The organism is Cetobacterium sp. ZWU0022, from assembly GCF_000800875.1.
Lineage (GTDB): Bacteria > Fusobacteriota > Fusobacteriia > Fusobacteriales > Fusobacteriaceae > Cetobacterium_A.
This window is the reverse complement of the sequence record NZ_JRJZ01000041.1, coordinates 1-57,671: the sequence shown is the minus strand read 5'-3', so window position 1 is coordinate 57,671 and position 57,671 is coordinate 1. Positions and strand designations below refer to the sequence as shown.

The following is a 57,671-nucleotide window of genomic DNA, read 5'->3' as shown; positions in this document are numbered from 1 at the left end:
TTTGTATAGTGGAACTGTTGAGTTTGAGCAAAATGAAGATGGGAAATTTTTTAAAGTAAGGGTGATGAAGTAGTTGAAAAAAGTTTTAGTCGTAGAAGATGATCCAATGGTTGCAATGATAAACATGGAATATATATCTAAAATATCAGATTTAGAGATTGTTGGTTTAGCAATAAATAAGGAAGAAGTCTTTAGATATTTGAAAATAGAAAAGGTTGATTTGATATTGATGGATATTTTTTTAGGCGGAGAAAATGGTTTAGATATTTTAAAAGAGATCAGAGGTGAGGGACATTTAACTGATGTTATTATGATTACGTCAGCTAATGGGAGTGAAGAGATAAAAAAAGCACTCTCTTTTGGGTGTTTAGACTATTTAATAAAACCATTTGATTTTGAAAGATTTAAATGTGCAATCAGAAAGTTTTATGACAGAAATGCTATATTTAACGAAAAAAAGATAGTTCAAGAAGATTTGGATAAACTAAGTTCTGCTTCAGATGAAACAAATATAAATTTACCTAAAGGATTAAATGACAAAACATTGCGGTTAGTTATAGATAAAATTGAAGAGTTAAATGGAAAAGAGTTCAGTATAAAAGAGATTTGTGAACTTGTTGAGATGAGTAACGTATCTACAAAAAAATATCTAGATTATTTGCAAAAAGTAAAACACATTGAAGAGAAAATTATATATGGTAACATAGGTAGGCCACAGTATATTTATAAAAAGAGATAGATTAAAAAAATAGCAGGTTTGTATTAAATTTACAAATACTGCTATTTTTAATATAGGTATTAATTACTATGAATATTAATATACGAAGTACCTTCTGCTACAATATCTACAGGGCCATCTATAAATGTATTACTATTTTCAATAGAAACAATTAAAAAACCACCAGGTTGATTGATTTTTATAGAGTCGATATTTTTATAGGTGTTCAAATAAAATCCAAGAGCAGAGGTTCCAGAAGCACAGCTATTTTCCCAAGTTCCTCCTATACCTTCAATATAAACATATGGAATCATAAATAATTTTTTAGAATCGAAAAACATGACTCCAAAGTTTAAAATTCCATAATTCTTGCAATAATTATGAATTAATTCGAGTAGAAAATTATCAATCTCCTTAGATTCGACGATAAAGTGTGTTATACCTGAGAAATAGAATATATAAATTTGATAGTTATTTAAAACGATAGTTTCGGTAGCGATATAATTAGGCATTTTAATTTTGGCAAAATAGCGATTTTTAAAAGCAGTACCAGTAATTTCTAAATTTAAGGGAGTGGATTCACCAGAACATGTGATAGTGTATATTTTTTTATCTTTAAAGCTATCGTCATTAAATGCAAGAAAAGCACCAAAAGAGCGACAGGCATTTCCGCAGAACTCTCCGCCCATCATTTCCAAGTGAGTTGTATTAATAAAACCTACTTGCTCAGCATCTAAAGAGTTTTTAGTCATTGAAACTTTTGAAATAGCTTTAAATTCATCTTTTATGATATTGTTTTGATGATAAAGTAATGTGATATTTCCAGATGGGTTAATTTTTACGAATTTTAATTCTTTTAAACTCATGTTATCTACCCCCTTAAGTTTTATTTAAGATTTTTATATTGATAATAGTATATACCTCGAAAAGTTTTAATTGTCAAAAAATAAAAAAAACAAAAAATGAAAAAATATTTTCAAAATTTATTGACAAATATCTTGTATATAGAGTAATATTGTTGAAATTACTTACTTGATGAGGTTTTAGAAGTGAAGAATAAAAAATATTTTTTAGGATTACTATTAGCAGGAATTACAGTAACTGGATGCGGATCAAAAGACAGTTCGAGTTCAAAAAACAATGAATCAAAAATTGTAACAGTCTCTTTAGGATCAAAGCCAAAAAGTTTAGATCCAACAATGTACAATGAAATCCCATCTCTATCTATCGTAAAACAAATATATAATACACTTTTTAAAATAGATTTGAATGGAAATATAGTTCCAGAATTAGCGGAATCATTCGAATATGTAACTCCAACTGAGTTGGTAATAAAGTTAAAAAAAGGAGTTAAGTTTCATAATGGAGAGGAATTAAAAGCGAGTGATGTAGTTTTTAGTATAAAGAGAATGACAGAAAAACCAGCTACTAAAGTTATGTTAGATGTGGTTCAATCTGTAGAGGCAGATGGAGAATACGGAGTTATAATAAAATTAAAGGAACCATCAGCACCTTTATTATTTACATTATCTTATCCATTGACTGCTATTTTAAATGAAAAATATATTTTAGAAAAAGGAAATAACATAGGAACAGATGCTATGGGAACAGGAGCATTCAAATATGCCAATTGGGGAGATGGCGAAAAAATTCAATTAGTGGCTAATGAAAACTATTTTGGTGATAAAGCTAAAATAGATGAACTTATATTTAGAGCAATTCCAGAAAATACAAGTAGGTTAGCTGCTCTAGAAACAGGAGAGATAGATATAACAACTGTTGCACCTATAGATGTTCAAACTGTGGAAAGTAATAACGAGCTATATGCAGTTTCATTCCCAACAACATCTACGGAATATTTGACTTTAAATATGAACAGAGAACCATTTAATAATAAAGAATTTAGGAAAGCACTACACCATGCAATAGATAAACAAAGTATTGTAGATGCAGTATATTTAGGTAAAGCTAGCGTGGCAAATACGATTGTAAACCCAACTGTTTTTGGAAGCGATCAAACTATTGGAAAAACAGATTATGATCCAGAAAAAGCCAAGGAATATTTAGAAAAATCAGGAGTAAAAAATAGAACAATAAAAATAATGTCAAATGATAATTTGGTAAGACTTCAAGCAGCTCAGATAGTTCAAGCTAATTTGAAAGAGATTGGAATAAATGCAGAGATAGAAACTGTTGAGTGGGGAACTTATTTACAAATGACGGCTCAAGGAGACTATGACATCTTTATTGGTGGATGGGTTGCAGGAACATCAGATGCAGATATAGTTTTATTCCCACTACTTCATAGTAGCTATAAGGGAGGAGCAGGAAACAGAGCTAATTTTGATAACAAAGATTATGATAAACTGGTAGAGTTAGGAAGAACATCAACTGAACCTTCTGAAAGATTGAAAGCATATTCAGAAGCACAAACAATTTTAGAAGAGGAAAGTCCATTAATTCCTTTATATTATAAGAATGAAAATATGGGATTAAATAAAAGAATTACAAATTTTGAAGCTATGCCAAATCTGATTCATGATTATTCAATAATAGAGATTAAAGATTAGTTTAAAGATTGACAAAACTCTTTCATGAGAGTATGATAATTAACAATTTAGAGAGTGGGAGGAGATTATGAAATTAGATTTGCATTATACACTAGAATTTACAAAAGAGATTTTAAATATTCCGAGTCCAGCTGGGTATACAGAAAAAGCCATGGATAGAATTGCTAAAGAGTTGGATTTTTTAGGTTTTACTTATACTTATAGCAGAAAAGGTTGTTTGATTGTTAAGCTTGAAGGAGAGGATAGTTCATATACAAGATTACTTTCAGCACACGTAGACACTCTTGGAGCAATCGTAAAAAAAGTAAAAAAAAATGGTCGTTTAGAACTGTTAAATATTGGTGGATATGCTTGGGGATCGGTTGAAGGAGAAAATGTAACTATTCATACTTTAGATGGAAGAGAGTATGAGGGAACAGTTCTTCCAGTTAAAGCATCAGTTCATGTTTATGGGGATATTCCAAGAGAGATGCCAAGAACGGCTGAAACCATGGAAGTCAGATTGGACTATGATGTTTTTAGTGAAGTAGATACGAGAGCGTTAGGGATTTGTCAAGGAGATTTTGTAAGCTACGAAACAAATACTAGAGTTACAGAGTCAGGATATATAAAATCAAGATATTTGGATGATAAACTTTGTGTAGCACAAGTTTTAACATACTTGAAATATTTAAAAGATAATAAGAAAAAACCTAAAAATAATCTATATCTTTACTTTTCAAATTTTGAAGAGGTAGGGCATGGAGTTTCAGAGATTCCTAAAGATGTAGATGAGTTTGTAGCTTTAGACATTGGACTTGTAGCGGAAGATGCAGATGGTGATGAGAAAAAAGTAAGTATTGCAGCAAGAGATAATAAAACTGTTTATGATTTTGGAATAAGAAAAAAAATACAAGCAGCAGCAGATAAGCATGGAATAGCCTACACAGTTGGAGTATATAATAGATATGGTTCAGATGCCACAGCTTCAATTCTTCAAGGAGCAGATTTGAGATATGCTTGTATTGGACCAAATGTAGATGCGACACATCACTATGAAAGAACTCATATAGATGGAGTAGTTGAAACAATAAAACTTTTAATAGCATATTTATAGAAAAGTAAAAGGGCTACAAATTATTTTGTAGCCCTTTAAATTTAATATTTTATTTTTTTAAAACTTTATCTTTATCTAGTTCAATTTTTAGAGTTTCAGCAAGTTTTAAGTAGTTATCCCAAGCTGTATTTCTTCTTGTGAAACCGCTAGTTTTATAGTTTCCACTTCTTTCAGTAGCTGGTAAATCTGTTAAATCTAAAAGGTTTTGAGTTTTTATAACTTTATCATTTAAAGCGTCCATTTGAACATTGAATCCAATACGAGAAGGTTCATCATACATGATACTCCAGTATTTAGATTGTCTGTAGAACTCTTTTGAAGTTTTATCCTTTATCTCATCTTTAGAATCAGCAAAAATTTCATCATATCTGCACTCTACAATTTTTCCATTTTCAATAATAACTTTTAAAAATCCAGTTAATCCATTTTCAAATTTTTCAGAAATACTATAGTATTTTGAGTTAGATTTTTTATTCATAGAAATACTCAATTTTTCTGCTAATGGAAGCATAGATTGCTGTATACTATTTGATGCTCCAGCAACGGTATCAAAATCTCCAGTTAGTCTTTGTTCTGTAATCATTTGATTTTCAGCGACTAATACACCCTCTATCCAAGAAACTCCTGCTTTTTCTGCCATTGAGAAGTTATATGGCGATAACCTTTTTGAAACATTTTGATAAAAACGATTGTAGTAATTTGGTCTTGTCAATTCATTAAACTCAACATGAACCAATTTCCCATTGTTTTTTACTACCTCAAGAGTTCCAAGATGACCTTGACGGAATCTTTCTTCAATTCTGTAGTAATCTCCCTTTACGATACCTTGTTTTGGTTGTACTGACCAATTTGGTATTTTACTTTCAGCTACCGATAAAGCTGAAGATAAGATAAATGCACTAATTAAAAAAAATTTTTTCACGTGTTCCCTCCAAAAAATTGTTACTATAGTACAGTATACCTTTATTTTAACTTTTGAGTCAATATTCTAAATGGTGAAAATATGATATAATAATACAGTATTTTGAACAAAATTAGCTTTAAGAGGAGTTATGAAATGGTTTTAGGGGAATTTTTAAAAAGAAAAGATGTTAAGTTATCTGGAAAGAGATATTTTGTAGATGCCTTAGGAGCAATGGCTTTAGGTATGTTTTCAACTTTAATCACAGGATCGATATTAAATATGATAGGAGAGAGATTAGGGATTCTTTTTCTGTCACAGGTTGTATGGCCGACAGCTAGAAATATGGCCGGACCAGCTATTGGAGTAGCAATAGCATATGCTTTAAAAGCACCGCCATTAGTTTTATTTTCATCAACTTTTACAGGAGCAATTGGATATTCTTTAGGAGGGCCAGTCGGTGCTTATGCAGCTGCTTTAATCGGATCTGAATTAGGAAAGATGATATCAAAAGAAACAAAAGTAGATATCATTTTAACACCGGTGGTAACAATGATGGCAGGTAGTATTGTAGGAGTATATTTTGGTCCGATTTTAGATAAGATGATGACAGCTTTAGGATTTATTATAATGCAGACAACAGAATTACAGCCTTTATTTATGGGAGCTTTAATCTCTGTATTTATGGGAATGGCTTTGACGCTTCCAATAAGTAGTGCTGCAATAGCGATGATGTTAAAATTAGAAGGACTAGCCGCAGGAGCTGCAACTTTAGGGTGCTGTACACAGATGGTTGGTTTTGCAGTTATAGGATTTAAAGAGAATGGTTGGGGAGGATTAGTTGCTCAAGGTCTTGGAACTTCTATGCTACAATTTTCAAATATAGTAAAGAATTGGAAAATATGGATACCGTCAATTTTAGGATCTATAATTTTAAGTCCACTAGTAACTATAGTTTTTAAGATGGAAAATACCTTTGCAGGAGCTGGAATGGGAACAAGTGGTTTGGTAGGAATTTTTGAAAGCTATGTAGCGATGTCAAAAATTGGTAGAGGTGGAAGTAAAATGATTTTAATAATAATTGTTTTATATGTTATTCTTCCTGCTATAGTAACATATTTAATCTCAGTTTTTATGAGAAGGAAAAATTATATAAAAGATGGTGATTTAAAAATAGAATCATAAAACTAAAAAACACTTAAAGTATTAATTCATGTGAATTAATATTTTAGGTGTATTTTTTTTATCATAAATCCGCAAAAAATACAAAATAAATTTTAAATAAAATAAAAATAAAAAAATATTTGCAAAAAATACAATAAAGAGTTATAATTTTTAAAAATTTTTACTAGGGGGAAGAGAGATGTTAGTATATTTTTTTAAAAGAATTTTGACAACTATTTGCACACTTTTTTTAGTTATCACATTGACATTTTTTTTAATGAGGTTAATGCCTGGAGGACCTTTCGATGGTGAAAAAAATATCCCACCAAAAATTAAGATAAAATTAGAAGAAAAATTTGGATTGAATAAACCTTTAAGTCAACAGTATATCTCTTATGTAAAGGACCTGACTAAAGGAGATTTAGGACCGAGTATGAAGAGAGAAGGAAGAACAGTAAATTGGATTATTGGGTATTCGTTTCCAACATCTGCAAAATTAGGTTTGGTTGCAGTACTAATATCTTTGACCGTAGGAATATCTTTAGGTATTTTAGCAGCGTTAAATTTTAATAAATGGCCGGATTCTGTTTGTATGGTGCTTTCAACCTTAGGAGTTACTATTCCAAGTTTTGTTGTAGGGGTATTTCTGATGTATATTTTTGGAGTTAAATTAAAAATGGTACCAATTGTAGGATTAAAAACATGGGATTCATATATTCTTCCGAGTATTGCTCTTTCTGGATATTCAATCGCATTTATAGCTAGATTGACACGTTCAAAATTGATTGAGGTAATGAAATCAGATTATATTAGAACAGCTAGAGCAAAAGGTTTAAGTAAAGGAAGAATTATTATAAAGCACGCTCTTAGAAATACATTGATACCAATTGTAACTTATGTAGGACCTTTAGTAGCTGGTATCTTAACTGGAAGTTTTGTTATAGAGAAAATATTTGCAATTCCAGGATTAGGAAGTGAATTTGTAACAACTATAACAAATAGAGATTATACGGTCATTTTAGGTGTAACTATCTTTTATAGTGCATTTTTAATGATTTGTAACTTAATTGTAGATTTACTTTATGTAGTTATAGATCCAAGAATTAAACTTGATAAATAGGGGGCATTTATGAATAACGATTTAGATTTTACCTTTGTTCTAGAAAGTGAAAAGGTAAAAGATGAAATAACTAGGAAAAGTTTTACATTTGCACAGGATGCATGGAGAAAATTAAAAGGAAATAAATTATCTATAGCTGGATTAATTTTTATTATTTTGATAACAGTCTTAGCAGTTGTTGTTCCGATGCTTTCGAGTTATAGTATCTTTGAAACAGATTTAGGAAAAACTAATCAATTTCCAAGTATGACTCATCTCTTTGGAACAGATCAATTGGGAAGAGATATATTTGTAAGAGTTATGTTTGGTGCACGATATTCATTAGCAATTGCGTTTATAGCTTCTTTTTTAAATCTAATCATAGGAATCTTATATGGTGGAATTTCAGGATATTTTGGTGGCCGAATAGATATGATAATGATGAGAATTGTGGATATAATATACTCAATTCCTATGACAATATATGTAATTTTGATTATGGTAACTTTTGAAAAAGGTGGTTTTTTAAATATAGTACTAGCTTTAGCACTTTCATATTGGATTGGAATGGCTAGAATTGTTAGAGGGGAAATTCTACAACTAAAACAACAGGAATACATCTTAGCCGCTAGAACTTTAGGAGCTTCAAATAGAAGAATTTTATTTAAACACCTTTTACCAAACAGTATGAGTTCAATAATAGTGACGTTGACATTACAAATACCATCGGCTATATTCACAGAAGCATTTCTAAGTTTTATTGGACTTGGGATAACTCCACCAGCTGCATCTTGGGGAACTTTGGCAAATGATGCACTAGGAGGATTTAGACTTTATCCATATCAACTTATATTTCCAACTTTGGCGATATGTTTTACGATATTAGCTTTTAATCTTTTAGGTGATGGATTAAGAGATGCATTAGATCCGAAGGTTAGGGGGTAGAATATGAAAAAATTATTGGAAGTTAAAAATTTGAAAACATCATTTACAACGCATCATGGAGAGGTTCAAGCGGTAAGAGGAGTTACTTTTGATTTGTTAAAAGGCGAAGTTTTAGGAGTAGTTGGTGAATCGGGAAGTGGAAAAAGTATAACGATGATGAGTATAATGAAACTTTTAGAGGAGAATGGAGAAATAAAAGAGGGAGAGATTACTTTCAATAATGAAAGAATTGATAGACTCACAGAGAAAGAGATGAACTCAATAAGAGGAGATAAAATTTCGATGATATTTCAAGATCCTATGACATCGTTAAATCTTTTAATTCCTATTGGAAAACAGATAACAGAGACTTTGATTGTACATAAAGGTATGAGTAAAAAAGATGCGTTTGAAAAAGGAGTTCAGTTGTTAGAAGATGTTGGAATACCAATGGGGAAAACTAGAATGAAGCAGTATCCACATGAGTTTTCAGGTGGTATGCGTCAAAGGGTTATGATAGCAATGGCATTAGCAACAAACCCGGAGCTTCTAATAGCAGATGAACCGACAACAGCTTTAGATGTAACTATTCAAGCTCAGATTTTAGATTTAATGAGAAAAATAAAGAAAACTAGTGATACATCAATCATTCTTATTACTCATGACTTAGGAGTGGTTGCAGAGATGTGCGATCGTATCAATGTTATGTATGGTGGAGTTATTGTTGAACAAGGTATGACGAGAGATATATTTTATAATACGAAACATCCTTATACTTTAGGACTTTTAAAAAGTGTACCTAATCCAGAAAGGGTGGGAAAAGAAAAGTTAAAACCTATAATGGGAACACCTCCAGATTTATTAAATCCGCCAAAGGGATGCCCTTTTTATCAAAGATGTGAATATTCTATGAAAGTGTGTAAGGATAATATGCCACCATTTTTTGAGATAGATGAAAATCATAGATCTGCTTGCTGGTTAAATCATAAAGACGCACCTAAAGTTGGAATAAATTAATCGGGAGGAAGTTATGGAGAAGAATTTATTAGAGATAAAAAATCTATGTAAGTATTTTAATATAAAAAATAGTGTTTTTGAAAAAAAGAGAAAGATTTTAAAAGCTGTTGATGGAGTTTCTTTAGAGATTAGAAAGGGGGAAACTTTAGGTTTAGTTGGAGAATCTGGATGTGGAAAAACAAGTTTAGGAAGAACGATTGTTAAATTATATGAACCAACTTCTGGAGATATAATTTATGATGGAGAAAATTTAACGAATTTAAATTTTCAAGAGATGAAGAATTTTAGAAGAAAAATTCAAATGATATTTCAAGATCCATATGCATCTCTTAATCCTAGACAAACTATAGGAGATATAATAAAAGAGCCCATGGAGATTCACAATCTTTATAGTAAAGAGGAAAGAGGAAGAAAAGTTTTAGAAACTTTAGAATTGGTAGGATTAAATGCTACACATATGAGTAGATATCCACATGAGTTTTCAGGAGGTCAAAGACAACGGGTTGGTATAGCTAGAGCATTAGCGTGCAATCCCGAGTTTATTGTTTGTGATGAGCCAATTTCCGCTTTGGATGTATCTATTCAAGCACAGATTATAAATACTTTAGAGGAACTACAAGAAAAATTGGGATTGACTTATTTGTTTATAGCTCATGATTTATCAATGGTAAAACATATTTCGGATAGAGTTGGAATAATGTATTTAGGAAAATTAGTTGAAATATCAGATAGTGATAGGGTATATGATAAACCTATGCATCCATACACTCAAGCATTACTTTCAGCAATTCCAATACCGGATCCAGATATATCGTTAAAAAAAGAGAGAATAATATTAGAGGGGGATATACCGACTCCTATCAATCCAAGTGGAGGATGTAGATTTAAAAGTCGTTGTCCAAAGGCATTTGAAAAGTGTCAAACAATAGAACCTGAATTGAAAGAGGTAGAGAAAAATCATAAAGTTGCATGTCATTTATATAACAAAGTTTAATTTATCATATACTAATTTTAAAAGGAGGAGTTTATGTTAGGGAGATTAAATGGAAAAAATTTAGCATTAGCATCAATGGTTTTATTTTTAGCAGCATGTGGAGGGAAAAGTGAAGAGAAAGTAGCAGAAAATTCTACGACATCTAAAAAAAATGCAATATCATATAATTTAGGAAGTGATCCAAAAACAATAGATCCACAACTGAATACAGCGGTTGATGGATCGATAGTTTCTTCAAATGTGTTTGAAGGATTATTTGCAGAGGGAGAGGATGGGAAATCAGTTCCAGCAGCGGCAGAATCTGTAGATATATCAGCAGACGGATTAGTTTATACATTTAAAATAAGAGAAGGAGCAAAGTGGTCAGATGGAAAATTAGTTACAGCAAATGATTTTGTGTATTCTTGGAAAAGAGGACTGACAGCAGATACAGCTATGGAATATGCATATCAACTATTTTATATAAAAAATGGAGAGAAATTTTACAATGGTGAAGTTGGAGAAGCTGAACTAGGTGTGAAAGCTATAGACGATAGAACATTACAAGTAACTTTAGAAAATGCGACACCATATTTTTTATCTTTAACAGCGTTTCCTGCATATTTCCCTTTGAGAGAGGATATTGTTAAAGATAATTCAAGTTGGGCAATAGATGCTAAAACATATATAGGAAATGGGCCATTTAAGATTAAAACTTGGAATCCTAAAGAGAATATAGTTTTAGTTCCAAATGATAACTATTGGGGTAGATCAGAAGTAAAATTAGACGAGTTAAGATTTGATATGATAGTGGATGATAAAACATATTTAAATGCGTTCAAATCAGGAGAGATTGATATAATAGATTCACCACCAACAAGTGAGATACCATCACTTTTGTCTAGTGGAGAGGGGAAAGTATATCCTTATTTAGGAACATATTTTTATGTAGTGAATGTATCGGGATCAGGAACGTCTCCAGAAGTGACTAAATTCTTAGGAGACTCAAAAGTTAGAAAAGCACTAGCACTTTCGATTAATAAAAAACTTATTGTAGAACAAGTTATGAAAGGTGGACAACTTCCAGCTAGAAGTTTTGTGCCAGAGGGAATTGTAGCTACTGATGGAAAAGACTTTACGGAGAATAGTAAATATTTACCAGCAGAAGGAGATATAGAGTTAGCTCAAAAATTACTAGTTGAAGCGGGATATACATCACCAGAATCGATGCCGAAGATAACATTTACATTTAATACAGGAGATGCTCATGCTATGGTAGCTCAAGCTGTTCAAGATATGTGGAAAAAGAATTTAGGTGTAGAGGTTGAGTTAAAAAATGAGGAGTGGGCAGTGTTCCAAACAACAAGAAGTAATAAAAATTATGATATAGCAAGACATGGGTGGATAGCTGATTATAATGATCCTATGAACTTCTTAGATTTATGGTTAACAGGCGGAGGAAATAACGATGCGGGATATTCTAATCTGGAATATGATAAATATGTAAGAGATGCTCAAAAAGAAAGTGATCCAGATAAAAGAACAGCTTTACTTCATAAAGCAGAAGATATTTTGATGGAAGATATGCCAGTAATACCATTATATTACTATACGAGTGTAGTTGTGGCTAATCCGAAAGCAAAAGGATGGATTAAATCACCATTAGGTGGATATTTCTTTAAAAAAGCATATGTGGAGAATTAAGAGAAATTAGTACAAAAAGAAAAAACTGGTCAAATTTATATTCGACCAGTTTTTTCTTTTTGTTTGTATTTTTTCTTTTAATATTTTAAGTTTTTATGCTTTCAAATAGTTATATTCTTTCATCACTCTTTTTACATAGTTTTGAGTTTCTTTGAACGGAGGAATGCCGTTATATTTCTTAACATTTCCAATACCAGCATTATATGATGCTAAAGCTAAAGTAAGATTATTCTTATTTTGTTCTAGACACCAAGCAATATACTTAGTTCCTCCTTTTATATTTGAATTGATATTATTTGGATTTACCTTCATAAGTTTAGCAGTTTTAGGCATAAGTTGCATAAGTCCAGTTGCACCAACATGTGATACAGTACTTTGCTTAAAATCACTTTCAACTTTTATGATTGCAGCAATCAATTCAGGTTCAACATCATGACTGTTTGAGTGTTCCATAATACTATTATATATATTAGTAGCAGTTGCTTGAGTTTTAGTATGTTTTTCTATGTAAGTTTTTATTTTGCTTGAAGAGTTGTTCTCTTGAGAGAAAACACAAATTGTTAAAAGAAAAAATAATGCGATAAATCTAAACTTCAATAAAAATCACCTCTCGTAAAAAAATCATCTGTGAATATTATAACATAAAAATCACAAAAATGGAAATTTTTGTTCTGTTTAAAAATGTGTATGAGTTTAAAATACTCAAGGCTTCAGCAATCCTATCATTAATTTTTTTAATAACAAAACTGGAAGGGATATATCAAATTAACTCTAAATTTACGAGAAGTTAATTTTATTTTAACATCATTTTGTTACAATAATTTTATGATAACACTAGGAGGAGAAAACATATGATATTTAAGGGGAAATTTGATAATAATAAAAAAGTTGAAAAATTAGAATATAAATTTGAAATTCCAGAGGGAACAAATAGAATATCACTAAATTTGACTAAAGGACCATTTCAACATGTTTTGATATCTTTAGAAGATAGTGAAGGAAGAACAAGAGTTTTGACATCTTTTAAAACTTTTAAAAAGAAATATTATGTGACTACACATTGGGAGAGTACATCAAATTGTTGTATTCCTGGAGATATTCCACCAGGAGAATGGAAGATAAAACTACTAAAACCATATTTGGTTGAGTCTGAGTTTGAACTTGAAGTTGCAGTTGAAAATGGAAATTTAATAAAAAAAGAAAATATGAAAAAGATTAGTTTAAAAGAGCATTATCCAGACATAAAAGAGTGGTATGCAGGAGAGTTACATAATCATACAACAGTTTCTGATGGAAGTATAACATTAAAAGATTTAAAAAAAGAGATTTTAGAAAAGGGCATAGATTTTATATTTCCGACAGAGCATAACAGTATATTGACTAAATATCCTGATTTAGATAAACCAATTATTCCTTCAACAGAATTAACGTTAGATGACTTAGGTCACTTTAATCTTTTTGGATTGAGACAATTTATAGATTATTATGATTTTATAGAGGAGAACGAAAAGAGAGAGGAATCTCTGAAAAAAATATTTGCAGAAGTAAAAAAACAGGGAGGATATGTCTCATTAAATCATCCATTTCATAATAGTTCAAAGATGTGTTTAGGATTATTTTATAATATAGATTTAAAAGATTTAGATTTTATAGAAGTTATAAATTCACCAACGTCACTCGATAGAAATTCATACTACGATAAAAAAGCTTTAGAGGCCTTAGATATGTTGTGGAAAGATGGACATAAAATATTTGCAGTCGCTGGAAGTGATAATCATGGAATAACTTTAGGTGATCCATTAAATTATATTAGATTAGAAAAGTATTCAACTAAAAATATTTTGGAAAATTTAAAAAAGGGAAGAACATACATCTCTAGAGTGGGAGAGATAAAATTGAGGATGGAAAATGATGGAGATGTTATTTATCCAGGAGATGAAGTAGACGGTGAAGTTTTAATTAAAGTATTTTCTTCACAAAGTTTAGTGTGGAAAGTCATAAAAAATGGAAAAGTAATACATACTGGAAAAGGAAAAGAGTTGACTGTGACTCAATATGTATCTAGTGGAGAGTATTTAAGAATAGAAGGAGTTTCAGAAGATCACGAACCAATGGTAATTATAAATCCGATATATAATGCTTTAAAAGTACCTACACTAGAGAAATGGTTTGATGTGAAAGATGTTGTTTGGAGAGATTAGAAAAATCTAAATTGAACAAAAATTCGAAATATTTTGTTCAAAAAAAGGTTGATTTTCAAAATAAAAAAGAGTATTATTTCCTTACAAGGATGTCTACAAATTAAGGAGGAATCAAAAATGTCATACGTATTTTTTATGCCAACAATCTCTTATATGGGAGAAGGATCAGTAAAAGGTTTAGGAAACGAAATTCATTCTAGAGGACTAAAAAAAGCTTTAATCGTAACAGATCATGTTCTAGTTCAAATTGGGTTAGTTAAAAGTTTAACAAATTTATTAGATAAAAATGGAATAGGTTATGTTATCTATGACGAAACAAAACCAAATCCAACTGTAACAAATGTAAATCATGGATTAAAAGCTTTAAAGGATAATCATTGTGACTTTGTAATATCGTTTGGTGGAGGGTCACCTCATGATGCAGCGAAAGGAATAGCTTTAGTAGCTTCAAATGGTGGAGATATTAAAGATTATGAGGGAGTAGATAAATCAAAATATCCTCAACTACCTTTAATCGCTATAAATACAACAGCAGGGACAGCATCAGAAATGACAAGATTTTGTATAATAACAGATGAAGAAAGACATGTGAAAATGGCTATAGTAGATAAGCATGTAACTCCACTTATTGCGGTGAATGATCCAGAATTAATGCTAAATATGCCAAAAAGTTTAACGGCAGCAACAGGAATGGATGCTTTGACTCATGCTATAGAGGCGTATGTTTCTACGATAGCAACTCCAGTAACTGATGCATGTGCAGAAAAAGCGATTGAGTTAATCTCAAAAAATTTAAGAGAAGCAGTTGAGAATGGGCAAGATATAAAAGCTAGAGATAATATGGCTTATGCTGAATATTTGGCAGGAATGGCGTTTAATAGTGCATCTTTAGGATATGTTCATGCCATGGCTCATCAACTTGGTGGATTCTATGATTTACCACACGGTGTTTGTAACGCTATCTTATTACCACATGTTGTTAGATATAACGCTTCTGTATCGGAAGAGAAATTAAGAAAAGTAGCTATCTTGATGGGAGTTAATCCCCATGATATAAAAGATAAAAATCCAGCGGATTTAGCTATTGAATCTATAAAAAAATTGTCTAAAGATATAGGAATTCCAGCGGGAATAAAAGAGCTTGGAGCTAAAGAGGAGGATTTTGTAACTCTAGCGACAAATGCATTAAAAGATGCATGTGGATTAACAAATCCAAAACAAGCAACATTAGATGAAATAATAGAAATTTATAGAAACGCAATGTAATTAAAAAAATATAAAATTATTTGTAAAAGTGTTAGAAAAAAATCTAGCACTTTTTTTATAGAGTTTAGTAGTTTTTATTCTGATGAAGAGGCAATAAATAATATATTAAGAAAAATATAGAATAACTTTTACCTTTATTTTACATAAATTTAATCATGATTTTACAAATATAAGTTAAAATGAGTTAAATTAAAAAAAAGGGGGCAAAAAAAATTGAGTAAAACTAAATTTAAATTAGCAGCACTAACAGCATTTTTAACGATAGCAGGAACAGCACAGGCAGTAGCTTTAAAAGATGTGAAACCAGGATTTGCTAAAAATGTAATTTTCCTTATTCCAGATGGATCGAGTTCAACAGTTTCAACATTGGCAAGAGCGGTATATAATGATGGAGAAAGTTTAAATATAGATGCATTGGCATCTGGTTTAGTAAAAACTTATAACTCTGATACTTTTATAGCTGATTCGGCACCTGCAGGAACAGCACTTGCAACAGGATGGAAAACACAGGATAAGTTAATAGGTGTAAAACCTAAAGCTGCAACTTTAAAAGGAGCTAGAGTTCCAGAAGTAGGAGACGAATTAGCACCAGCAGCATCAGTGTTAGAAGCGGCTAAATTAAATGGTAAAGCAGTAGGGATTGTAGCAACATCAGAAGTATTGCACGCTACACCAGCAGATTTCACTACTCACTCAATTCATAGAAATAATTACTCTGTAATAGGAGAACAACAAGTTCATCAAAACTTAAATGTAGTTTTTGGTGGAGGAAAAAGTTACCTAAAAAAAGATAATGCAACTGAGGCAAATTCAAAGAAACGTACTGATGGGGAGGATATGCTAGAGGCTTTAACAGCTAATGGATATAATATAGTACAAACTTTGGATGAAATGAAAAGCTTAAATAAGGATTTTGTATGGGGATTATTTGCTGAGAAGGATATACCTTATGATTTAGATCGTGATAAGAAAACAGTTCCATCTTTAGCAGAGATGACAGAGAAAGCAATTGAATTACTTTCAAAAGATGAAGATGGATTCTTCTTAATGGTAGAGGGATCAAAAGTTGATTGGGCAGGACATGCAAACAATCCTGTTGCAATAACTTCAGAGTTTATGGCCTTTGACAAAGCTGTAGGAGTTGCTTTAGAGTATGCTAAGAAGAATAGTGATACACTAGTAGTTGCTGTAACAGACCATGGAACAGGTGGAATCTCTATAGGAAATCTAGCTACATCATCAAATTATCCAGAGTTACCAATGGATGTATTTACAAAAGATATGAGAAAAGCTAAGTTTACAGAAGTATTAACAGCAGAGAAGATATTAGCTAATAAATCAGCTGCAAAATCTTTAGCAAAAGATATGTTAGGTTTAGAGCTAACAGATGCAGAGTTAGAAGGAATAAATAAAGCTGATAAAACATCAGGAATTGAAGCGGTTTTAGGAAAAGCTATGAGTGAAAGAGCACATTTAGGATGGACAACAAATGGTCATACAGGAGAGGATGTACCTCTTTATGTGTATACATCTAATTACGCTAATCAATTAACAGGAACAGTAAATAATTCAGATATTGCACTTTATATAGCTAAAGCTATGAATTTAGATTTAGATGCAGCGACAAATGAGCTATTTGTTCCAGGAAAAAGAATAAAAGAGATGGGAATTGATGTAAATATAGACATGACAAATAAATTCCAACCAATATTTACTTTATCTAAGGGTGGAAAGAAGTTTGTGTTCCAAGAGAATAAGAACTACTACGAGTTAGATGGAAAAAAAGTTAAATTTAATGGAATTGTTGTATTTAATGGTAAGGATGTATTTATTCCAAATGCAGCTTTAAAAGATATAATATAATCTTTTTATAGAAAAAAGACGAGAGGTTTTAAAACTTCTCGTCTTTTAAATTTTTTGTTATTTTATACATAGCACATGGTATTCACCATTGATAACGCTAGTTCCTTCTGTTTCGTGTTCGAATCCTGGGAATTGTTTGTCCCAAGTAGAAAGAGCTTTTAAATATGTAATTTGTGGACTATTAGAATCTCCAAAGTTTTCACCAGACATCAGCATAGGAATTCCAGGAGGATAAGGAATAACAGCATTTGCCGCGACTCTATTTTCTAATTGTGTAGCTGGTACTAGTTCAACTTCATTTTTAACAACTTTATTATAAGCTTGTCTAGGAGTAATTACTTGTTCAGGTAGACTAGAATACGCTTCATCTAGATATTTACCCAAATTATGTTCTTTTAAGTAATGGAAAATTTCATCACCTAAGTCTTTCATTCCAAGAGTACCATATCTGTCTTCACGTCCTTTAACTAATTCAGGGAATATCTTACCTAAAGGGGTATTATTATCATAATCTTTTTTGAAAGCTATCAGAAGATCTAAAAGTGTTCCCCACTTTCCCTTAGTTATTCCCATTGAGAATAAAAACATAACTTGGAAATCTGTTGTTCTTGTAGGAACAACACCATATTTAGAAAAATAATATGCTACAAGTTCAGCAGGTACTCCTATGTCTGCAAGATCTCCATTATCACACATACCTGGGGAAAGAATACTAACCTTGATAGGATCTAACATTGCCCAATCTTCAGGAAGGTTATCAAAACCATGCCAAATATCTCCAGGCTTCATTTTCCAACACTCCTGATCTGTCATTAGAAGTTCAGTTGGAGCATCTTCAAAATTATAAACTTTACCAGTTGATTTATCTGTTACAGTTTCAACATTCCATGGTTTGAAGAACCATTCTCCTTTATCCTTATATTCTTTATGATATTTTGCGACCATTTTTCTAAAGTCGATAGCTTCTTTTAAAACTTCATCAGTTAAATATTTACCAGTTTTTCCCTCCATCATAGCAGCACCAATTTCATTTGAAACAGCGATAGCATACAAAGGAGATGTTGTAGAGTGCAGCATATAAGCTTGATTAAATCGCTCCTCACTTATAGGATTACTTCCTTTTCTCATATGAATGTATGAAGCTTGAGATAAAGCGTTTAAAAGTTTATGAGTAGAGTGTGTTGCAAAGATTGTAGCATGACCATTGTAATCCTTTGCATCTCCTCTCATAGCATAATGATTCGTATAAATTTCATTAAATTTAGCATATCCATACCACGCCTCATCGAAATGGATATTTTGTATATATGGTTGGAAAATATCTTCCACTTTTTTAGCATTGTAACAAACACCGTCATATGTACAGTTAGTAACAACTGTGTATAAAGGTTTTTGCTTCTTCATAGAAGCTGGAATTAAACAGCTATTTTCTATTTTGCCAAGAACTTCGTCTTCAGACATTTCGGTTGGTAGAATTGGACCTATTATTCCATATCGATTTCTAGTTGGCTTCATATAAACTGGTTTTGCTCCAGTTAACATTAAACCTTGTTCGATAGATTTATGACAGTTTCTATCAAGTAAGGCAATATCATCTTCAGTTAGTGTTCCTTGCATAATAGTTCTATTAGAACCAGAAGTACCAACTAAAACATTATATGATCTGTCTGAACCAAATATTTTTGCTGCTAATTTCTCCCCCTCTAGGAAAGCACCCGTATGGTCTAATAAAGAGCCGATACAAGTTCTTTCAATACCAGTGTCAGTTCTGAACAGATTTTCATCATAAAAATCGAAGAATCTTTGTCCTAATGCAGTTTTAGTAAAACCAACACCTCCTTGATGACCAGGAGCTGCCCATGAATACTCAGCAACTTTATTGTAGTTGAAAACTGCTTTTGTTAAAGGTGGAAGTAATTCATCATTATATCTTTCAACAGCTCTTTGAATTCTTTCACCTAGAAATGTTATTTCCTCTTGTAATAACCATATAATCTCTTCAACATTTTCATAAATCTCTCTACTTAAAGTTTCTAAAGCATCAGCCTTATGAGTTAAAAGAAAAACAGGAACTCCTTCTTGAGATTCATGGAGCTTTTCAATAATATTTAAAGCTTCTTTTTCCTCTTTATTGCTAGGCCAAGATAAAAGAAGGCAATCAATAGCTTTATCGTAAGAGATAACATCTTCTAAATCTTCATAAGATTGAGATATATATATTCCAAGATTTCTTCTACTTAATTCTTCTAAAAGAAGAGTACTTCTATTAGCAATTTCAGTTCCCTCCTTTATTCCATCATTAAAAAATACAATTTTGTTTTTATTTCCATCTATAATTTTTTTCATAAAAATAACCTCCATTTATCCAAGTAAAACTTTATAGTTTGCAATTGTATAAAATACTCCAATTATTCCACTTGCTATTATTAAACCGGCAAATATTTTTTCACCATGAGTAAAAATTGGTTTTCCATCACTGCTTTCCAATCTAGCTTTTCTAAAAACAGGAATTCCCAAAGCATAAATGATAGCTGCAACCAGAAAATAACTTAAACCAGCAGCATATATTAGCCAAGCTGCATAAATACTACCAAGTACTCCAGTTAAAAGAGCCTTTTCTCTACTTATAGGAGAGGCATTAGGGAAATCACCACCAGCTTTTGAAATTCTCCATAGGTATAGTGTACAAATAAAATAGCAAGGTAGAATCATAACTCCTGTAATACTAAGCATTAGATTCCAAGCATTATTAGAAAAATAAACTACAATCATACATAGTTGCATAAGAATAGATGAAACTAATAAAGAATATGAAGGGGATTCATTTTTATTTTCAGTAGCAAAAACTTTAGGAAATGTCCCATCTTTCGCAGCTTCAAAAGGTAAGGAAGCGAGCATTACTGTCCAAACAAGCCAAGAGCTTAATAGTGCAATAATAACACCCAGGTTCATTATCCAGTTTCCAGAGTTTCCGATAACAGTACTTAGAATAGGCCCTGTTGAAGGAGGTGACATAGTCGAAATTTTACCTTGAGATAAAATTCCTAATGGAAGTAAAGAAAGTAGGGCGTATATAATTAAGCATCCTAAGAATCCGATAACAGTAGCTTTCCCAACATCTTTTTGTGAGTTGGCTCTACTAGAAATAACAACAGCTCCTTCTATACCAATAAATACCCAAAGTGTCACAAGCATAGTACTTTTTACTTGAGGGAATAGTCCGCCTAAGTCTTTATCCATAAGACTTGGAATAACAGCTTTACCCCAAAAATCGGTTGTAAAAACTGAAAAATCGAATTTAAAGATTAAAATTAAAATAAAAAGTATTAATGGAATTAATTTTCCAACTACTCCAATATTATTGATAAATGCAGCTTGCTTTACTCCTGCCAAAACAGCGAAGTACATAATCCAGATTACTAAAGAACCACAGATTACTGAGAGCAAATTATTTCCACCTTTAAAATATGGATTAAAAAAATAATTGAATGAATCCATTAAAAGAATTGCGTATCCGACATTTGCAAAGATATTACATATCCAATATCCCCATGCAACTTGGAATCCCATTAATTTTCCAAATCCTAATTCACCATACCCATAAATTCCAGAGGTAACTTCTGGTTTGACATTTGACAAAATACTGAAAGTATTAGCCAAAAACCACATACCTAAACCTGTGATTACCCAAGCTATTATTATAGCTCCAGCAGAAGCTGATTGTGCCATATTTTGAGGTAGATTATATACACCACCACCAATCATAGCACTGATAACAAGTCCTGCTAAAGTAATAACGCCTAGTTTTTTTTCTGTTGCCATAATTCTTCTCCTCCTTTTAGAGAAATTTATTTTAGTCATATTATTCTACTACCCATATTTTATACTCATATTTTAATAAGAAATAAAATAATATGCCCACTCCCTTATACAATATTTGTGAAAAGTTTCCTACATTTTTTTTAAATAGAAAAATAATGAGAGAGAATAAAGAGTATATAGTTACAAAAAAGTAACTACTTTCTTTAAAAAAAAATCTATGATAGGATAGTGTTTATAAAATTAAAGGAGGTAGTTTAATGTTACTTATCAAAAGAGCAAAAAAAGTAAAATTTTTAATATTTATAATATTTACAGTGGTTTTATTAAGTTGTACAAGAGAAGATAAGAAGGCAGAGGAAAAGTTATTGAAAATAGCTCAAAGTGGAAATCCAAGATCACTTGATGTACATAATGCAAATGATGGATTTTCTTTAAGAATAAATAAACAAATATATTCTAGACTTGTAGAAATTGATGGTGATAGAAATATAATACCAGGATTGGCTGAAAGTTGGATTAGAATAGATGACAAAACTTATGATTTTAAAATAAGAGACAATGTAAAATTCCATAATGGTGATACTCTTCAATTGGAGGATATAAAATTTTCTTTTGAAAGGATGATGAAATCTCCGAGAATAAACTTCATAGTACCGCCTATCGAAAAAATAGAGATTATAAATCCTTCAACAATAAGAATTGTTACAAAGACACCTTTTGCCCCATTGCTATATCACTTATCACATCCAGCTTTAGGGATAGTAAGTAAAAAAGTAATAGAAACTTCAGGTGATAATTCAGCTGTAGTGGGAACAGGACCCTATAAATATGATTCTTGGGTCATCGGAGACCAAGTCGTTTTAAATAAAAATACAGAATATTTTTTGACACCTCCAGCTTTTGATAAGTTGATATTTAAAACAATAACAGAACCAACGAATAGAGAGATTGCCTTAGAAACGAAAGAGATTGATATAGCACTAGACATAAGTACTGTCGATGCACCTAAAATTATAAGTAATAAAGAATTAGTTCTTCATACAAAACCATCATACTCTTATAGATACTTAGGATTTAATAATAGAAAAGTAATTTTTGAGGATAAAAACTTAAGAAAAGCAATCGATTATGCAATCGATAAAGAGTCTATTGTAAAAATAATTTTAAACGGATATGGTGAAGTTGCAAACTCTGTAATAGCACCTAATGTATTTGGATTTACAAATACTACTAAGAATGTGGGATATGATCTAGAAAAAGCAAAAGAATTCTTAGCTAAATCTAACTATAAAAATGAACTTACGTTAGAGCTTTTAACTCAAGGATCGGGTGACACAAATGCTATTGCAGAAGTGATTCAAGCAAACTTGAAAGAGATTGGAATAGAGTTGAGAATAACAATTGTTGAAAGCGGAACATTTTATGATCTGACTGAAAAAGGCAATTTTGATATGTTTTTAGGCTCATGGGGAACAGTAACCGGTGATGCTGATTATGGATTATATCCAATGTTCCACTCTAATTCTATGGGAAGTCCTGGAAATAGATCTTTCTATTCAAATCCAGAAGTAGATAGACTTTTAGATGATGGAAAAACTGTAGCTGATCAAAATGAAAGGTTAAAAATATATGAGGAGATTCAACAAAGAATAGTCGAAGATACACCACATGTAATGTTATATAATAGTGTGATTATTGTAGGTGCTCAAAAAGATATAAAAGGATTGAATATACACCCAGTTACACTTCATGATTTTTATCCAATTTATAGAGAGAAATAGAAAAAAGCTTCCTTACAGAACTAGTGAGGAAGCTTTTTATTTTAAATGATTTTACCATTTCGAAGGTTTAAAGCAAGTCCCTTATTAATAATAACTTCACCATTAATAATAACATATTCAATACCATCAGGTTTTAAATATGGATTTTCAAAAATTGAATTGTCTCTAATCTTATTTAAATTGAAAATTGTAAGATCAGCAAAATATGTCGGACGAATCTCTCCTCTGCTTAAAACTTTAAATATTTTAGCAGGTTTAGCAGTAATACGATTTATAATATCTTCGATAGGTAGTTGATATTTCATAATATTTATATATCTTGGGAAAGTTCCGAAGCTTCTAGGATGTGGAGTTCCAAGATTAAAACAATCATTCATAGGAAAGGAATTTCCATCACTTGCAACAACTCCAAGATTAGACTTAAGGAAAATTTCAACATCTTTCATATTCAAAGAGAAATATATAGCTTGAGCAGCACCACAAGATTTTTCGATAAGATAAAGAACACTTTCTGCTTCACTTAATTGTAAAAAAATAGATATCTGATAAAGAGATTTACCAGAAAAGTTTATTTTATCATAAAAATTATTTGAGATAATGATATTTTTTCCACCGCCACGTTTTTCAATTTTTTTAGCTATTTGTACCAAGATATCTTCTGAAAATCTAGGAATAGAATCTATAAAGAGAGAAATATCACCTGTAAAAATATTTTCGGGAAGCAAAACAAAAAGATTTGTGCAACTAGCATTATATGGATATTGATCAAAAGATATATCTGCTCCATCTTGCTTAGCTTTTTCTAAAAGATTTAAAACTTGGTTGGCTTTTCCCCAGTTGTTTTTATTCATAATTTTTAGATGAGATACATGAACTTTAGCACCACTCATTTTTGAATAGAAAACAACCTCTTCTATAGATTCAATAATTTTATCTCCCTCATCTCTAATATGAAATGAAGCGATTTTGTCATATGCTTTTACAACTTTTAAAAGTTCAATAATCTCCTCTCTACTCATAAAATTTCCTGGTTGATAAAGTAAGCCAAAAGATATTCCTAAAGCACCCTCATCAAATTGTTTTTTAAGTAATTTTTTCATTTGATAAATCTCTTTAGAAGATGCAAAATTAGATTTAAAGCCCATAACAGCAATTCGAATACAACCAGACCCGACAAGAAATCCTTGGTTTGTATCTAGTTGATATTTTTCTAATTCATTTTTTAAACTTGAAAAACTATTAATCCGATTAAGTGGAATAGGATGATAGTTAATATCTGAATGAGTTTGAATATATTTAGCAAGATTATCTTGATTCTCAGAAGTTCCTGGAAAAATTCCGATACCACAATTTCCATTAATCTCTGTTGTCACCCCCTGATAAAGTTTACTTGAGCAAGTTTTATTACTAAAACTAGAGATATCCGAATGGCTATGAACATCTATAAAACCAGGTGATACATATAAATGTTCAGCGCTTATAACTTTTTTTCCTTTTAACTTTTCTTTAGAAATTGTATGGATTCGATCTCTAATTATTCCGATATTTGAAATTTCAGAGGCTTTGTCATAACCAAAAATTACAGTTCCATTTTCTATTACAAGATCAAAAATAATATTTGAATTAATTGTTTGTAAAGTATTCATATCTATTCATCTCCTTAAAAATCAACTGTTTACAAAACTTCTAAATAGAATTGTTTTAAGAAATCTCTCATGAATTTGTCTCTTTTTTCAGCTTCAATACGCCCCTCTTCTGTATTCATTAAATCTTTTAGTTTTAAAAGTTTAGTATAAAAATGAGAGATAGTATCGTTCATTTCTTCGGGGTTATAAATCTCTCGCTGAAAAGCGCCTCCAAAAGTAAAAGTTCGAGCGATACCAATAGCTCCTAAAGCATCTAAACGATCAGCATCTTGAACTATTTTACTTTCTAAAGTTTTTAGAGGTATTCCTTTAGTGAAAGATGTTGTGTTAGCTATATATACAACATGCTCAATTTGCTCTTTCGTTAGAGATGTATTCAGTAAAAATGATTCGATAATATTTTTACGATCGATATTAGAATAACCGAATTTATGATCTGCAACATCATGAAATAAAGCACCTAATTGAACTACTGTAAAATCGATATTTTCTTTTTCTTTGATAGCAATTTTTTTAGCGTTTTCTAGAACTCGAAGAGTGTGTTGCCAATCATGACCAGTTTTTTCATTAATCAATCTATTTTTAACATACTCTTTAGCATTTTTGATTATATTCACAGAATCATTCGATTGATTTTTTTTAGCAATAATAAATTTAACCTTAGTTTCATTTATATGTTTTGTATTTTTAAGAAGAGATAGAAATTCAATTTTTATTGAATTAATCTCTTCTTTAGAGAAATATTTATTAAAGGATAATCTGTTCAAACGATTTTCCCACATAGAACAAATATTGTCAGGGAGAGCTCCAGAAGATGTAAGCTCAGAATCATCTAGATTTTCACTTAGAATAATTTCTAGTCCTAATTTTTTTAGAATAGGTTCAATATTTCTTCCGGCCTCGAAGTCATAAACACCTTCGTTTTTAATTTCTTTTTCGAATTTTGCTAGATATTTTGTTATTTTTTCTGATAATGGTTGATGCCCTCTTAAAAGATTGTCAATTTCTATAATAGCTATCCACCCATTAAATTTTAACTTATTAACCCAATTACTAAGAGTCACTTCCATTTTATTTGGAAAATAAGCGATTGCAAAACTAGAGAATATACCATCTATCTCCTCTGGAATATAAACTAAATCATGGATATCATTTTGAATAATATTTATATTATTGATATTTTTATTTTTTAAAATTTCAAGAAATTCAGAATTTATATCAACGGCGATAACTTGATGTACTTTTTCGGATAAAATTTCAGAAAATTCACCGATTCCACATCCTAATTCGAGAATGGTTTGATTATTGTTCAGTGGTAATTTATTTGCAATATTAGTCCATTTTCTATACTTTTGTTGAATTTGGTATTCTTCTTTTAATGTCATATGTATACCTCTCTTTATAATAGAATGATGTTTATCCTAACACACAATTTTAATATCTTCAAGTTAGATTTAATAAAACTCATATTGTTAAATAAGTTTGACAAAAATGTTAAACTATACTAAAATGTGTTTATATAAAGTAAACTTATTTATTGATACATTAAAAGGAGGATAAAATGTCAAATTGTAATTCATGTCCATCAAAAGGATCATGCTCAAAAGAGTCTTCAAGTTGCGGGATAGTTAATCATCCGGCAAATAAAATAAAAAAAGTGATAGGTGTTATGAGTGGAAAGGGTGGAGTAGGTAAATCTACAGTTTCTACTTTGTTAGTAAAGCAATTAGCTGATCAAGGATATAAAGTAGGAATAATGGATGCAGATATTACAGGACCTAGTATTCCAAGATTATTGGGACTGAGTGGAGAAAGAGCCGGAGGAAAAGGGGATGATATTTATCCAGTATTAACAAAAGATGGAATAAAAGTAATTTCTTTAAATTTTTTGGTTGAAAATGAAAATGATCCTGTATTGTGGAGAGGCCCAATTGTAGGAAGAGCTGTTAAACAGTTTTGGGAGAATGTTATCTGGGGAGAATTAGATTATCTGATTATAGATATGCCTCCAGGAACAGGAGATGTTGCTCTTACAGTTATGCAATCAATTCCATTGAATGGAATTGTAATGGTTTCAGTGCCACAAGATATGATATCAATGATAGTTGCAAAAGCTGTTAAAATGGCAAATCAAATGAATGTAGACGTGATTGGAGTAGTTGAGAATATGAGTTATGTTGTATGTCCAGGGTGCGAAACTAAAATAAAGCTATTCAACGGAGAGGCGACAAATTTCTTAAATGAAAATAAATTACAACTCTTAGGGGAACTTCCCATGATTTCAAGTATATGTAATCTTTCTGTAGATGGATATGAGGCTAATAAAGAGGAGATAAATAATATTTTTAATTCAATTACAAAAAAAATATTAGATAAAATTAATATATAATATAAATAGACAAAAATAGGCTAGATATTCTAGCCTATTTTTTTAGAGATTTTTAATTTTATTTTAATATAAAATTAAAATATTTGCATTAACTTCCAATAAACATTTGTGTCCAAATATTATTTCCAAACTCATCTCTTGAAACACCCATCTCTTTAAATTTAGGGTTTAGTATATTTTTTCTATGACCAGCTGATTCCATCCATGATTTCATAACAAACTCAGGGGTATTTTGTCCCTTTGCAATATTTTCACCAGCAGTCATATAGTTCACATTATATTTTTTCATCAAATCGAAGGGTGAACCATATATAGGTGAGTTATGACTGAAGTATTGATTGTGATACATATCATCAGATTTTATTTTTGCAAGAGTATTTAAGGTTGGATTTAGTTTTAAAGGTTCAATTCCTCTATTCTCTCTTTCAATATTCACTAAAGCTAAAATAGCTTCGTGATCATTATCAAATCCGAATAGTGACGTTGTTAAAAGTAAAAGTAAAATTCCTAGTATTTTTTTCATAAGTTCTCTCCTGATAAGTATTCTTGTAGTTTATTTTAACAAATAAAATTGAAATTGTCCATTATATGAGGAGTTTAAAATATAATTTTGACTTATTAAAAAAAATGAAGTAAATAAAATAATAACTAAAATTTTATTAAAAAGATATGGGAGGGATTTTATGAATTTCAGTAGTGATGATTTTGGATTTTTAATTAGCTTTAATATGATTGGGACCTTAGCAATTGGATTGATATCTTTATATATTGGATTGTATATAAAAAACAAATCTCAATTTTTTAATAAGTTCGGAATTCCAGCTCCGGTAATTGGAGGAATCCTTTTTGCTATTATTCATTTGTGTATTAGAAATTTAGGAATAGGAACACTAAAGTATGATACGATTCTTCAAGATCCATTTATGGTTGTATTTTTTACAACGATTGGGATTGGTTCTTCAGTGGCAGCTTTAAAAAAAGGTGGAAAACTTTTAATAGTATTTTGGTTGCTTAGTGGTGTGATGACTTTTATGCAAACTGTAATCGGAGTAGGAGTAGCAAAAGTAACAAATATCAATCCGCTTTATGGTGTATTGGCAGGCTCTGTGTCAATGAGTGGAGGTCATGGATCGGCAGGAGCATTTGGAAAAACAGTTGAACAATTAGGAGTTGTAGGAGCGAGCACAATGGCTTTATCATCAGCAACTTTTGGTTTATTAGCAGGTGGACTTTTAGGAGCTCCATTGGCATTATATTTAATTAGAAAAAATAATTTGAAGGCAATAAATATAGTAGGAAAAGATGATATAAACTTTGAAGAAAAATATTCATATCAAGATATAACAGCGGATGAATTATTAAAGCATATAGCTATTCTTTCAATAATAATGATGATTGGAACAACGTTTTCAGCAATATTAAAATCAAAATTAGATTTAGCTTTACCATCTTATGTTGGAGCTATGTTTGTAGCAATTATATTTAATAATTTGAATGAAAAATATAACTATGTGAAGCTAAATAGAAATTTAATTGATATATTAGGAATAACTTCTTTAAATATATTTTTATCGATGGCTTTAATTTCGTTAAGACTTTGGGAACTAGCTTCTTTAGCAGTTCCAATGTTTTTGATTTTATTTGCTCAAGTAATTTTTATGGCGTTTTTCACAAGTCAAATAGTATTTAAAGCTATGGGAAAAGATTATGACGCAGCAGTGATGGTTTCTGGGATGTGCGGTTCTGGATTAGGGGCAACTACAAATGCCATGTTGAACATGGGAGAAGTTTCAGAAAGACACGGATATACAGTTAATCCATATTTAATTGTAACTTTAACAGGAGCCTTTTTAATTGATATTTTTCAAATGCCGGTAATAATAACAGCTATAAATATGTTTAAATAAAAAATAAAAATGTCAACTTTAAAATCAAAAAAAGTTGACATTTTTATTTTTGTAGAATAGAATAATTAACATGAAATAAAATTATTTGAGGTGAAAAATGAAAAAAACTATAGATAGAATAGTAAATAAAATTTTAGAAAAAAAAGATGAAATAACTTTTGAAGAAGCCATAAATCTTATAGAGTATGACTTTGAAAAAGATAAAGATAGTCTAAAATCTCTTTTAAATGGAGCAAATAAAATCAGAGAAATTTTTCATGGAGATATATTTGATCTATGCACCATAGTTAATGCTAAATCAGGAAATTGTTCAGAGGATTGTAGATATTGTGCTCAATCATCACATTACAATACAGCAGCAGATGTATATGATTTGATGAATAAGAAGAAAATTTTAGAGCTCGCGAAAGATGTAGAGGAAAAGTTTGTTGATAAATTCTCTCTAGTTACGAGTGGAAGAGGATTAAGTGAGGGATGTGAATTAGAAAAATTAAAAGAGATTTACTTTGAATTGAAAAATGAAACGTCACTTCATTTATGTGCTTCTCACGGAATAATAGATTTTGAAGTGGCAAAAGAACTTAAAAGTTCAGGAGTACAGATGTATCATCATAATTTAGAAACTTCAAGAAAATTTTATGATAAGATCTGCACAACACATACTTATGAAGATAGAATAGAAACTTGTAAAAATGCTAAAAAAGCCGGTTTGAAAGTTTGCTCGGGTGGAATTTTAGGATTAGGAGAAACTAAAAAAGATAGAGTAGAAATGGCATTTGAGTTGAAAAAATTAGAGGTAGATTCGGTTCCAATAAATATTTTGACTCCTATTGAAGGAACACCTTTAGCTTTAGAAATAATAGAAGAGTTAACACCATTAGAAGTTGTAAAAACAATAGCGATTTATAGATTAATTTTACCAAATATTCCTATAAGATATGCAGGAGGTCGTCAACTTTTAGAAGATTATGAAATTTTAGGAGTAAAATCAGGTGTTAATGGAGCCCTTACGGGTAATTATTTAACAACGACAGGAAGTACAATTGAAAGAGATAGAATGATATTTAAGGAGGCTGGCTTTGAATTCAAGAGATAGGTTTTTTATAGTTGGAACAGGAACAGATATAGGAAAAACATATGTAGCGGGGTTATTTTTTAAAGCTTTAAAAAACAGTGAAGCGACTTATTACAAACCCATACAGAGTGGTTCAATTGATGGAAGAGCTCCAGATGTTTTAAGTGTCTGTTCGTTTGCAGGAGTTGAATACAGTGAGGAGATGTGTAGCTACAATTTAGTTGAACCAGTATCACCACATCTTTCAGCAGAGATAGATAAAGTTGAAATAGACTTTGAAAGGATTTTAGAAGAGATAAGAAAAAAATGTTTGGATAACAAATATCTAATTGTAGAAGGAGCAGGAGGAGTTTGTGTACCATTAAATAGAGATGGGTATATGTATTCAGATTTAATAAAAAAATCAAAATTACCAGTAGTGTTAGTAGCAGATACAAAAGTTGGAACAATCAATCACACTTTAGCAATATTAAGTTATCTTAAAGCTGAAAAAATACCGGTTTTAGGAGTTGTTTTCAATAGATTTAAAAATGAATATTTTGAAAAAGATAATATAGATATGATTGTTTCGTTAGCAAAAATTGATAACTATTTAATTATTAATGAAGAAGAAACAGATATAGATTTAGAAAAATTAAAATTTTTTTTAAATTATAATAGTTTGAGTCAGCTCCAAAAAAAAGATTTGCAATATATTTTTCATCCGTGCTCACAAATGAAAGATTATGAAAAACTTCCACCGATGGTTATAAAAAAAGGTGAGGGGGTTTATTTGATAGATGAAAATGGGAAAAGATACATGGATTGTGTCTCAAGTTGGTGGGTAAATCTTTTTGGACATTGTAATGGAAGAATAAATAGAGCTCTAAATAGACAGCTAGAAAGTTTAGAACATGCAATTTTTGCTAATTTTACACATGAACCAGCCATAGAACTTGGAGAGAGATTAATTGAAGTAGCTCCTGAAGGTTTAAAGAAACTTATTTTTTCTGAAAATGGATCTTCAGCTGTGGAGATAGCTCTTAAAATATCGTTTCAATATCATCAAGAGAAAGGTAATACAAAAAGAAAAAAGTTTGTATCTTTAAAAAATGCTTATCATGGAGAAACTTTAGGAGCTTTGGGAGTGACGGATGTAAATTTATTTACAGAGTTATATAAACCGCTTATAAAAGAAGCCCTGAAAGTTGAAGGTCCAGATTGTTATAGATGTAGTTGGAATAAAAAACCGGCAAATTGTGATGCTGAATGTTTTATTCATATGCAGGAGTTATTAGAAGAAAATGGTGATGAAATAGCAGGAGTAATAATAGAGCCGATGGTACAAGGAGCAGCAGGAATGAATATGTATTCTCCAAAATATTTGAAAAAATTAAGAGCTCTAACAATTGAAAAAGGAGTTCATTTAATAGCTGATGAGATTGCAGTTGGGTTTGGAAGAACAGGAAAAATGTTTGCTTGCGAGCATGCAGATATCTCTCCGGATATTATGTGCGTTGGAAAAGGTCTTACAGCGGGATATTTTCCAATGGCATTAACCCTTATTACTGATGAGATATATAATGCTTTTTATAAAGATTATTTAGAAGGTGGAGCATTTTTACACTCACACAGCTATTCTGGTAATCCACTTGGATGTTCAGTTGCTGTTGAAACATTAAAAATTTTTAAAGAGGAAGAGATTTTGAAGCAGATTGAAAAAAAGGGTCAATATTTAGAAAAAAAAGCTAAAGAAATATTTGGAAATCATAAAAATCTTGGAGAGTATAGACAAATTGGTTTTATTGGTGCCATTGAATTAGTAAAGAATAAAGAGAAGAAAGAACGATTTAAATCTTATGAGAGAGCAACATATGAAATTTATAAAATAGGACTTGAAAAGGGAATTATAATTAGACCTTTAGGTGATGTAATATACTTTATGCCACCATATACAATTGAGCTAAACGAGATAGACTTTATGTTAGAGAATTGTTTAGAGGCAATAGATGAATACTTAATGAAAAAAGAAAAAATTGAGATAAAAAATAAATATTTAAATAAATTTATCGGATTTGAGGTTTAAATGAAAAAAGAAAGAATTATAAAAGAGTTATCAGAATTAAAAAAAGATGAGAACTATCGAAGTTTGAAATTAACTGATAAAAAATATATTAATTTTTCATCAAATGATTATTTGGGATTAAATGAAGACAAAGAGTTAAGGGGAGAGTTTTTTCAAAAATTTAAAGATGAAGATTTGTTATTTTCATCATCATCATCAAGATTGTTGTCAGGGAGTTATCCTATAATCATGAAATTAGAAAAAAAATTGGAAAAGATTTATAATAAAAAAACTCTTTTGTTTAATAGTGGATATGATGCTAATACTTGTTTGATAGAAACTCTTTTTTCTAAAACATCTCTTATTATAAGTGATAGATATAATCATTCGAGTATATATTCCGGAATAAAAGCTTCAGAGGCAAAACTTTTAAGATATAGACATCTAGATTATAATCATTTGGAAGAAATTTTGAAAAAATATAGTTCGGAGTATGATGATATACTAGTTGTTTCAGAAACTGTTTATAGTATGGATGGAGATAGAGCGGATATAAAAAAATTAGTTCAATTAAAAAGTAAATATGGATTTAAGCTTTTGATAGATGAGGCTCACTCTTTTGGAGTTTCAGGGTATGGAGAGTGTTATGAGGCAGATGTCTTGGATTTAATTGACTATGTCGTTATTCCTCTCGGAAAGGCAGGCTCTTCAATAGGAGCTTATGTTTTAATGGATGAATTATCAAAAGAGTACATTATAAATAAAGGAAGAAAATTTATATATACGACAGCATTGCCACCTATAAATGTAGCTTGGAATCTTTTTATTCTTGAGAAGATGGAGAAGTTTAATTTTAGAAGAAAGAGATTGATAGAACTATCAATATATATGAGAAATCTACTGAATGAATATAAGATAGAGACAATCTCAAGTACAAACATAATTAGTATAGTGATAGGTGAGAATCAGAGGGTAAATAAAATATCTGAAAATCTCAGGGAGAAAGGATACTTAATATACCCAATTAAAGAACCAACAGTCCCTAAAGGAACAGCTAGATTGAGAGTAAGTTTAACAGCACTTCATACGAAGGAGATGATTCAAAAGTTTGTAAAGGAGTTAAACTATGAAATTGATAATGTTTTTTAATGGTTGGGGAATGAATGATTTAAATCTTTTTTTAGGAGATGAGTGGGAGATTAGATATATAAATTATCCTTATAAATATGAAGAGCCTATTTTGAAATTTGATAAAATTGTATTTATTGGTTGGTCATTTGGAGTTTACTATTTAAATAAATTTTTAGAGGAAAATCCTTTTTATCAGAAATATGAAGCAGTAGGAGTTAATGGAACTCCACATATGATGGGAGAGAGAGGAATTTCAAAAAGAATGTTGAAATATACTCTTGAAAATTTGACAAAAAAATCTTTAGAGAGATTCTATAAGAATATGGGAATTCTAGATAATAAAAATATATCTATTTTTGGTGAAAAAAAAGATGTTTCGGAATTAAAAGTTGAACTTTCAGATTTTATAAATAATTATATAGAAAGAGAAAATTATATAAAAAAATCTATAATCTCTAAAAATGATCGAATAATAAAGTCTAAAAATCAAAAAAAATATTTTACAGAAAATGGCAGTTTAATTTATGAAATAGATGGAGAACATTTTATTTTTGCTGAGGAAAAAAATTTAAGTAGGTTGGTGGATATTTTAAATGAGATTTAATAAATTTTTAAATACATATGATAATTATGCTTTTGTTCAGAAAGAAGTTGCTCAAAAGTTGATTGGTTTTTTAGAGAAAGATGAAGAGTTTGAAACAATTTTAGAGATTGGATGTGGAACAGGAATCTATTCTAAAAAATTAGTATCTCATATAAAATATCAAAATATTATATTAAATGACTTATGTGATAGTAAAAATTATGTGTCACAGATTGAAAAATCAAAATTTATAATTGAAGATATGGATACTTTTGAATATAAAAAATACTCTTTGATAACTTCAAGTTCAGTATTTCAATGGAGTAAGAATTTAGATCAGTTATTAGATAAAATATCAATAGCAGGAGATAGATTATTATTTTCAATTTATGTAGATGGAAATTTATTAGAGATAGAAAATTTTTTTGGAGTTGGATTAAAATACAGTAATCATCAAGATATCTTGAAAAAATTAAAGAAAAACTTTAAGTTTGTTAAATATAAAGTAGAAAATATTGTTTTAGAATTTACAACCCCTTTAGAAGCTTTAAAACATTTGAAATATACAGGAGTTACAGGAATTAGAAAAAATATAGAAATTACGAAGATAAGAAATTTTAAAGAGACTAAGTTGACATATAAAGTAGCTTATTATAATTGCTGGAATTAAAACAATAAAAATATTGACATAGAGTAAACTCTAAGATGTATATTATAGAAATAAAAAGGCAATAAAGGGGTGACTAGTGAGAAAAAATTTAGTTATATGTAAAATGATATTTTTAACAATATTTGCATTAGGTATGGAGCAATCAACAAATAAAATTAAATTAAAGTTTGAGAACAAGGAGATAGTTGTAGTTTTAAATAACAATGGTGCTTCTAATGATTTGTTAGATCAATTGCCACTAGAATTAAAATTTGAAAATTATGGCGGAATTGAAAAAATAAGCTATTTGACGAAAAGATTGAATATAAATAACTCACCGGGAAGTTGTACACCAAAAATTTATGACCTAACATATTATTCGCCTTGGGGAAATTTAGCATTTTTTACAAAAGACTTTAGAACTTCTAATGGATTAGTACCTTTGGGAAAAATAGAATCTGGATTTGAAAATTTAGAATCTATAGATAAAGCGTTGAAAGTGGTAATAGAGAAAATTGAATGAAAATTATTAGTAAAAAACCAACGACTATTTTTCAGTCGTTGGTTTTTAATTTTTAATTTATTTATAGTCTCCTTCCATAAATCTATAGAAAGCAGGATTAACCCAAATTTCTTGAGTTTTAACTTCAAGATTTGAGTCATCTTTCATAGCTTTAATGAAAGCTTCAGAATTTGTAGGTAAAGTTAAAATGTTAGCCTCAAAAGAATCATTCTTAACCAGGTGAGAGATGAGCATTTTATATCCATCAATCTTGTCGGTTTGCACAAATGGTTGCCACCAAGATTTGTAGATTAGCTTTTCTTGATCTTTAGAATCTTTTTTAGCGTAACGGTCTATAGTTTTAGTAAATTTAATTTTATCATTTAAATTTTTGAATTCAAACTTTAAATCATACTCAGTAGGAGTAAGAACGATTTTTCCATCTTGTAAAACAGTATGATCATAATTAGGTGAACCCCAATTTGGATTATGTAAGAAAGCAGAAGTCTTAGGCTCTAGTTGTATTTTAGCGTCTAAATCTTCACTTTTTAATAGAGCTATCAGCTGTAATGCATGAGTTATATCATTATGACCATAACTAGCAGTTAATTCTTTTTTAAAGTTTGCGTATTCATTGATATTTTTTAAGTTATACCCAGTCATCAATCCATTAGCCAGAGCTATGTTCAATCTATCCAAAAGAACAGCATCTTTCGGTGGTACGGTTGTAGACCATTTTTTTGATATTCTTTCAAGAATGTTTTTATCAGATATGTTTCCTAAACTATTTTCATTTATATCTAAGAAATCATCAACATAATTGGATATTGTTGAATAGTCTTTTTTATTTAATAGGTCTGTAGTTGTGATGTTAAGATCAACTAAAACGGCTTTGTCTGAAAGTGATTCCAACGATTCTGACTTCATATTTTTATAACCTTTTAAAGAATTTTGAATCTTTTCTTTTGAATAAGTTTTAGATAACTCTTTTAACTTTAGTTTTTCAATAGCAGTGCTAGGATCAAGAGTAGCTAAAGCAGTGAGATTAATTAGTATGAAGCTAAGCAAAATTTTGTTTTTCATTAGAAGTCTCCTAAGTTTAGTGTGTGTGTAATTTTTATTGATCAGTTACATTTGTGATAGCATATTGATAACGATTTTAGCAGAATTATCAGCAGCAATATTAACGAAATCATTATAGTTCATATGTGCACTTCCATCAGCTTTATCAGACATAGATCTAATAACAACAACAGGAGTTTTATAAAGGTTAGCAACGTGAGCAACAGCAGCACCTTCCATCTCAACAGCCCATGCACCAAAATCAGATTCTAGAGCTTGAACAGTTTGTTTGTCAGCAATAAATTGATCACCAGTAGCGATTGTTCCAACATAAACTTTATTTTTTCCTAAAACTTTTTCTGCAGAAGTTTTGGCGATATTGATTAAATTTTTATCAGCAGAGAACTTGGCATCAATCGATCCAGGAACAGCACCTTTTTTAGTACCGAATACTGTCGTATCATAGTCGTGTTGAACTAAATAATCAGATATAACGACATCAGTTATATTTAAATTGTTATTGATTGCTCCAGCGACTCCTGTGAAGATTATTTTATTTACATCATACTCTTCCATAGCTATAGTTGTAGACATAGCAGCATTAACTTTTCCAATTCCAGATTTGAAAACAACAACATCTTTATTTTCTAATTTTCCCTTATAAAATACAACAGAAGCTTTTTCTTCTTGTTTTACATCTTTCATTTGTGAAAGTAAGATTTTTATTTCAGAGTCCATGGCTCCGATTATAGCTATTCTGTTAGCTAAAGATAGAGTTGATGTTAGAAGTGTTAAAAGTAATGTAAGTTTTTTCATTTGATTCTCCCTTTAAAATAAATTTTATGAAAATAAAAAAGAGCATATAAAATCCTATGGGAATATATACTCTCATTATTAGTGATTATATTATCCCTCATAGCGAGCTGTTTACGGCAGCTCGTAGAAACTCTTGGCCAATCCCAAGTATATATGAGTTAATTTGTGTGTACGTTAATTCTTTTACAGAAAGATGGTACCATAACTTCATAAACATTGCAATATTTTTTTCACAAGCGAATCAATAAAAGTTAAAAATTTGACAAAATAAAAAAGATAGGGTATATAGGATAGTTGAGGAAAGAAACTGTAAAAATAGAGTTTTAATAGAAGAAGCTACCAATTTATCAGAGATAAAAATATTGGTAGCTTTTTACAATTTTAAATTTGGGAGGGAAAATATGAAAAAGTTTTATTCATTTATTGAAAATTTATTTATGGAACCTATGATAAAATTGGCTGAGCAAAGACATTTGAGAGCAATAAGAGATGGAATGGTATCCACAATTCCTCTTACTATTGTAGGAAGCTTCTTTTTAATAATAGCATTTCCACCGGTTCCTCAAAGCTTAAAAGAAAGTATGTCAATATTTCTCTGGATTCAAAAAAATATAGGAGATATACTTATTCCTTTTAGAATAACTATGGGATTAGTAGCAATTTATGCGACATATAATATAGGTCATAGCTTATCTAGATGGTATAAGTTGGATGGAGTTTCGGGTGGAACATTGTCACTTTTAGCGTATTTTATGACGATATTACCATCGACGGCAGTATCTAATACAGGTGAAAGTTTAGGGTTTGTATTACCTATGGGAAAATTAGGTGGAGCAGGGTTGTTTGTAGGAATTGTAATGGCTTTATTTGCTGTGGAAACTTTAAATTTTTTTAAAAGAAAAAATTTGATTATAAAAATGCCAGAGGGTGTTCCTGAATCAGTTGTTAGATCATTTGAAGCTCTTTTTCCAACAGTAGCAGTTGTATTTTTAACATGGATAGTTTTTGTGATATTTAAATTTGATATTCATAATGTTTTTAATAATATATTTAATCCGTTAAAATGGATAGTTGATACACCAGTTGGGGCAGTGGTTATGGTTATATTAATAACAATGCTTTGGACAGCAGGAATCCATGGTGTATCAATAATAGGAGCCATAGCAAGACCAATTTGGTTAGAAATGTTAGCATCAAATGCAGAGGCTATGCAAAACGGTAGTGATACTTTACCGTATATAACTCCTGAACCATTTTTTCAATGGTTTGTATGGATTGGAGGAGCAGGGGGGACATTATCATTAGTTTGTTTATTGTTATTTTCAAAATCGAAATATTTAAAGGATATGGGAAGAGCAACAATCATTCCTTCGTTATTTAATATAAATGAACCCGTTATATTTGGATTACCGATTATGTTGAATCCATTTTTTACAATACCATTTATGTTAGGGCCTGTACTAGCAACGATAGTTTCTTATACCGCAATGTCGCTGAATTTAATCTCAAGACCAGCGATTCTAGCACCGTGGACATTCCCTGCTCCTATTGGGGCATATTTGACAACAGGAGGAGATATAAGAGCTGTGTTGTTATGTCTTTTTAATATTGTTTTGATGGCAATCGTATACTATCCATTTTTAAAAGCTTATGATAAAAAGATGTCAATGAAAGAGAGTAGTGAGAAAGGAGAACAAAAATGAGATGTTCCTGGTGTGAAAGTAGCGAACTTTATAGAGAATATCATGATAAAGAGTGGGGGAAAGCTGTTTATGATGATAATAAACACTTTGAATTTTTAGTTTTGGAGTCAGCTCAATCGGGATTGAGTTGGATAACTATATTGAAAAAAAGAGAAAATTATCGAAAGGAGTATAGTGAGTTCGATCCCTCTAAAGTATCTAAATATGATGAAGACAAAATAAAAGAGATGATGAATAATTCGGGAATAGTTAGAAATTTAAAAAAAATAGAAGCATCAATAAATAATGCAAAACAATTTTTAAAAATAAGCAATGAATTTGGTAGTTTCAATAGATATATTTGGTCTTTTACAGAGAATAAAATTATAAAAAATAGTTGGAAAACTCTAGAGGAAGTACCATCAAAAAGTGAACTTTCAGATTTAATAGCAAAAGATTTGAAAAAAAGAGGATTTAAATTTTTAGGAAGCACAACGGTTTATTCTTATCTTCAGGCAGTAGGGATAATTAATGACCATCTATTAGATTGTGAATTTCGCGATTAAATGATATTCTAATAGAAAAGATATATATTAAAATTTAAAAGGAGGAGAAATGAAAATAGTTCAGACATCTTCAACAAGTGCTGCTCTTGTTGAGTTTCAATTAGAAAAAGGAGAAAGTGTAAGAATAGAACCAGGATGCATGGTTTATAAGGATGCTTCAATAAATTTACAAGGAAAGGTAAATGGAGGATTTTTTTCAGCAATAGGAAAAGCCTTTTTAGGAGGGGAGAATTTTTTCACGTCAGTAGCAACAGCTAAAGATAATGGAAGAGTTGCAATTGCACCAAAGGGATTTGGAAATATAAAGGTTTTAAATGTTTCTAATGGAAATCATTGGTACTTAAATGATGGAAGTTTTTTAGCTTGTAATAGCTCTGTTGATTATACTTCAACAAAACAAAAAAGATTTATAAACTCTATTTTAGGTGGAACGGGTGGATTTTTCATCTTGAAATCTAAAGGAGAGGGAGAACTTTTGGTAAATGGTTTTGGTGACTTGGTAGAAATAGAGTTAGATGGATCACAAGCATTTCAAATAGATAATGGACATGTTGTGTGTTGGCAAGAATCATTAGATTATAAAGTTGAAATTGCAAGCGGACTTCTTGGGTTTAGAACCGGAGAAGGATTGGTAAACACATTTAAAGGTAAGGGTAAAGTAATTATACAGACAAGAAATATTCAATCGTTTGTAGATATTTTAGTAGATTATATACCATTTCCAAAAGAGGATAAAAAATAAAAAAAGCTGTGTATCTTTTAAAATGGATACGCAGCTTTTTTAATGATTAGGTGATTATATTATCCTCCAATAAGATATCTGCTATTTTTCTTGAATGTTTTCTTTATGATATATGCAAATGCAATAGACAAGAAAAGTGTAAGTATAGTTAAAAGTATTAATCCTATATAACCAGATTCTTTTTCAAATCCAATGGCTGGATAAATAAATTGAATGATGTAGTTGTGCAAAAAGAAAATAGGAAAACTATATTCTGCAAGAATATCGAAGATACTTTTAAATATTTTATTAAAATGTTTCTCAAACTTATTGAAAAATAATACTAAAAATAAGCACATAAAGAATTTTTGATAAATAACAATATCTAATCCTTTATATATTAAAATACTTTTATGTGAGTTAATAAATTTTCCTGTATATATTTGAAAAGCTAAAATACCAAGGGTAATTAAGCCAAAAACATAACTTTTATCTCCAAATTTCTCGAAGAAATCATCTTTTTTCATAGAGATGTATATACCTAGACAGTAAACAGGACTAAAATATATTAGAGCTTGAAAAACGTTAACTGTGAAATCATGAGCAGGTCTATGTACAATACTTCCTGCAATAAGTAAAACGAACATAATTGTTTTATGAAATTTTTTCATCTTTATAAATTTTATGAAAATAGGTGATGATAAAAATAATAAAAATGCAAACGGAATATACCACGTTGATAAGAGCATAGTTCCAGAATAAAGACTCAAAAATAGATATTTTAAAAACTCGCCTGTAGAAGAGTATAACTTTTGATATCTAGGAACATTTAAGAGTTGAAAAATCACAACAGGTGTCATAAGAACTAAATATGGGCAAAGAACATTTTTCAATTTATTAATCAAGAACTTTTTAAAATTAAAACCTCTTGAATAAAAAACATGATGAAATAAAAATCCAGAAATAAAAACAAAAAGAGATGTTCCACCACTTACAAGTGAAAAAAAAGATTTTGTAAAAATACTATTTAAATATGGATCATCATAATTAAATACTTTGACAGTTCCAAAGAGATGTCCGATGACAATAAGTAAAATTGCAAATCCTCTAAAATAGTTGATAAAATTTAAAAACATAAGGCCCCCCTATTAAAATTAATAATTTGTATTATATCATTAACAAATTTATATTACAAATTAATAGACGAGTCAAAAATAAGATTAGTTTGACAAAAAAATGAAAAGATGATAAAACTATATTAGAAAAAACTAATATAGTTTATGGGAGAGTTTGATTTATGAAAAAAACAGATTTAACAAAAGGAGATATAAGAAAAATACTATTATCTTTGGCAATTCCAATAATGGGTTCATCTTTTTTACAAATGATTTATGGATTAGTTGATATGTATTGGGTTGGAAAAATAGGTAGTGATGCTGTTGCGGCAGTAGGGACGGCAAGTTTTTTTGTCAATCTAGGATATGCTATAAATGCGATGATTGTTGTAGGTGCAGGAATAAAATTATCACATGCTATTGGAGCTAAAGATTTAGAAAAAACAAAAGAGTATATAGTAGCAGCATATACAATAAATTTTTTAATGGCCTTGAGCATTATAAGTATAATTGTAATTTTTTCAAAAGATCTAGTAAAATTTTTTAATCTGTCATCTGATGTAGAGAGGATGGCACAAGTTTATTTGGTTGTTACAGGAATAGGGTTGATATTTAAGTTTTTTAACTTCCTATATTCAAGAATTTTAAATAGTTATGGGGAGAGCAAAATTCCATTTAAAATAAATAGTGTTGGAGTAGCTTTGAATATAATATTAGATCCGATATTCATATTTATTTTTGATTGGGGAGTTTTTGGAGCAGCTCTTGCAACGATTTTAGCTGAAGGAGTAAACACAATTTTATTTGTGAAAAAATCTAAAGAGTATTTCAAAGTTGATAGTTATATTTCAAAAAATTATGAAGCAATGAAAGAGATGATAAGATTAGGATCCCCTATTGCAATCCAAAGAGTGTTGTTTACTATTTTTGGAATAGTTATGGCAAAGATAATTTCGAGATGGGGAGCTGATGCAATAGCAGCTCAAAAAATAGGGCTTCAAATAGAATCGATAACTTTTATGACTATTGCTGGTCTTCAAGGGGCAATAGGAAGTGTAATAGGTCAAAATTATGGAGCAGGTTTAAAAGATAGAATAAAAGAGGGATATAAAACAGCTATGTCTATGGCTACTTTAATTGGAATTTTTACAACAGTAATGTTTCTTATAATTCCAGAAACAATAGTAAAAATATTTGTTCAAAAGCCTGAAACTATAAAAATAGCAGTTGATTATATGAAAATAATAGGTGTATCACAACTGTTTATGTGCTATGAAATAGTAACGAATGGAGCTTTTAGTGGAATAGGAAAACCTAAACTTCCTTCGATTATAAGCGTTATTTTTACATCTTTGAGGATACCATTAGCATTTTTTCTTTCGAGAGAGGAGTATTTAGGATTGAATGGAGTATGGATAAGTATAGCTTTATCGAGTATAGTAAAAGGAGTTGTATCACCTTTAGTTTTTAGAAAAAATTTAAAATAGGAGCTGATTAATGTGAAGACAATAAAAGAGATAATTAGAAGCCACAATCTAAGTTTAGATATAAAAAAAGGTAATTTTGGAATAGAGAAAGAGAGTTTAAGAGTAAAAGAGAATGGAGAGTTAGCAATAACACCTCATCCGAAAATTTTTGGAGATAAAATAAAAAATCCGTTTATAACAGTTGATTTCTCTGAAAGTCAATTAGAACTTATAACTCCAGCTGAAAAAAGTGTAAAAGAAGCATATAATTTTTTAAAAAATATTCATGAAATTGTTTCGATAAACTTAAAGGAAGAATATTTATGGTCTCAAAGTGTCCCACCTATTTTACCCAATGAAAAAGAAATACCAATAGCTAAATTTCCAAATAATAAAGATTTAGAGATTTACAGAGAAAAATTAGCTGAGAAATATGGGAGAAAAAAACAGTTACTCTCAGGAATTCATTTTAATTTTTCATTTGATGATGAATTTTTAGAGGAGTTATATAATTTATTGAAACCAAATGCAGAGTTTAAAGAGTTTAAAAATAGTGTCTATTTAAAAATATCGAGAAATTATTTTAAATATGGTTGGATAATAATATATCTTTTAGGAGCTAGTCCTGTAGTTCATGAAACATATTTAAAAAAATGTTTAGATAGAATGAAAAAATATAGCGAAGATACATATTACTTTGAAGATATAGTTTCTTTTAGAAATAGTAGTTGTGGATATAGAAATAAAGATGATTTTTTTGTGAACTATGATAGTGTAGATAGCTATATAAATTCTTTGAATAGATTGATAGAAGAAAAGAAAATATCGAGTCCAAAAGAATACTATAGTCCTATAAGATTAAAAACTAAAAAAACAAAAGAGATTTTAAATGAACTTAAAAATAATGGTGTGGATTACTTAGAATTTAGATCAATAGATTTAAATCCGTTTTCAGAAATTGGAGTAGAAGAACTTGATTTAGAGTTCTTACATCTATTTATTCTTTTCCTATATTTAAAAGAGGATGAAACTTTTACAGAAAAAGATTATTTTAGATACCTTAAAAATCAAGAGTTACTTGCAAATAATGGAAATTCGAAAGATTTTAAATTGATTTGCTGTGAAGATACAGAAATTTCACCAAAAGAGTACTCTCTTATCTTAATAGATGAGATAGAAAAAGAACTTAAAGATATACTTGCTTTTACAGAAAAAGATAGAAAAATTTTAGAGTTCCAAAGAAATAAAATTTTATCAAAATCACTTTATACAGAGAGAATATTGAAAGGTATCAAAGAAAAAGGATTTGTAAATTTTCATATAGATTTAGCTAAAAAATCATTAGAGGAGATAAAACATAAACCATATACATTAAAAGGATATGAGGATTTTGAACTTTCTACTCAAATCCTATTAAAGGATGCAATAAAAAATGGAGTGAAATTTGAAATTTTAGACAGAGCAGAAAACTTTATATCTTTAGAAAAGGATGGGAAAGTTGAATATATAAAACAAGCTACGAAAACATCTTTAGATTCATATGTGACTATGTTAATTATGGAAAATAAGGTAGTAACAAAAAAACTGCTTAAAGATAATGGAATAGTTGTACCAGAGGGAAAAGATTATTCAAATATAGATTTAGCTAAAAATGATTATAGAAAATATGGTGCTGGAACAGTTATAAAGCCTAAATCTACAAACTTTGGATTGGGAATAACTATATTTAAAGATGAGTTTTCGAAAGAGGATTATGATAGAGCAATCGAGATAGCATTTAAAGAGGATTCTTCAATTTTGATTGAGAGATTTGTAAAAGGAAAAGAATACAGAATACTTGTTATAGATGATGAAGTAGTTGGAATACTTCATAGAGTACCAGCTAACGTTGTTGGAGATGGAAAAAGAAATATTAAAGAGCTTGTTCGAGAAAAAAATGAGGATCCTTTAAGAGGAGAGGGATATAAAACACCTTTGGAGAAAATAAAATTAGGCGAGTCTGAAAAAATGTTTTTAAAGGCTCAGAATTTGAATTTTGAATATATACCTCAACAAAATGAAGTTATATATTTAAGAGAAAATTCTAATATAAGTACAGGTGGAGATAGTTTAGATTTCACTGATGAAATTTTGGAAGTTTATAAAAAAATTGCAGTTAAATCTGCTCAAGCTGTAGGGGCAAGAATTTGTGGAGTAGATATGATGATAGATAAAATAGATTCTGAAAATATTGAAAAAAATTATGCGATTATAGAATTAAATTTCAATCCGGCAATACATATACATTGCTATCCATATAAAGGTAAAAATAGAAATATTGGTGAAAAAATATTAAAAGCTTTAGGTCATATAGAGTAAATAAAAAATAGTGTAATCTCAATAATTATGATTACACTATTTTTCATATAATATATTTTGTTAGATTTAAAAATTATTTTGTGAATCCTGTTCCTAGATAGTTTATAATTTTCTTTTTAATTCTTTGAATAGTATTATCAATTTTCTTAGGTGTTTCATTAAGAAGATTTGCAATTTCAACATATGTGTATTCTTTGCAAAGATAATAAAAAACTTTCTTCTCAAGATCACTTAAATTTTCAACTAAAAAACTCTCTAAAAGTTTAACTAGCTCTTTTCCTAAAACAATCTCTTCAGGATTATAGAAGTTGATTGATGGAGAGTTATATTTAGTAACTTCTTCAAATCCAACATACTCTTCTCCCATAACAGCAGAGTTTAAATTTTGGTATTTAGCTGAGCTGTGAGTTTTAACAGCAGTAATGATTTGTCTTCTTATACAAAGGTTTGCGAAAGTATTAAAACATGCATTTTTACTTTCATCATATGATTTAATAGCTTTCATAAGCCCTATATATCCTTCTTGTAATAAATCGTCTGATTCTGCACCTTTTAAGAAAAACTTACGATTATTTCTTAAAATAGAGCTTTGATATTCTTGGAAAATTTTTTCAGTGGCCTCTTCATCACCTTGTTGTGCTAATTTGATGTCTCTAACTTCAATCATGGCTCATCCCCCAATTTGTTTGATATATTTTATACTGTAATAATATCAAAAAAATTGATTAAAATAAATATTCCAAATTTTTCTTTTTTTTATTATTTTTTGATATGTAAACAAAAAATTTGAAAATGGGAAAGCTAGTGTTTGTAAGGAGAACTAAAAATATATAAAAAATGTATACAAATGTATTAGAATAAAAATGGAAATTTTTTTAAAATTTCCATTTGAAATTATTTTAAATAGAAGCAGATATGTTTAATTTAACATTTAATTTAACATTGTTACTATCTTCTAAAATGAGAGGAAATGATTCGATGTTTATAGAACCATTATAAGTACCATTTTTTAAAACTGTTTTAGGCTTTAAAAAAATTTTAACAGATTTTGATTCGCCGGGATTAAGTACAAAAATTTTTGGTGAAACAATTGTAGATATACTATTTTCTTCCATATCTATATCAACTTTGTATATAAGAGTTTTTTCTTCACTGTTGAAAAAAGTGTACTCTTCATGAGCTCCAGAGCTTATGTTGTGATCAAATGTCATTGGATAAAGTGAAATTGAAAAAGTCCAAGAAGAAAGTAACAAAAATAAACAAACAAAAATAAATTTTTTTAAAATGACAAAACCTCCCTAAATATTTAAATAGCATTATATTCTAATATTTTTGCAAAATTTTGTCAATATAAATTAGACTCAGGAGTCAAAAATTGATTTAAAAGTTGTTATATACGAAAGGGGATATATTTAAGATGACATTGAGCTTGATGTTTCCACTTTCTTCAAGATTTAATGGTAATGTTTCGATATCTATAAAACCACTATATACTCCTTGATTTAGTTTTGTTATTGGCTTTAAAAAAATTTTAACAGATTTTGATTCTCCAGGGTTGAGCACAAAAATTTTCGGAAAAACTAATGTTGAAATATGAAATTCATTCATATTTATATTCACTTTATAAACTATTGTTTTGTTTTGAGTATTAAAAAAAGTGTACTCTTCGGTAGCACCAAACTGAATATCTTTATCAAAAGAAACAGGATAAAGAGACAAGGAGAATAGTGATGTAAAAGATATAAAAAAGATACAGAAAATTAATGTTTTTTTATCAATCATGAAATCACTCCAATCTAGATTTGATATTAACATCTTATATATTTGACTTTATATTTTGATAAATAGTTTTAGGAATATATGTTATAATAAACTATACGAAATAAATAGAATAAGGTGGTTTTATGCATATAGATATAATTGAAAGTTTAAAGACGAGTAGTTTAGATTATTCGCTTGAATCAAAAATAGATTTTCAACATAAGCTTTTATCAAATAGAGATAGAAAAATTATAGTAGATATTAGAAAAGAGTTAGAAGAGTGTGATGAATTTATAATGTCTGTAGCTTTTTTGACAGAAAGTGGAGTAACTCTAATATTAGATCAATTAAAACTTCTTCAAGCTAAAGGAGTTAAAGGAAAGATATTAACTGGAGATTATCTTAGCTTCACAGAACCTAAAGCTTTAGAAAAACTTCTAAGTTTTGATAATATTGAAGTTAAACTTTTAACAGAGTCAAAATTTCATGCAAAGGGATATTTTTTTAAAAAAAATAATATTTGGTCATTTATAATAGGAAGTAGTAATTTAACTGGAACAGCACTAACGATTAATTTGGAATGGAATTTGAGAGTAACTGCCTTGGAAACTGGAAAAATCACAAAAGATATGTTAAATGAATTTAAATCTCTTTACGATTCCCTTCCAGTTCTAACAATAGATCAATTAAATAGTTATAGTGAGATTTATGAGTTAGCAAAAATTATAAAAGTAAAGCAAGAAAGATTTAGAGAAAAGACTGTTCAAATAAAACCAAATAAGATGCAGGAACTAGCTCTTCTTGGCTTAGAAGAGTTGAGAAAAAAAGAGGACAGAGGATTACTTATAAGTGCTACAGGAACAGGAAAAACATATTTGAGTGCTTTTCATGTACTAGAAACTAATCCAAAAAAAGTTTTATTTTTAGCTCATAGAAAAACAATTTTAAAAAAATCACTTCATAGCTTCAAAACTATTTTAGATAATAAAAAAATGGCAATATATGAAGCAGATAAACTAGAGGATAATGATGTAATTTTTGCGATGATTCAAACATTGAGTAAAGATGAGCATTTAAAGAAGTATAAAGAGGATGAGTTTGATTATATAATAGTGGATGAGGTACATCATGGTGGAGCTAAGAGTTATCAGAAAATTTTAAACTATTTTAAACCAAAATTTTTATTAGGAATGACAGCAACTCCTGAAAGAGGAGATGACTTTGATATATATGAATTATTTAATCATAATATAGCTTATGAGATTCGTTTGCATGATGCATTGAAAGAGGGACTGCTTTGTCCATTTCATTATTTTGGAATTTCGGATATAAGTATAGAAGGAAAATATATTGATGAAAAAACATCTATAAAAGACTTAATATTAGATGAAAGAGTAGATCATATAGTAGCTAAATCTAAATATTATGGATATAGCGGTAATAAGTTGCACGGATTAATATTTGTTTCGAGGGTTGATGAAGCTAAAGAGCTTGCAAAAAAATTAACAGAGCGTGGATTTAAATCAAAAGCCTTAAGTTCAGAAGACAGCGATCAAGAGAGAGAGAATTCTATTAGAGGGTTAGAAAATGGAGAGATTGAATACTTAGTAACAGTAGATATATTAAATGAAGGTGTAGACATTCCAGTTGTAAATCAGGTTATATTTTTGCGACCGACAGAATCTTCAATTGTTTATATTCAACAATTAGGAAGAGGGCTGAGAAAAAGTAAGAACAAAGAATTTGTGGTAGTTTTAGATTTTATAGGAAATTATCAAAAAAACTTTTTGATTCCAACTGCTATTTCTCAAAACAATACTTTTGATAGAGATTATATGAAGATGTTTTTAATAAATGGAACAAATATGATTCCAGGAGAGAGTAGTATAACTTTTGAAAGAATAGTTAGAGAGAGAATTTTTGAAAATATAAACAAAACCAATTTTTCAACCAAAAAATTAATTGAATCGGATTTCCAATTTTTAGAAAAGCAATTAGGAAGAGTACCATTGTTAAATGATTTTTATGAGATGGGTGGGATTGATCCAACTGTAATTTTAAAATTTAGAAAAAATTATGATGAAGTATTAAAGACAATAAATTCAAGTTGTAATTTGGGTATTTTAAGCAAAGATGAAAAAAATTATTTAACATTCTTATCATCAATATTTACTCCAAGTAAAAGAGTTCATGAGTTCTTTATATTGAAATATCTTATTTTGAATATTGAAGTAACGAAAGAACAGATAGTAGAAGCTATAGAAAAAAAATATGAATTATTTTCTCAAGAAAAAAATGTATTAAATGCTTTTAAGCATTTAGAAAAGGATATTTTTAAAAGTTTATCAACAATAAAAGAATATATGCCTTTAATAGAAAAAAATGGAGAGATTTGGAGAATAAAAAAAGAGTTTATAGAAAGTTATACTAAAAATAATTATTTTAAAATGTTGATAGATGATCTAATAAAATATAATTTAAATAATTCAAGTAGAAATTATAGTAAATTTTCGAAAGAAGGAATGAATAAATACAAAAATTATTCAAAACAAGAAGCATTTTGGTATATGAATTTGGATTTTAATAATGGATATCAAGTAAGTGGATATACAATATTCGAAGAAGAGAAAAAAGTTATGATTTTTATAACTTTAGATGATTCTATTCCTTTTACAACTTATGATAATGTATTTTATGATCGACAGCATTTTAATTGGTTTTCAAAAAGTAATAGATGTTTAAGTAGAAATGGAAAGCTGACAGGAGAGGGAAGAATAGCGAATAATGAGTTTACGATTGAAGTTTTTTTAAAAAAGAAGATGGGAGAAAATTTCTTCTATCTGGGTGAAGTTTTAAAAGTAGATTCTGCTAAGGAGATTTTAGGGAAAAAAGATGAAGTATTAGTTGAATATAATCTGATTTTAAAGGATGAGATAGATAAAGACTTATTTGATTATTTCAATTTATAAAAGAGAAGCTTTCGCTTCTCTTTTTATATTTTCTTTTTGTATTGAAACTCGGTATTATTATTAGATTTTAGATTTAAAGATGCTTTAATTAAATCTACGAAGTTGTTTCCAAAAACATACTCTAAAACACTTTGATATGAGAGTATAAAAGGTTGATAATCTTCAGTCTTAAAACCAATTGGATTTTCTCTTCTGAACCGTGCTGATTTAGATTTCTCTATATTCATACACGCAAAATCTGAATCATTCATAGCTAAATAATTATTTTTTTTAGTAGGAACGAAGATATATAAAGTTTCAGCCTCTTGTACAATTTCTAAAGGGTATATAGAGCACCAAAGAGGTTTTGTATCTATAATCTCACCTAATGTAGCACCATTATCGATACATATTTTGTGTATGGCACAAAGATGTCTATCAATATGAATGCATGAACACGTACATCTATCAAAAGTTGATTCAACATGCTCGTCCGGGATTAACATGTTGTCTTTTTTTATAGATGTTATAATTTCATTTTCAGTCAATCCCTCCTCTTTTAATATCGAAACCGCTTTTGTCAAAGAGTCATATTCTTTTAAATTTCCTAAAATTATATTTCTAGCTTTTTTATTAAATTCATATGGAAATTGAACGCAACAATTAGTCAAACAATTAAAACAATCAAAATTTGTTAGATGATTGAAACTTTCTATATCAATAATAGCATTATAAGATTTATTTTTTAAAATAACTGGAATAGTTAATGTTTTTATTCCATCGAAATACAGCTTTATTCTTTTTTTATTTTTTTCAGAGATTTTAAAATCTCTATGTAAAAAGTAATTCATTAAATTCTCCTAAACTTTTATATATATTTTTTAATGTCATCTTACATTATAGTATAAAAACATACAAAAACCAAGAAAAATATAAAAAATAATCAAATAACGAACATAAGTTAACCACTTAAAACTTAGACAAATAGGTAATTTTAATGTACAATTCAATTACTGAACTTTTAATGCTCGTCAATTTTCTCTCAAATTGATGAAAAATTTTCTAATTTAAAAATAAGCAGGTACATTCCCAGTACCTGCTTATTTCTATTATTTTTTAAAAAATAAAAGGAAAATAATAAGGAATACAGTATAGTGTCAATAAGACTGTATAATTTTAATTAGGAGGGGAGATATGATTGGTGGATTATTTAGAAGTAAAAAACTTATTGAAGCTGAAAAAAATCAAAAGCTATTAGAGAGTGAAATAAAAAAATTATCTATGGAATTAGTCAAAAAAGATGGATTTTTAAAATGTAAAAATGATTTGTTTATTTCAAAAGAAAATATGAGTAAAAATACTTTTGATTGGGAGAAAATGGGCGACGAATTAAAAAAATACCATGAAGAAAACCTTCTTTTGAAAAAAGAGTTAGAAAAAATAACAAAAATATTAAATCTTAAAGATTCGAGAGTTAGATATAGAATAAAGATTAATAAATTCTTATTTGAAGCAAGATTTAATGAAGAAGTTAAAAATTTTAAATTGAATAATGTTAACTATGCCCAACAATTGAATGTAGAATTAATTGAAAACTTAGTCGATGATAGCAAGATAAAAAATGAAATTTTAAAGAGATACGAAAACTTTATAAATGAAATTATGCTTTGGGAATTAAAAACAAATTTAATAAAAGGTGAAAAAATAACAGTGGTATATTCAAAGTCAAGAAAACTTATAAATGTATTAAATGAAAAGAGTGTATCATATATGGGAGACCTGAATATAGATATTTTAAATCAATTGAGTGAAGATTCATTTACAAATGAAGAGATTGATGGATTTAAAAGAATTTTTGAAGAATATAATAAAGAATATCTAATAAAAAAAGAACCTAAATTTTAATTATTTAGGTTCTTTTTCTTTAAAAGAATACTCTATTTTTTTCAAAGTTATGAATACTTTCAAGCTCTTTAATTTTAATTTTACTGATATATAAGATTGATTTATCTTTAAAAATTATACGCTCCTCTTTATAATCTAAAATTTTGATTAAATCAGTGTTTATAATAAGCCCTCTTTCTAATTTATAAAAATTTGGAAACGTAACTGTTAAAAAATCTAAATCAGAGAATGTTCGTTTTACAAAAAAACTCTCATTATTAATCAAATTAAATCTAACTTTCCGACTTACTCTACAGTAATCCATATATAAAATTTCAGAAAAATCAAAAACTCCTTTTAAGTAAGTATCTCCTAAATAAAATTCAGAATACTTTTTTATAGAAGAGTAGTATTCCTCTATAGATTTTTCGATTTCATAAACATCATATGTTAATGGTAGAATAAATTGTAGGTTTTCTGGCAGAATGCAATGATATAATTTTGGCAGACTAGATTACACTTTCTTTTAAAATATAGTATCCTTTTAGTATAACAAATACTACTGGAGGATACAGATGAAAGGATGGATTATGTTTAATAAAATTAAAGCTTTAAAAGAACAAAATCTTAAAGTAACTCAAATTGCCAGAATACTAAATTCAGATGTTAGAACTATCAATAAATATTGGGATATGTCATCTGAAGAATTTGAACTTCTCAGAACCCAATATAAACAAAGAATTGTTGGAAGAAAAATGGATATCTATGAACAACTTATCGTCTCTTGGCTTAAAGAGTTCAATGATATTAGTGGTGCTCAAGTATTTGATTGGCTTAAAGAAAGAGAGAAAGACTTTAGCATGGCTGAAAGAACAGTTCGATCATATGTTGAAAAACTTAGAAAGAAATATGAGTTACCTAAACTCAAAGTTTCACGACAATATCTTGCTATTCCAGAAACACTTCCAGCAGAACAAGCGCAAGTAGATATGGGACAGATTAATCTTCTTACTGAAGACAAAAAAACTAAAAAGCTCTATCTTTTTACGATGCTATTATCTTTCTCAAGGTATAAATTTGCTATTTGGCAAGATAAGCCATTTACATCAAGTGATATTGTACAATGTCATCAAAAAGCTTTTGAGTTCTTTGGAGGTGTTCCTAAAACTATTGTTTACGATCAAGATAAAACTATGTTTGTTAAGGAAAATTTTGGAGATGTTATTAAAACAGATTTGTTTCAAAAGTACTTAAATACTATGAATTTTAAAGTGTATCTTTGTAGAGCATATGATCCTGAGAGTAAAGGTAAAATTGAAGCTGTCGTTAAATTTGTAAAAAATAATTTTGCTAAACATAGAATTTTTACAAATATTGATGACTTTAATGGACTTTGCCTAGATTGGTTAAAAAGAACTGGAAATACAAAGGAACATTCAACAATAAAAAAAGTACCTGAAGAGATGTTTCACCTAGAAAAAGAACATCTACAACAAGTACCTCCATTCCTCTTTGCGAAAGAAGAATCTAGCAATAATATTGTACCTTATTCTTTGTCAAAAGACAATACTGTAACATATAAAAGTAATAGATACCAACTTCCAAAAGAAACATATTCAGATAAACAAAAAGAAGTTGGAGTACTTTGTGAAGATAATAAAATAACATTTTTAAATCTAAAAACTAAAGAAAGTATTAATACTTATGAGATTTCTAAGGATAAAGGCAAACTAATCTCAAATATTTCCAGAAATACACCGCCTGATCCTAAAGTTTTGGAGCTTAAATCCAAAATTTCAAATCGTTACTTTAACAACAATTTGATTATTAAGTATATCGAAAATATTGAAATATTAAAAAAACGATATATAAAATCTCAATTGAAAAGAATCGATAGTTTATCTACTGAATATGATAACGAAATTTTTCTAAATGCGATTAAAGAATGTATATCAAAAGATAATTTTGATTTAGATTTTTTATCAAAACTTCTTAATAATACCAAGAAAAATATTGAATCAGAATCTTCTTTACAAAATATTCCCGATAAATTAAAAAATATAGTTACTGAAACTAGAGAACTTTCTGAATACGAAGAAAAGTTGGTGAAGCTATGTTAAATGAAGAATTAAAAGAGTTGGCAATACAATTAAATTTAAATAATTTAAGGGATAATCTTGATGATTATCTCTTAAATGCAGAGCAATCTAACGTTTCGTATTGTGAATTTCTAAAAAATGTTTTTAAAATGGAAATTGAAGAAAGAGAAGCTAAAAAATATAAAATGCGATTAAAAAAAGCTAATCTTCCATATCATAAGGATTTTAGTGATTTTGACTTTAATTTTCAAAAATCGATTTCAAAGAAAAAAATAAATATTCTGTGTGAAATGCAATGGGTAGATCGCTTGTTTAAATTAATTCTTCTAGGCCCTCCTGGAATAGGTAAAACTAGAATAATGATTTCTTTAGGAGTTGAAGCTCTAAAAAAAGGATACGATGTTTTTTTTGTTTCAATGACTGATTTAATTGATATTTTGAAGTACCGAAAAGATTCATATAAATATAACTTACTATATAAAAGAGTTCTTAACGCTCAAGTTTTATTATTAGATGAAATTGGATATCTTCCGATTAGTAAAGAGGAAGCAAACCTTTTCTTTCAATTAATTTCAAAATTAGATGAAAAAATGGCAATGGTGATTACTTCAAATAAAACCTTTAGTGAATGGACAGAATTCTTAGGAGATCCAGCGCTAGCAACAGCAGTATTAGATAGACTATCTTTTAGATGTGAAATATTCAACTTAACAGGAAATAGTTATAGATTGGAAAAGAGAGAGCATTTATTTAATGAATAGGTGTAATTAGGTCTGCCAAAAAAGCAGCATTCTGAAATGCCAATTTTACAACAATCGAAAAGGCCAAAAAAACAACAAAATACTCTTGCCGTTTACATCATATCTAAGTATACAATCAAAACATTTATTTGACTTAAGAAATGTTCTCATCTCTTTTGTATTAGAATTTCCTACAAGAACAATAATAGAAACACCTTGTGAAAAATAAAAATCAAACTCCTCCTTAAAGTTAGGGATAGAAATATCTAGAAGAACTAACTTACAATATTCCACTATGTCTATTTCAACAAAATCATAGTTTAAAATCTCTTTTAATAAAATCTTTGAATTATTATCAATTACAAGCCCAATTTTATTCATGTGAAGCCAACTCCTCATAGATAAGAGACAATCGAATTGAATTAGCAAGATTAGATACCTTTTCAATAGTTCCTGTTAGATAGTTAATTTCATCGATACCCAAATAGTTTTCAGGATCTTTGAAAAGTACAACACCTATACAAGGATTGTTGCCAAAAGGGATTCTAAGTGCAGATGTATATTCTGAATCATAGATATCTTTTTTATCAATAAATAAGTTTGAGTCATATGTTTTGAAATTTTTTTTGATAACACAATCTTGATCCTCATAATTTTTAAAGATTTTAACTCTAACTATTTTTAAATTGGTGTTTTTTAAAATCTCATCTCTCAACTGTATTTCAAATTGTTTTTGTTCTCTAATTAAAACTAATCTATTAAATGTTTTTTCAATCGTATAAGATTTTCTTAGAAAAATTTTATCAAAGATATAATTATAAAAATCTAAAATTAAAATTATAGCTAAAACTAAAGTTGGTTGCTCTAAGCTTTTGTAATAAAATAAGCTGATGTAAACTAAAGAGAAACCTAAAATAAATTTAATGAATCGACTTACATTTTCGTTATACACTTTTAAAGAGTAGAAAACAATTCCCCAGTAAAGAGACATATAAGTTAGAACTCTTAAAAAATTATTTAATCCAGTCAAATTTGGGAAAAATAAATTAAAAGATTCTAAAGAAAAATATCCCATTAAAACAAAAACCCAACAAATATTTTTTGAAAGCTTTCTTTTTTTGGAAAAAAGAATAAATAAAATCATTAAAAATATAATTCGAGATAAAGATATATTTTTAGCAATAAATCTAATAATCTTTATTAAATATTCAAAATTTAAAAGTAAATATGTATATATTTGTGGAGATAAAATAATAAGGGTTATTATAAAACTATGTAAATAAGAGATAAATAAAAGCGTTATAAAAATTTTTTTAACAATATTGTATCTAGGAGAAATAAATTTGTTAATTAGATAAAAACCTAAAGTAAATCCTAAAATAGTCACTGTTAAAAAATCTAATATCTTTATAATGTCTATATATTTTGTAGTTCTAAAACTTAAAATTAGATTTAAAAATAAAATAAATGAAGTATAATATAAAGTTTTATCCTCTTTTAATTGTTTTTTCAGCTTAAGAAAGATGAATAAATTTATAATAATGAGGGATAAAGTAATCCCGTTCAAAAAATATTCTTCTTTTTTAGAAAATTGTTTGCCGATAAACTCTATCTCTATCTCTTCCCAAGGGCTTTCTTTTGTGAAAGAGATAATTTTAACTTCATCGTCATACTTTCCTTTTAAAGTATACTTATCATTTGGAACATTGAGAAAGATTTTTCCATTTAAAAAATCTTTACTTTCAAAGTTGTGATTAGTATTATCTAATTCGCTGTGTAAAGAGTATTCACCTATCTGGTTATCAAGAATTTCCATATTTTTAATCTTTGGAATTACATAAACAAAATCTTTTTCTTTCAATGATAAAAACTTAATTAAAACTCCTAGAGTTAAAGAAAAAATAACTATCGAAGCAATGAGGTATTTTTTTTTAAACATAAGATCCGTCCTTTTATTTTTTATATGTTGTAATTGAAATAATTTCAATGTATAGAACAGGAATTATAACCAATGTTAGCAATGTCGAAAATGACAAACCAAATATAACAGCTATAGACATTCCAGAATATAGTTCTGCCCCTTCTCCAAATCCCAAGGCAAGGGGAATCATCCCACACACTGTTGTCATTGTAGTCATTAAGATTGGTCTAAGTCTTGTTTTACAAGATTCTTTAACCGCTTCATTTAATTCATACCCACGATTTCTTAAAATTTTGATAAAGTCAATAAGAACTATGGCGTTATTAACAACAGTTCCTGCCAACATTATTATTCCAATCATTACCATCATATCAAATGGAGAGTTGGTTAGCAAGAGTCCACTATAAACTCCAATCATTGCTAAGGGTACTGATGCTAATATAATTCCTGGAAGTAGGAAATTTTCAAATTGTGAGGCTAGAATTGCATAGATTAAAAATATTGAAATTCCAAGAGCCATCGCCATTTGAACAATTGCCTCGTTAAATAACTGTGATACTCCACCCCATGAGTATGAAACCCCACTTTGAGGTGCTGCTTCATTAAAAGCTTTTAAAATTTCTGATTGAATGTTACTTAAACCTATGCCACCATCATTAACACTGATTATAGAAGTATATACTTTATCGATTTTATTGATTTCTGATGCTCCTTCTGCCATAACAATATTTGCTACATCTGAAACTTTTACAAATTTACCATCTCTTCCTCTAACGTTTAACTCATTTAAAATTGAAATTTTTGTTCTATTATCTTTTGATAATCTAATTAAAACATCAATATTTTCTATTCCAGTTTTTACAGATAAAGTTTGTCCAGCTGCCCTATTTCCACCTAAGAATGAGTAGCTTATTGTTCTTCCTATATCAAATGCACTAATTCCATGTGCTCTTAATTTATCTCTATTTAATACAACCCTTGCCTCTACATTTCCCGATTCTATACTTGATGTAATATCTATAATTCCAGGATTTCGACTAATCTTCTCCTGTATTTTAGATATAATATTTTTAGTAAGATTTAAGTCATTAGAACTTACCTGAAACTCGACATCTCCTTCGCCAGTATCTGTTTGATATTCGTTTTGGAGATTGAAATAGATACCTGGGATTTTAGAAATCTCTTTTCTTAAGTCTTTAGTAACATTAAAAACAGAAAATTTACGATCGGATTTTGGACCTATATCTACATTGACAATCCCTTTATTATCTTTAATCAAAGTTGAATATGACTTTGTTAAAGGATTGTTTTTTACTATTTCAACGGCCCGATTTGTAATCTCTTCTGCTTTTTCAACGGAAAGACCTCGCTCTAATTTTAGGACAATAGAATATCGCCCATAATCTTGCTTTGGAATAAACTCTGTTCTAGTAAACATAGGGCCTATTATCATCATTCCTATAAATGTTAAGAACGCTAATGCAACTGTTTTCTTTCTATTTGAAAT

At 29.0% G+C, this 57,671-nt stretch carries 50 protein-coding genes, 1 pseudogene and 1 riboswitch (1 of these 52 running past the window's edge); of the genes and pseudogenes, 32 read left to right on the top strand and 19 right to left on the bottom strand.

The features are described from left to right. Both L988_RS04070 and L988_RS04065 read left to right on the top strand, forming a co-directional pair. A protein-coding gene (locus tag L988_RS04070; RefSeq protein WP_047381852.1) for an ATP-binding protein crosses the window boundary here: on the top strand, window positions 1-73 show its end. The gene continues 1,481 nt to the left of window position 1, outside the view; the window shows 73 of its 1,554 coding nt (coding positions 1,482-1,554); its start codon lies beyond the left edge, outside the window; it ends in the stop codon at window positions 71-73. Then, on the top strand, window positions 74-739 hold the full coding sequence (locus L988_RS04065) for a response regulator (RefSeq protein ID WP_047381850.1): 666 nt from the start codon (window positions 74-76) through the stop codon (window positions 737-739). 59 nt (window positions 740-798) lie between these two features. Here L988_RS04065 and L988_RS04060 read toward each other — a convergent pair whose 3' ends face one another. Beyond that, the gene (locus tag L988_RS04060) at window positions 799-1,584 is read right to left on the bottom strand and encodes a hypothetical protein (protein WP_047381848.1); all 786 of its coding nucleotides are present in this window, start codon (window positions 1,582-1,584) and stop codon (window positions 799-801) included. A 183-nt stretch (window positions 1,585-1,767) separates the two neighbouring features. Here L988_RS04060 and L988_RS04055 point away from each other — a divergent pair, with 183 nt between their 5' ends. Then, entirely contained in the window at window positions 1,768-3,288 is a 1,521-nt protein-coding gene (locus L988_RS04055; RefSeq protein ID WP_047381846.1) for an ABC transporter substrate-binding protein, read from the top strand. A 67-nt stretch (window positions 3,289-3,355) separates the two neighbouring features. Continuing rightward, window positions 3,356-4,384, top strand: coding sequence for a M42 family metallopeptidase (locus L988_RS04050; RefSeq protein WP_047381844.1), 1,029 nt, complete (start codon window positions 3,356-3,358; stop codon window positions 4,382-4,384). Between the two features lie 49 nt (window positions 4,385-4,433). On the opposite strand, the gene L988_RS04045 is transcribed toward L988_RS04050, so the two are convergent. Then, window positions 4,434-5,306 carry an FMN-binding protein gene (locus tag L988_RS04045; protein ID WP_047381843.1) on the bottom strand — a complete coding sequence of 291 codons (873 nt, stop codon included), beginning with the start codon at window positions 5,304-5,306 and terminating at the stop codon, window positions 4,434-4,436. Window positions 5,307-5,441: 135 nt separating this feature from the next. Here L988_RS04045 and L988_RS04040 point away from each other — a divergent pair, with 135 nt between their 5' ends. The 6 genes from L988_RS04040 to L988_RS04015 all read left to right on the top strand — a co-directional run bounded on the left by L988_RS04040 (window position 5,442) and on the right by L988_RS04015 (window position 12,166). After that, a complete protein-coding gene (locus L988_RS04040) occupies window positions 5,442-6,470 on the top strand; it encodes a PTS transporter subunit IIC (RefSeq protein WP_047381841.1) in 1,029 nt (342 codons plus the stop codon). A 178-nt stretch (window positions 6,471-6,648) separates the two neighbouring features. Further along, the gene (locus L988_RS13585; protein WP_047381839.1) at window positions 6,649-7,569 is read left to right on the top strand and encodes an ABC transporter permease; all 921 of its coding nucleotides are present in this window, start codon (window positions 6,649-6,651) and stop codon (window positions 7,567-7,569) included. A 9-nt stretch (window positions 7,570-7,578) separates the two neighbouring features. Next, window positions 7,579-8,493, top strand: a complete 915-nt coding sequence (locus tag L988_RS13580) for an ABC transporter permease (RefSeq protein WP_047381837.1) — start codon at window positions 7,579-7,581, stop codon at window positions 8,491-8,493. A gap of 3 nt (window positions 8,494-8,496) precedes the next feature. Beyond that, entirely contained in the window at window positions 8,497-9,489 is a 993-nt protein-coding gene (locus L988_RS04025) for an ABC transporter ATP-binding protein (protein WP_047381835.1), read from the top strand. 13 nt (window positions 9,490-9,502) lie between these two features. Continuing rightward, window positions 9,503-10,483: an ABC transporter ATP-binding protein gene (locus L988_RS04020; protein WP_047381834.1), complete on the top strand. Its 981-nt coding sequence runs from the start codon at window positions 9,503-9,505 to the stop codon at window positions 10,481-10,483. A gap of 33 nt (window positions 10,484-10,516) precedes the next feature. Next, a complete protein-coding gene (locus L988_RS04015; RefSeq protein WP_047381832.1) occupies window positions 10,517-12,166 on the top strand; it encodes a peptide ABC transporter substrate-binding protein in 1,650 nt (549 codons plus the stop codon). A 93-nt stretch (window positions 12,167-12,259) separates the two neighbouring features. On the opposite strand, the gene L988_RS04010 is transcribed toward L988_RS04015, so the two are convergent. Further along, window positions 12,260-12,763, bottom strand: coding sequence for a lytic transglycosylase domain-containing protein (locus tag L988_RS04010; protein WP_197053413.1), 504 nt, complete (start codon window positions 12,761-12,763; stop codon window positions 12,260-12,262). Between the two features lie 254 nt (window positions 12,764-13,017). Here L988_RS04010 and L988_RS04005 point away from each other — a divergent pair, with 254 nt between their 5' ends. The 3 genes from L988_RS04005 to L988_RS03995 all read left to right on the top strand — a co-directional run bounded on the left by L988_RS04005 (window position 13,018) and on the right by L988_RS03995 (window position 17,496). Next, a complete protein-coding gene (locus L988_RS04005) occupies window positions 13,018-14,367 on the top strand; it encodes a CehA/McbA family metallohydrolase (RefSeq protein WP_047381830.1) in 1,350 nt (449 codons plus the stop codon). Between the two features lie 117 nt (window positions 14,368-14,484). After that, window positions 14,485-15,633, top strand: a complete 1,149-nt coding sequence (gene yiaY, locus L988_RS04000) for an L-threonine dehydrogenase (RefSeq protein ID WP_047381829.1) — start codon at window positions 14,485-14,487, stop codon at window positions 15,631-15,633. A 213-nt stretch (window positions 15,634-15,846) separates the two neighbouring features. Then, window positions 15,847-17,496, top strand: coding sequence for an alkaline phosphatase (locus L988_RS03995; protein WP_047381827.1), 1,650 nt, complete (start codon window positions 15,847-15,849; stop codon window positions 17,494-17,496). 57 nt (window positions 17,497-17,553) lie between these two features. On the opposite strand, the gene adiA is transcribed toward L988_RS03995, so the two are convergent. Together adiA and L988_RS03985 are read right to left on the bottom strand one after the other, a co-directional pair. After that, window positions 17,554-19,842: an arginine decarboxylase gene (gene adiA, locus L988_RS03990; RefSeq protein ID WP_047381825.1), complete on the bottom strand. Its 2,289-nt coding sequence runs from the start codon at window positions 19,840-19,842 to the stop codon at window positions 17,554-17,556. Window positions 19,843-19,857: 15 nt separating this feature from the next. Beyond that, window positions 19,858-21,318 carry a basic amino acid/polyamine antiporter gene (locus L988_RS03985; protein WP_047381824.1) on the bottom strand — a complete coding sequence of 487 codons (1,461 nt, stop codon included), beginning with the start codon at window positions 21,316-21,318 and terminating at the stop codon, window positions 19,858-19,860. Window positions 21,319-21,575: 257 nt separating this feature from the next. Here L988_RS03985 and L988_RS03980 point away from each other — a divergent pair, with 257 nt between their 5' ends. After that, a complete protein-coding gene (locus L988_RS03980) occupies window positions 21,576-23,099 on the top strand; it encodes an ABC transporter substrate-binding protein (RefSeq protein WP_047381822.1) in 1,524 nt (507 codons plus the stop codon). 41 nt (window positions 23,100-23,140) lie between these two features. Here the strand turns inward: L988_RS03980 and L988_RS03975 are convergent, their stop codons facing one another. Both L988_RS03975 and L988_RS13930 read right to left on the bottom strand, forming a co-directional pair. Next, on the bottom strand, window positions 23,141-24,745 hold the full coding sequence (locus L988_RS03975) for an amidohydrolase family protein (protein ID WP_052191676.1): 1,605 nt from the start codon (window positions 24,743-24,745) through the stop codon (window positions 23,141-23,143). 29 nt (window positions 24,746-24,774) lie between these two features. After that, window positions 24,775-26,130, bottom strand: a complete 1,356-nt coding sequence (locus tag L988_RS13930) for a methyltransferase domain-containing protein (RefSeq protein ID WP_231549783.1) — start codon at window positions 26,128-26,130, stop codon at window positions 24,775-24,777. A 176-nt stretch (window positions 26,131-26,306) separates the two neighbouring features. Here L988_RS13930 and L988_RS03960 point away from each other — a divergent pair, with 176 nt between their 5' ends. Further along, entirely contained in the window at window positions 26,307-27,134 is an 828-nt protein-coding gene (locus tag L988_RS03960; RefSeq protein ID WP_047381820.1) for an Mrp/NBP35 family ATP-binding protein, read from the top strand. Window positions 27,135-27,222: 88 nt separating this feature from the next. Here L988_RS03960 and L988_RS03955 read toward each other — a convergent pair whose 3' ends face one another. Further along, complete coding sequence (locus L988_RS03955) at window positions 27,223-27,657, bottom strand: CAP domain-containing protein (RefSeq protein ID WP_047381819.1); 435 nt, start codon at window positions 27,655-27,657, stop codon at window positions 27,223-27,225. 160 nt (window positions 27,658-27,817) lie between these two features. Between L988_RS03955 and gltS the strand changes: the two genes are divergently transcribed. From gltS to L988_RS03920, 8 genes and pseudogenes are all read left to right on the top strand, one after another. Then, entirely contained in the window at window positions 27,818-29,041 is a 1,224-nt protein-coding gene (gltS, locus tag L988_RS03950; RefSeq protein ID WP_047381817.1) for a sodium/glutamate symporter, read from the top strand. Between the two features lie 97 nt (window positions 29,042-29,138). Next, the gene (gene bioB / locus L988_RS03945; RefSeq protein WP_047381815.1) at window positions 29,139-30,137 is read left to right on the top strand and encodes a biotin synthase BioB; all 999 of its coding nucleotides are present in this window, start codon (window positions 29,139-29,141) and stop codon (window positions 30,135-30,137) included. Beyond that, window positions 30,121-30,687: pseudogene (gene bioD / locus L988_RS13925) on the top strand (dethiobiotin synthase); the annotation flags it as partial. The gene bioB and the pseudogene bioD, both read left to right, overlap by 17 nt. A 48-nt stretch (window positions 30,688-30,735) precedes the next feature. Next, a complete protein-coding gene (gene bioA / locus L988_RS03940) occupies window positions 30,736-32,181 on the top strand; it encodes an adenosylmethionine--8-amino-7-oxononanoate transaminase (protein ID WP_052191687.1) in 1,446 nt (481 codons plus the stop codon). Further along, the gene (locus L988_RS03935; RefSeq protein ID WP_047381814.1) at window positions 32,182-33,309 is read left to right on the top strand and encodes a pyridoxal phosphate-dependent aminotransferase family protein; all 1,128 of its coding nucleotides are present in this window, start codon (window positions 32,182-32,184) and stop codon (window positions 33,307-33,309) included. It begins immediately after the preceding gene. Beyond that, window positions 33,287-33,895 carry a pimeloyl-ACP methyl esterase BioG family protein gene (locus L988_RS03930; RefSeq protein WP_047381812.1) on the top strand — a complete coding sequence of 203 codons (609 nt, stop codon included), beginning with the start codon at window positions 33,287-33,289 and terminating at the stop codon, window positions 33,893-33,895. The genes L988_RS03935 and L988_RS03930 overlap by 23 nt, the downstream gene beginning before the upstream one ends. Further along, on the top strand, window positions 33,885-34,544 hold the full coding sequence (locus L988_RS03925; RefSeq protein WP_047381810.1) for a methyltransferase domain-containing protein: 660 nt from the start codon (window positions 33,885-33,887) through the stop codon (window positions 34,542-34,544). The genes L988_RS03930 and L988_RS03925 overlap by 11 nt, the downstream gene beginning before the upstream one ends. Before the next feature lie 76 nt (window positions 34,545-34,620). Beyond that, the gene (locus tag L988_RS03920; protein WP_156111920.1) at window positions 34,621-35,046 is read left to right on the top strand and encodes a cyclophilin-like fold protein; all 426 of its coding nucleotides are present in this window, start codon (window positions 34,621-34,623) and stop codon (window positions 35,044-35,046) included. A gap of 57 nt (window positions 35,047-35,103) precedes the next feature. Here L988_RS03920 and L988_RS03915 read toward each other — a convergent pair whose 3' ends face one another. Together L988_RS03915 and L988_RS03910 are read right to left on the bottom strand one after the other, a co-directional pair. After that, on the bottom strand, window positions 35,104-36,108 hold the full coding sequence (locus L988_RS03915) for a hypothetical protein (RefSeq protein WP_047381808.1): 1,005 nt from the start codon (window positions 36,106-36,108) through the stop codon (window positions 35,104-35,106). 45 nt (window positions 36,109-36,153) lie between these two features. After that, window positions 36,154-36,903 carry a 5'-methylthioadenosine/adenosylhomocysteine nucleosidase gene (locus L988_RS03910; protein WP_052191675.1) on the bottom strand — a complete coding sequence of 250 codons (750 nt, stop codon included), beginning with the start codon at window positions 36,901-36,903 and terminating at the stop codon, window positions 36,154-36,156. An 80-nt stretch (window positions 36,904-36,983) separates the two neighbouring features. Further along, a riboswitch (purine riboswitch) is annotated at window positions 36,984-37,080 on the bottom strand. A 224-nt stretch (window positions 37,081-37,304) separates the two neighbouring features. Here L988_RS03910 and L988_RS03905 point away from each other — a divergent pair. The 3 genes from L988_RS03905 to L988_RS03895 are packed head-to-tail and all read left to right on the top strand — an operon-like array spanning window position 37,305 to window position 39,893. Further along, window positions 37,305-38,606, top strand: coding sequence for a PTS sugar transporter subunit IIC (locus tag L988_RS03905; RefSeq protein WP_047381806.1), 1,302 nt, complete (start codon window positions 37,305-37,307; stop codon window positions 38,604-38,606). Beyond that, window positions 38,603-39,151 (top strand): DNA-3-methyladenine glycosylase I, encoded by a 549-nt coding sequence (locus tag L988_RS03900; protein WP_047381804.1) that lies wholly within the window; start codon window positions 38,603-38,605, stop codon window positions 39,149-39,151. The genes L988_RS03905 and L988_RS03900 overlap by 4 nt, the downstream gene beginning before the upstream one ends. A gap of 49 nt (window positions 39,152-39,200) precedes the next feature. Further along, a complete protein-coding gene (locus L988_RS03895; RefSeq protein WP_047381801.1) occupies window positions 39,201-39,893 on the top strand; it encodes a TIGR00266 family protein in 693 nt (230 codons plus the stop codon). Window positions 39,894-39,952: 59 nt separating this feature from the next. On the opposite strand, the gene L988_RS03890 is transcribed toward L988_RS03895, so the two are convergent. Then, window positions 39,953-41,008 (bottom strand): acyltransferase, encoded by a 1,056-nt coding sequence (locus L988_RS03890; RefSeq protein ID WP_047381799.1) that lies wholly within the window; start codon window positions 41,006-41,008, stop codon window positions 39,953-39,955. Window positions 41,009-41,169: 161 nt separating this feature from the next. On the opposite strand from L988_RS03890, the gene L988_RS03885 reads away from it, so the two are divergent. Together L988_RS03885 and gshAB are read left to right on the top strand one after the other, a co-directional pair. Further along, complete coding sequence (locus L988_RS03885) at window positions 41,170-42,474, top strand: MATE family efflux transporter (protein WP_047381797.1); 1,305 nt, start codon at window positions 41,170-41,172, stop codon at window positions 42,472-42,474. Between the two features lie 12 nt (window positions 42,475-42,486). Then, a complete protein-coding gene (gshAB, locus tag L988_RS03880) occupies window positions 42,487-44,811 on the top strand; it encodes a bifunctional glutamate--cysteine ligase GshA/glutathione synthetase GshB (RefSeq protein WP_197053937.1) in 2,325 nt (774 codons plus the stop codon). Window positions 44,812-44,884: 73 nt separating this feature from the next. Here gshAB and L988_RS03875 read toward each other — a convergent pair whose 3' ends face one another. From L988_RS03875 to L988_RS03865, 3 genes are all read right to left on the bottom strand, one after another. After that, window positions 44,885-45,478 carry a sigma-70 family RNA polymerase sigma factor gene (locus L988_RS03875; protein ID WP_047381793.1) on the bottom strand — a complete coding sequence of 198 codons (594 nt, stop codon included), beginning with the start codon at window positions 45,476-45,478 and terminating at the stop codon, window positions 44,885-44,887. Window positions 45,479-45,710: 232 nt separating this feature from the next. Then, window positions 45,711-46,022 carry a hypothetical protein gene (locus tag L988_RS03870; RefSeq protein ID WP_047381791.1) on the bottom strand — a complete coding sequence of 104 codons (312 nt, stop codon included), beginning with the start codon at window positions 46,020-46,022 and terminating at the stop codon, window positions 45,711-45,713. 169 nt (window positions 46,023-46,191) lie between these two features. Beyond that, window positions 46,192-46,593, bottom strand: coding sequence for a hypothetical protein (locus L988_RS03865; RefSeq protein WP_047381789.1), 402 nt, complete (start codon window positions 46,591-46,593; stop codon window positions 46,192-46,194). A gap of 122 nt (window positions 46,594-46,715) precedes the next feature. On the opposite strand from L988_RS03865, the gene L988_RS03860 reads away from it, so the two are divergent. Next, a complete protein-coding gene (locus L988_RS03860; protein WP_047381787.1) occupies window positions 46,716-49,541 on the top strand; it encodes a DUF3427 domain-containing protein in 2,826 nt (941 codons plus the stop codon). A gap of 23 nt (window positions 49,542-49,564) precedes the next feature. Here L988_RS03860 and L988_RS03855 read toward each other — a convergent pair whose 3' ends face one another. Next, complete coding sequence (locus tag L988_RS03855) at window positions 49,565-50,371, bottom strand: hypothetical protein (protein ID WP_047381786.1); 807 nt, start codon at window positions 50,369-50,371, stop codon at window positions 49,565-49,567. Window positions 50,372-50,714: 343 nt separating this feature from the next. On the opposite strand from L988_RS03855, the gene L988_RS03850 reads away from it, so the two are divergent. Then, on the top strand, window positions 50,715-51,425 hold the full coding sequence (locus tag L988_RS03850; protein ID WP_047381784.1) for a hypothetical protein: 711 nt from the start codon (window positions 50,715-50,717) through the stop codon (window positions 51,423-51,425). 19 nt (window positions 51,426-51,444) lie between these two features. Here the strand turns inward: L988_RS03850 and L988_RS03845 are convergent, their stop codons facing one another. After that, the gene (locus tag L988_RS03845; protein ID WP_369798247.1) at window positions 51,445-51,804 is read right to left on the bottom strand and encodes a LytTR family transcriptional regulator DNA-binding domain-containing protein; all 360 of its coding nucleotides are present in this window, start codon (window positions 51,802-51,804) and stop codon (window positions 51,445-51,447) included. A gap of 175 nt (window positions 51,805-51,979) precedes the next feature. On the opposite strand from L988_RS03845, the gene istA reads away from it, so the two are divergent. After that, window positions 51,980-53,524 (top strand): IS21 family transposase, encoded by a 1,545-nt coding sequence (gene istA, locus L988_RS03840; RefSeq protein WP_052191673.1) that lies wholly within the window; start codon window positions 51,980-51,982, stop codon window positions 53,522-53,524. Continuing rightward, on the top strand, window positions 53,518-54,264 hold the full coding sequence (gene istB / locus L988_RS03835; protein WP_047381783.1) for an IS21-like element helper ATPase IstB: 747 nt from the start codon (window positions 53,518-53,520) through the stop codon (window positions 54,262-54,264). The genes istA and istB overlap by 7 nt, the downstream gene beginning before the upstream one ends. Before the next feature lie 45 nt (window positions 54,265-54,309). On the opposite strand, the gene L988_RS03830 is transcribed toward istB, so the two are convergent. The 3 genes from L988_RS03830 to L988_RS03820 all read right to left on the bottom strand — a co-directional run. Beyond that, on the bottom strand, window positions 54,310-54,624 hold the full coding sequence (locus tag L988_RS03830; protein ID WP_047381782.1) for a hypothetical protein: 315 nt from the start codon (window positions 54,622-54,624) through the stop codon (window positions 54,310-54,312). Then, on the bottom strand, window positions 54,617-56,182 hold the full coding sequence (locus L988_RS03825) for a hypothetical protein (RefSeq protein WP_047381779.1): 1,566 nt from the start codon (window positions 56,180-56,182) through the stop codon (window positions 54,617-54,619). Before L988_RS03825 ends, L988_RS03830 begins: the two co-directional genes overlap by 8 nt. A 13-nt stretch (window positions 56,183-56,195) precedes the next feature. Then, a partial coding sequence (locus L988_RS03820; protein ID WP_197053936.1) for an efflux RND transporter permease subunit occupies window positions 56,196-57,671 on the bottom strand: 1,476 nt, incomplete at its 5' end.

Excerpts from the sequence above, each read along its gene's own strand:
- L988_RS04060 (WP_047381848.1), bottom strand. The coding sequence starts at position 1,584 with ATGAGTTTAAAAGAATTAAAATTCGTAAAAATTAACCCATCTGGAAAT.
- L988_RS04050 (WP_047381844.1), top strand. The coding sequence starts at position 3,356 with ATGAAATTAGATTTGCATTATACACTAGAATTTACAAAAGAGATTTTA.
- L988_RS04040 (WP_047381841.1), top strand. The coding sequence starts at position 5,442 with ATGGTTTTAGGGGAATTTTTAAAAAGAAAAGATGTTAAGTTATCTGGA.
- L988_RS13585 (WP_047381839.1), top strand. The coding sequence starts at position 6,649 with ATGTTAGTATATTTTTTTAAAAGAATTTTGACAACTATTTGCACACTT.
- L988_RS13580 (WP_047381837.1), top strand. The coding sequence starts at position 7,579 with ATGAATAACGATTTAGATTTTACCTTTGTTCTAGAAAGTGAAAAGGTA.
- L988_RS04025 (WP_047381835.1), top strand. The coding sequence starts at position 8,497 with ATGAAAAAATTATTGGAAGTTAAAAATTTGAAAACATCATTTACAACG.
- L988_RS04020 (WP_047381834.1), top strand. The coding sequence starts at position 9,503 with ATGGAGAAGAATTTATTAGAGATAAAAAATCTATGTAAGTATTTTAAT.
- L988_RS04015 (WP_047381832.1), top strand. The coding sequence starts at position 10,517 with ATGTTAGGGAGATTAAATGGAAAAAATTTAGCATTAGCATCAATGGTT.
- L988_RS04005 (WP_047381830.1), top strand. The coding sequence starts at position 13,018 with ATGATATTTAAGGGGAAATTTGATAATAATAAAAAAGTTGAAAAATTA.
- yiaY (WP_047381829.1), top strand. The coding sequence starts at position 14,485 with ATGTCATACGTATTTTTTATGCCAACAATCTCTTATATGGGAGAAGGA.
- adiA (WP_047381825.1), bottom strand. The coding sequence starts at position 19,842 with ATGAAAAAAATTATAGATGGAAATAAAAACAAAATTGTATTTTTTAAT.
- L988_RS03985 (WP_047381824.1), bottom strand. The coding sequence starts at position 21,318 with ATGGCAACAGAAAAAAAACTAGGCGTTATTACTTTAGCAGGACTTGTT.
- L988_RS03980 (WP_047381822.1), top strand. The coding sequence starts at position 21,576 with ATGTTACTTATCAAAAGAGCAAAAAAAGTAAAATTTTTAATATTTATA.
- L988_RS03975 (WP_052191676.1), bottom strand. The coding sequence starts at position 24,745 with ATGAATACTTTACAAACAATTAATTCAAATATTATTTTTGATCTTGTA.
- L988_RS13930 (WP_231549783.1), bottom strand. The coding sequence starts at position 26,130 with ATGACATTAAAAGAAGAATACCAAATTCAACAAAAGTATAGAAAATGG.
- L988_RS03960 (WP_047381820.1), top strand. The coding sequence starts at position 26,307 with ATGTCAAATTGTAATTCATGTCCATCAAAAGGATCATGCTCAAAAGAG.
- L988_RS03955 (WP_047381819.1), bottom strand. The coding sequence starts at position 27,657 with ATGAAAAAAATACTAGGAATTTTACTTTTACTTTTAACAACGTCACTA.
- gltS (WP_047381817.1), top strand. The coding sequence starts at position 27,818 with ATGAATTTCAGTAGTGATGATTTTGGATTTTTAATTAGCTTTAATATG.
- bioB (WP_047381815.1), top strand. The coding sequence starts at position 29,139 with ATGAAAAAAACTATAGATAGAATAGTAAATAAAATTTTAGAAAAAAAA.
- L988_RS03935 (WP_047381814.1), top strand. The coding sequence starts at position 32,182 with ATGAAAAAAGAAAGAATTATAAAAGAGTTATCAGAATTAAAAAAAGAT.
- L988_RS03930 (WP_047381812.1), top strand. The coding sequence starts at position 33,287 with ATGAAATTGATAATGTTTTTTAATGGTTGGGGAATGAATGATTTAAAT.
- L988_RS03925 (WP_047381810.1), top strand. The coding sequence starts at position 33,885 with ATGAGATTTAATAAATTTTTAAATACATATGATAATTATGCTTTTGTT.
- L988_RS03915 (WP_047381808.1), bottom strand. The coding sequence starts at position 36,108 with ATGAAAAACAAAATTTTGCTTAGCTTCATACTAATTAATCTCACTGCT.
- L988_RS03910 (WP_052191675.1), bottom strand. The coding sequence starts at position 36,903 with ATGAAAAAACTTACATTACTTTTAACACTTCTAACATCAACTCTATCT.
- L988_RS03905 (WP_047381806.1), top strand. The coding sequence starts at position 37,305 with ATGAAAAAGTTTTATTCATTTATTGAAAATTTATTTATGGAACCTATG.
- L988_RS03900 (WP_047381804.1), top strand. The coding sequence starts at position 38,603 with ATGAGATGTTCCTGGTGTGAAAGTAGCGAACTTTATAGAGAATATCAT.
- L988_RS03895 (WP_047381801.1), top strand. The coding sequence starts at position 39,201 with ATGAAAATAGTTCAGACATCTTCAACAAGTGCTGCTCTTGTTGAGTTT.
- L988_RS03890 (WP_047381799.1), bottom strand. The coding sequence starts at position 41,008 with ATGTTTTTAAATTTTATCAACTATTTTAGAGGATTTGCAATTTTACTT.
- L988_RS03885 (WP_047381797.1), top strand. The coding sequence starts at position 41,170 with ATGAAAAAAACAGATTTAACAAAAGGAGATATAAGAAAAATACTATTA.
- L988_RS03875 (WP_047381793.1), bottom strand. The coding sequence starts at position 45,478 with ATGATTGAAGTTAGAGACATCAAATTAGCACAACAAGGTGATGAAGAG.
- L988_RS03870 (WP_047381791.1), bottom strand. The coding sequence starts at position 46,022 with ATGACATTTGATCACAACATAAGCTCTGGAGCTCATGAAGAGTACACT.
- L988_RS03865 (WP_047381789.1), bottom strand. The coding sequence starts at position 46,593 with ATGATTGATAAAAAAACATTAATTTTCTGTATCTTTTTTATATCTTTT.
- L988_RS03860 (WP_047381787.1), top strand. The coding sequence starts at position 46,716 with ATGCATATAGATATAATTGAAAGTTTAAAGACGAGTAGTTTAGATTAT.
- L988_RS03855 (WP_047381786.1), bottom strand. The coding sequence starts at position 50,371 with ATGAATTACTTTTTACATAGAGATTTTAAAATCTCTGAAAAAAATAAA.
- L988_RS03850 (WP_047381784.1), top strand. The coding sequence starts at position 50,715 with ATGATTGGTGGATTATTTAGAAGTAAAAAACTTATTGAAGCTGAAAAA.
- istA (WP_052191673.1), top strand. The coding sequence starts at position 51,980 with ATGAAAGGATGGATTATGTTTAATAAAATTAAAGCTTTAAAAGAACAA.
- istB (WP_047381783.1), top strand. The coding sequence starts at position 53,518 with ATGTTAAATGAAGAATTAAAAGAGTTGGCAATACAATTAAATTTAAAT.
- L988_RS03830 (WP_047381782.1), bottom strand. The coding sequence starts at position 54,624 with ATGAATAAAATTGGGCTTGTAATTGATAATAATTCAAAGATTTTATTA.
- L988_RS03825 (WP_047381779.1), bottom strand. The coding sequence starts at position 56,182 with ATGTTTAAAAAAAAATACCTCATTGCTTCGATAGTTATTTTTTCTTTA.